This is a genomic window from Leptospira sarikeiensis (assembly GCF_004769615.1).
Classification (GTDB): Bacteria; Spirochaetota; Leptospiria; order Leptospirales; family Leptospiraceae; genus Leptospira_B; species Leptospira_B sarikeiensis.
On the sequence record NZ_RQGF01000030.1, the window covers coordinates 57,672 to 115,342 of the forward strand.

Genomic DNA, 57,671 nt, shown 5'->3' on the forward strand with positions numbered 1-57,671 from the left:
TCCAAAAAAAGAAACAAATGCACATCTGCATTCTAAAAGTAAAAATCAGGATTGTTGTTCAGTTACAAATCGGATAAAAATTCCGGCTTGGTCCGGATCTTGCGATGCTATTTATTCGCATACCGCGAAGCTTGCGGGCATAGTGTATGATTTACAACTCTGTCTTTCATTCGAATGGCACGAAACTTGCGATTTCATCTTATACAAAGAAGGCAAAAAAAAGCCTAACTTTCGCTTACGAGAAGTTAGGCTTCAGAGTCGTACGGCGATTTATAATAAATATAAATCCGTGGTCCCGTCGAAAGAACCAACATTCACTGGCGTCCTGCTCCCCTGCCGGCATCACATACTGATCAAACCGGCAGGCTTAAGCTTACTGAATTACTTCAGAAGCTGGAGCACGGTTTGCGGTTTCATGTTCGCTTGAGCGAGCATCGCAGTAGCAGCTTGAGTCAGAATTTGATATCTGGTAAAGCTGGTCATTTGCTCAGCCATATCAGTATCACGAATTCTAGATTCAGCCGCTTGGATGTTCTCATAAGCATTCATGAGACCTTTAGCAGCATGTTCCAGACGGTTGTAATAAGCTCCCAAGTCAGCTCTTTGTTTAGAAATTAATCTAAGAGCATCGTCAGCAAGTCCGATTACGGAGTTCGCTTTTCCCGCCGTAGAAAGAGAGATGAAAGTCAGAACGGTCGGGTTTCTTAATCCCAGAGCCGCAGTGTTCATCGTTTCGATATACACTCTCTCTCTTTGGTGCATGTTAGCACCCATATGGAACCACATACTTGCGGTCGGATTCAAACGAGCGAAAGCTCCGGTAAGGAGTTTCATCTTGTTGAACTCGGCCTGAGAAGCAATCCTGTCGATCTCGTCGACCAACTGGGAAACCTCTACTTGTATTTGTTGACGGTCTTCTTCGGTGTAGATACCGTTCGCAGCCTGCACAGCAAGCACGCGGATCCTTTGAACGACTTCATGAGTTTCTTGAAGATACCCTTCTGCCGTTTGGATCAAAGACATACCGTCTTCAGTGTTTTGTTCCGCCCTGCGCAAACCTCCGACCTGTGTTCTCATTTTTTCGGACACGGCCAAACCGGAAGCGTCATCACCTGCACGGTTAATACGCATACCGGAAGACAACTTTTCGATGTCTTTGTTCATGCTTTCGCTATTGAACTTCAAAGTTCTGTGAGCGAAGATGGCACTGATATTGTGGTTAATAATCATTCGGTTCCTCCTTGAATCCGAATCTTCTCAAAAGAGAAGAGTTGATTTTCCTAGAGGTCTTCCTTGACCTCTTCCCCATGAAAATCGGGAAGATTTGGAAAATGGAAGAGATACTTTTTTTGTCCGAAAATAGATAAAAGAACTCTTCCTACAAATAGAGTCTATGTCGCTTCTGAATGTTTTGGGCGCCTTTTCGCGCTATGCGCGCGAAAACCGAGCTGCTTCGGGTTCGGACTTCGTCCTCATCCATGCCGCGGCTTGAATTTATAGTTACTAAAACGATTTTATTTAGTTTTCGCGGCCTGGACTAAGCGCCCTTCGCATCTCTGGCGCGGGAATTCTATACGAAAGTACTTGCCTGATTTCGGACCTGGAACAGTCTGAAAGTAAAGATGCTCGAAAAAATCTATCTCGCGAATCCCCGTGGTTTCTGTGCCGGAGTAAAATACGCAATTTCTTATGTGGAACAGGTTCAATCCAGTTCCCAGGAACAGATCTATGTACGAAAAGAGATCGTACATAACCGCCGTGTCGTAGAAGACATGAAAAAAAGAGGGATCAAGTTCATAAACGAGCTAAATGAAGCACCGGACGGTTCCACCGTAATCTTTTCCGCACACGGTGTTTCTCCGGAAGTGGTTGAAGAAGCAAAAAGTAGGAACATGAAGATCGGAGACGCAACCTGCCCTCTGGTTACCCGAGTTCACAGAAAAGCACGCAGATACAAAGATTCTCACCAAATTATTTATATTGGTCACCAAGGCCATGATGAAGCGATCGGCACTATGGGGGAAGCGGAGATGTTCCTAGTCGAATCTCCGGAAGATGTCCAAAAACTGGTCGGAAAATTGGATACAACAAGACCGATCACTTATCTTATGCAGACTACCTTATCCATTGCAGACACAAAACTAGTTGTGGAAAGGATTGCGGAATTATTCCCGAGTGTGGAACATCCTGCCAAAGACGATATTTGTTACGCTACAACCGAAAGACAAGAAGCGGTCTCTACCATGATGGAAGCGATTGATGCAATGATGGTAATCGGAGCGGATAATAGCTCCAATTCACTTCGTTTACTCCAATTGGCCCAAAAATCCAAACCTTCCTCATTCAAAGTGAGTTCCTTGGAAGAATTAAGTAAAGATTATATAGATCGTTCCGAAATTTACACTCTCGGGATCACAGCGGGGGCTTCTACTCCTCAGATACTCGTAGACGAGATCATATCTCAACTCTTGAAATTTTATCCGAATGCGGTTCTGGACCTATTTCCGGATTCGAGAGAAGACTCCATGAGTTTCAAATTACCTTCCAATTTGCTAATGTAGTAACTTCGACAGGACTCTTATGTCCCAATCTGGCCAGATCTGGAAATTATTTATCCCTTAAAGGGCGTGTTCTTCATCTTAAATTCGTTATCTTCGTTTTTATAATTTGTTATAATTTCTTAAAAAGTCGATTTGCCTTAGAATGCGTCATTTTTGTGAAAATTTTCGCTAAAATGGTTGAATTAAGTTTATTTTCGCTTAAATTTTCTGGCCTGTATGGTAGGGGAAGATCTCAGGTTCGACACAGAAACCGAACTTTTCAAAATTATCGTTTCCCAAACTTCTGACGCGATTCTTGTTACAGACGCAGTTCTAAACGAGGGAGGCCCTTCCATTGTTTTCGCGAATCCTGCGCTTTGTAGTTTAACCGGTTACACGAATTCCGAACTAATAGGAAACTCACCAAAAATTCTATTCGGAGAGGAAACAGACAAAAGAATATTACAAAATCTTAAAAGTTGCCTGCTACGTGGGAGCTCCTACTCCTCTTCTACCATAAATTATAAGAAAGACGGTACAAAATATTATTCGGAATGGACCGTAGCCCCAGTAAGGGATCAAAACGGAAATATTACGAATATATTATCTATTCAAAGAGATATCACAGAAAAGATCCAAAGAGAAGAACTCGCAGCAAAAAGGCTCAGATCCGAAATGGGACTTACCGCGGCTTCTCAAATACTTCTAAACACAACCCACGAAAGTTTTACGATAGAAAGAGCAATCGAACATTTTCTGGTCTTCATCGAGGCCGAAAGGATTTATTTATATAAAAGAACGGCAAATCCTGATGTTCTTGCTCTCCAAGCAGAGATCAAAAGTCCATTCTCTAGCGCTACTCTCATGGAGACAAACCCTGAAATCTCCTTACAAACTAAGTTTATCCGTTGGAAACAATTCCTTCTAAAGAACGAGATCGTAGAATTTAAGACCGGAGACCTACCTGAATCCGAAAGATCATTCTGCCAAGGAAGGAGATCCGACACATTATTCTTTTTTCCTCTTCGGATCTCAGGGGAATGGTTCGGATTCCTTGGAATGGAATTTTTCGAACACGAATCAGGACCTGAAGAACAATACACATTTAGGACATTTGCGGATCTGATCGGATTTTATTTAGAAAGAAAATCTATTTTAGAAGAATTGAAAGTTCATAAGGAAAATCTAGAAGAGACTGTAATTAAAAGGACCAAAGAACTTTCCGTTCAAAAAGAAAAAGCAGAGGCAGCGAGTACCGCAAAAAGCGACTTCCTCGCGAATATGAGCCATGAACTTAGGACTCCCCTAAATGCGATCATTGGCCTTTCTAAGCTGATAAAGACTGAAGATGAAGATTCGAATGATAGAAGATATCTGGATCTGATCCATAAATCAGGCTTACATCTATTAGGCTTAATTAATGATATATTAGAACTTTCTAAATTAAACGCCGGCAAATCGTCCTTCTACTTCTCGGATATGGATCTAAGAAAGGAATTGGAACAGGTTGCCGAATTTTTGGAACCTGAACTTATCAGGAAAAGGATCCATTTGGTTTGGGATGAACCTGAGGATCGGATCGCGATGATATCGGGAGATCCGAAACGGATTCGCCAAATTTTCCTAAATCTTGTCGGGAACGCGGTAAAGTTTACTACGGAACAAGGCTCTATCTATCTTTCAACGAGAAGAGAAGAGAAAGATTGGATCGTAGAAATTTCGGATACAGGGATCGGAATTCCGGAACAGGAACAAAGAAAGATATTCGATGCATTTTATCAGGTAAGAAATTCAAGATCAAAAGAGACCGAAGGAACAGGGCTCGGACTCTCTATTGTCCGGAAATTATTGGAAGCTCATGGAGGTTCTATTAGCGTAAAAAGCCAGGTCGGGATGGGGACAACCTTCATTCTTAAATTTCCCGTTATAGAACAAGAATTCAAACAAACCAAACAAAGAAAACCCTACTCCGGTGCATATCCTGAAGTCCTTAAAAATAAATGTACGATCCAATTAGAACTTTCTAATAAAAAGAACGAAGAGCTATTGTCTAAGTTTTTTAAAAAACAAAATCAGGAACTGGTATTTCAGGACTCAGTTCAGAGAAAAAAAGTAATCCTTTTTAAGGACAAGATCTCTCCATCAGAAAACAAACTTTCAGATACCTGGAAGTCTATACTGATTTTGCCCGAAGAACACAAACAAGCAGAACAAGAAAATCTAAAATTCGATTTTACCCTAGCTCATCCGATCTCATTGGATGAGCTAAAACTAGTATTGGAAGAATTGGCAGACCAAATTCATGAATAATGTAACGAATCAAGCTCTTAAAAATAAACAGGAGAGAAAGAGCGTAGTGAGAGATCCTATCCTCCTGGTTGAAGACAAATTAGAGAACACATTGATGCTTGAAGCACTTTGTGACGAATTCGGGATCCAGTATGAGTCAGCTTCCAATGGAGAAGAAGCCTTGGAGATGGCCAAGGCAAACCGATATTCCTTTTACATAGTTGATTTGTTAATGCCGGTAATGGATGGTCCAACTTTCATCCAAAGGTTGAAGGAATTCCAACCTGACGCAACCGTACTCGTGCAAACCGCGATCGATTCGACTGACACTGTAATCGAAGTGATGAAACTGGGAGTATTCGATTATATTCTAAAACCGATTATCCCGGAACAATTCCATAAAGCTTTAAGCAAGGCAGTAGATTACCGCTTTTTAAAAGCAAAGGAAGCCGCAATATTAGAAGCTGAAAGTTTAAAACTTAGAAATCAATTGGAATGGCTTACTTATAAGGAAACCAGAAGAAAATCCGCAGACGAGTCTTGGGAAAAATCCTCGATCCATTCTCTCCAAACTTCCCTATCTCAAGGTTCGGGTATCGGTGCGATCATTAGCCTTCTGGACATGATCAAGGCTGAAATGAAATTAGAAGGTGATAATTATATCTTAAAAAAGGATATAATGGATCTGGTTTTCGAAAACCAAGAGATTACCAAGAATTTACTAAAAGGACTTACTCAATTATTAGAGATCATCAATAGAGGATTGGATAAAAGAAAGATAAAAGCTTCCGAGTTGGTTGAGAGAGCCAAAGCTTCCTGTGAATTTATCCAACCTTATTTAGATCGTAAAGCTTTAAAGATCTTCCCGCCTTCTCTCAAAAAGGAAGTAGATCTAGATATAGAATTGGATCTTTTCATTCTCGCTCTGGAAGAAGTGATCCTAAACGCATTCAAATATTGTGCACCGAAAACTTCTCTAGAGTTATTCACAAGCATCAACCAAGGGTATTTCTGCATAGTAGTCAAAAACATCGTAGATGAAAAGCCGTATGGAGGTGTGGAAGAAAAATACGAAAGTCTTGTTTTACAACCTTTCTTTCGCATTCATCCGCCGGTGGAAAGTGTATCCCATTTAGAAAAGTTCGGATTAGGCCTAGGGCTTACCGCTGTGGATCAGATCTTAAGGAAGCATAACGGTCTATTCTTCATTCATAATGCGAAGGATCATACTGGGGATCAGGTCCGTCTCTGTGTGATGAGCGAGTTATTATTGCCGATCCAATGATCGCAAAAGAAGGAATTTATGAAAAAAATACTTATCGTAGATGATTCAGCCGTATTCAGAAAAATCCTAACCCTTCATCTTTCTCAAGCTTCATTTTCTGTAGTCGAGGCGGAGGATGGATTACAGGGTTTAGAAAAATTAAAAGAAGGGAAAGTGGATCTAGTAGTTAGCGATATGAATATGCCGAACATGAACGGTATTTCGTTCGTGAAAGCGATCAAGGAAGATTCAAATCATAAGTTCGTCCCGATCATCATGCTAACCACCGAATCTCAAGACGATTTGAAAAACGAGGGTTTAAAAGCGGGAGCAAAGGCCTGGTTGACCAAACCATTCTCTCCTGAAGAACTCTTAAAGACGATCCAGGTATTATTAGTTTAAGTTTTTATAAACGGAAACCTTCTATGTCATTGGAAATTAAAATATCGGAATTGGGTCAGAAAAACTCCCGCCCTATCTTTCATTTGGATTTGATAGGAGAGGCATCCATTTATTCAGCCTCCGATTGGAAGGAGAAGTTAGGATCTCTTATGGAGAAAAATCCGGTCCGGATTGAAATAGACGTTTCTGCATTGGAGAAAGTAGATTCCAGTTTTGTTCAGTCCTTGATCATCTTGAAACGGGAATCATTTTCAAAGTCCTGGGACCTTGCGATACTAAATCATCCGAATTGTTTATTAGAATTTTATGATTTATATGGGCTTGTAGGTTTTTTCCATGATCGGATCCGGATCTCTAAAAAAGATTCCGGTGTTTTGAAATTCTTATACGGATTGGAGAGGGTCTAATGGATCTTTCCGAAATTAAGGAGGCGTTTATCCAGGAATCCCTGGAATTATTATCCGGAGCGGAGCTACACCTTCTTCAATTAGAAAAAGGTGAATTTGATGAAGAAGCGATCCATTCCATGTTCCGCTATGTGCATACGGTTAAAGGAACTGCCGGAATGTTCGGATACGAGGCGATCGAAGAATGTTCTCATGAACTTGAAACATTACTCGACCTAGCCAGATCCGGAAAAACGGAATTAGATCCTCGTAAAATTGACTTCTTATTAAGAGCAATCGACCACCTAAAAAAGATCGTATCGGATCCTATCCCTAGCAAGGACTTAGAACCTGAATTACAATCCGAACAAACCAAAATTATCCAAGAAGCGAAAGAATTCACCGGAAATGCTTCTGAAAAGAATAAAAACAAACAGGCTTCTAAAAATCAGGAAGAACAAAAAATTTCTTCCTCCAAAACTGGAAATGTAAACTCGGATTGGCAAATTAGCTTTTTTCCAAGCGATCATATTTTTAAAGATGGGATGGATCCATATTCCTTTCTTAAATACTTAAGAAGTTTGGGAGAGATCCAAAATCTTTATGTATATAAGACAAAACTTCCCGACTGGAAAGATTGGGATTCTGAAAACTGTTATTTAGGATACGAAATACAATTAAGATCGAATTCAAATCATAGAGAAATTGAATCTGTTTTTTCTTTTGTAAAGGACTCTTCTTTTTTAAGCGTACTTCCTCCAGGTTCTTCCGAAGAAAGTTTTTATAAGATCTCTAAAGAGATCCCTTGTGGAGAATTAGAATATTTTAAAGCTTTGGAAATCCAAGGTTTGAATTTAGGATCCCCTTCTCTATCTTCTACGTCTGAAATTGCGAAGACAGAATCCGTTTCTAAAAAATCAGAACCAGATTCAAAAACTCAAACTTCTCAAATCGCTCCTAAGCTGATCCGTATCGATTCTGCTAAGGTAGACCAACTAGTAAATCTAGTGGGTGAATTGATCATTTCGGAAGCGAGTTTAGGTCGCCTACTCGCTCAAAAGGAAGATTCTGAACTAAACGAATCGGCTGAGTTACTTGCTAGACTTGTAGGAGAAATTAGAGAAACCGCAATGGCACTTCGTATGGTGCCTATTGGAGAACTTTTTGAAAAGTATAGAAGAACGGTCAGAGATATTTCCATGGAACTCGGCAAGGAAGTCGATTTTGAGATTTTAGGTGGAGAAACCGAATTAGATAGATCTGTGATAGAAAAGATCAATGATCCGATCGTTCATATTTTAAGAAACGCTTTAGATCATGGGATAGAACCGAGCCAAGATAGAGTAAACGCAGGAAAAGCTCAAAAAGGTAAATTAAAGATCCAAGCTTCTCATTCCACAGGAAGTATTTCAATAGAGATCTCGGATGATGGAAAAGGAATCAACCATGAGAAGATCAGACAAAAAGCGATCGAGAAAGGAATTATAGATGCAGCTCAGACTCTAAATGAGCAGGAAATTTTCAATTTAATCTTTCAACCGGGATTCTCTACTGCCGAGTCCGTTACTAGCCTTTCTGGACGAGGAGTTGGGATGGATGTTGTGCTTCGAAATATAGAATCTCTAAGAGGATCCGTAAATGTTCAGTCCGAATTTGGTAAAGGATCCGTTTTCTCGATTCGACTCCCTCTCACTCTCGCGATCATAGACGGCTTTTTGGTCAGAGCCTGCGACTCTTACTTCGTAGTACCTATGGATTGGGTACGAGAAACTATGGAGTCGGAACTCCAACTTCTACCGGAAGAGATCTCAGGTTCCATCAATCTTAGAGGAGAAGTTTTACCAATCCTTCATTTAGGCAGGTTCTTGGGTCTTCCGGATCCTGATGAAGGAAGGCAAAACATCTTAGTGCTCGAGCATGACGGTAGGAACTTTGGGGTCCTCGTCCATGAACTCTTAGGAGAGATCCAATCTGTGATCAAACCATTGAACGAAATTTTCAAAGGGATCCAATGTATTAGCGGAACCTCGGTTTTAGGAACAGGGAATATTGCGTTCATTCTGGATGTACCAGGACTACACTCCTTATTAAAAATGCAAAGAACGAATTTAAGAGATAGAACAGCCGCGAGGTAATCCTTGCGAATTTTATGAAATAATGAATTAGGAAAATAGGTAAATCGTATGGGACAGGGCAAATTAAAATTAAGTGTACTTGTATGGTCTTTGTTATTGGGAATTTTTCTCACATTCGGCTCCGCAGGATGGAGTTATTTTTATGACCATGGATTTTTTGCGAATGGATCCTCCTCAAAGGGATCAGCATCTGTAGAAAGTATAAATTCAGGGATTTTACAATATGAATCCGGAATTTATTCCCTATTTCTTCCGAACCAAACTAAGGATTCTTTATTTTCTAAGATAGAGAATTTAAAGGAACTTAAGGAGACTCTAAAAACGGATATAGTTTCACTCTCAGATCCTGGAGGTGGCGCTGAGGATCTTAAACAATTTCAAAAAGATCTAGATTCTATCCAGGAAAGTCTTCTTGCAGCAAAGGGGATTTTAGGGATCCAAGCAAAGGATACAAGAGAAAATTTCTTAGATCAGGTTTCTGAAACTTCTATTCCGAAATTAGAAAAATTGAAGTATGAACTTGGAAAAGTTTCCAGTTCTGCATCTACTCCCGTTCAAAAAGATACTTCCGTTTATTATCATTTCCTATTTGCCCTATTCGGAACTCTATTTTTGCCAGGATTAGTATTTTATTTAAAACCTTTCTCTGGTGCAGGTGTAATCTCTGCAGTTAAAACAGATTCCGAGGAATTCATTCGGATCAGAACTGCTTTAGATAATGTGACCACCAATATTATGATGGCGGATGGAAATCTTAAAGTCACATATATGAACAAGGCAATCCGTAAGATGTTCGGAAATGCAGAAGATGATATCAAAAAACAATTAGGACAATTCCGTTTAGAAACTCTTATGGGATCGAATATCGATAATTTCCATAAGAATCCTGCTCACCAAAGAGGTCTCCTAAAAGATCTAAACCAAACATTCCGTTCTACAATTGAGATCGGTGGACGCGCCTTTGATTTGATCGCAAATCCTATCCTTACCGATTCTGGAGATAGATTGGGAACAGTGGTGGAATGGTCGGATGTTACAGAACAAAGAAAAATGTTGGAGGTCCGACGACTTGAGAACGAGGAACTCACTCGTATCAAAGTCGCCTTGGACAATACGAGCACGAACATTATGATCGCGGATACACATCTGAACGTAAAATATATGAATAAAGCGATCGTAAAAATGTTTGAGATCGGAGAGTCGGATATTCGTAAACAACTTACGAATTTCCATCTAAGCAAATTGATAGGTTCCAATATAGATTCCTATCATAAGAATCCAGCTCACCAAAGAGGACTTCTCGCCTCTTTCACAAATACGTTTAAGTCTAGTATTGAGATAGGAGGAAGGACTTTTGATTTAATCGCAAATCCTATTCTTACCGAGAACGGAGATAGACTTGGAGCGGTGGTAGAATGGTCAGACGTTACCGAGCAGAAAAAAGTTGCAGAAGCAAGGAAACTTGAAAACGACGAATTAACTCGAATCAAAGTCGCGCTGGATAATGCATCTACGAACGTGATGATCGCGGACAACGATTTCAACATCAAGTACATGAACAAAGCGGTATACAAGATGTTCCAAAACAGCGAAGGAGATATTAGAAAACAATTAACCACTTTCAATCTTCAAAAACTATTAGGGACGAATATAGATACCTTCCACAAAAACCCTGCTCACCAGAGGAACCTTGTGGGGAATATGACGAGTACATACGAATCCTCCATTGTAATCAGCGGAAGGACCTTCAACCTGATCGCTAACCCAATCTTAAGTAGCGAAGGTGAAAGATTAGGAGCGGTCGTGGAATGGTCCGATATCACGAATGAGTTATTCGTTCAAAAAGAGATCGAAGAGATCGTAGGATCCGCTGCAAAAGGAGATTTTAAAACCAGGGTAAAACTGGAAGGAAAGGAAGGTTTCTTCAAAACATTAGGAGAAGGACTCAATTCCTTATTACAAGTAAGTGAAGTCGGATTGAACGAAGTTGTTGATGCTTTGGAAAGACTCGCAAATGGAGATTTGACTTCCAAGATCGAGAACGAGTATTTCGGTACCTTTGGAAAATTGAAAGAGTTCGGTAATACTACTGTGGATAAATTGAACGAGATCATGAGTGATATCGTGATGAAGTCAGGAAGCCTTGTAGGTTCTGCGGGAGAGGTTTCTTCCACGGCAAATTCACTTAGCCAAGGAGCATCCGAACAAGCAGCATCCGTAGAAGAGACTACTTCTTCTTTGGAAGAAATGACCGCTTCTATCGATCAAAATGCTACGAATTCCAAGCAAACCGAACAGATCGCAAGCCAGTCTTCTAAAGATGCGGAAGAAGGTGGTAAATCCGTAACTGAAACTGTAAGTGCTATGAAACAGATTGCGGAAAAAATTTCCATTATCGAAGACATTGCATATCAAACGAACCTACTCGCTTTGAACGCAGCAATAGAAGCCGCAAGAGCAGGAGAACATGGGCGAGGATTTGCCGTTGTCGCTTCCGAAGTAAGAAAACTCGCGGAAAGAAGCCAAAAGTCTGCGAATGAGATCTCAAGTCTTGCCGTTTCATCCGTAGCGATCGCTGAAAAAGCAGGTAAATTAATCGGAGAGATCGTTCCGAATATTAGAAAAACTGCAGATTTGGTACAAGAGATTACTGCTTCCAGTGAAGAACAGGCATCCGGTGTGATCGAGATTAACAAGGCAATGGGACAATTGGATCAGGTGTCCCAACAAAATGCTTCAGCTTCCGAAGAATTGGCTGCGATCGCAGAGGAAATGAATAGCCAGGCAGAATCCTTAAGAGAATCCGTTCTGTTCTTCCGACTAAGTAGGGATTCTCAAGGAAGAGAAAACGGGAATGGAGCAAAATCTCTCGCTTCTGTAAGAACGGTGAATATTCCGGACAAACCTAAATTCGAAAAATACTGAGGTGTTACTTGTGAGCAATTTCGAAGACAATCAGTATTTAACTTTTAAGATCGGTGAGGAAACCTTCGGCATAGGGCTTTTGAATGTAAAAGAGATCCTGGAGTATACTCATGTGACCACAGTTCCGATGATGCCCTCTTTTATTCCTGGGGTTATCAACCTTCGAGGAAATGTGGTCCCCGTCTTGGATGTAAGCGATAAATTTTTCAGAAAGAAACATTCCCCGGATAAAAGGACATGTATCGTGATCGTAGAAGTCCCGGAATCTGTGAACGGAGCAAGGATGGATATCGGTTTGATCGTAGAGTCGGTTTATGAAGTATTAAGTATACCTTCTTCCGAAATAGAACCTCCTCCTACGTTCGGTTCTAGGATCCGTGTAGATTTTCTTGCTGGGATGGCAAGGCAAGCAAGCGGCTTTATCCTGCTTTTAAATCTTTTAAGACTTCTTACGGTTGAAGAGCTAAGCGCACTAGAGGAAACAAAAGAAGAAGCGACTAACGTAGTATCTGCTGGATAAAATGGAGCCTGATATCGTTAAAGATATTTTTCTCCAGCCGGGTGGTTATTACTGGGGAGAGAATGGTACAAGGATCAGGACCTTACTAGGTTCCTGTGTCGCTCTTTGTTTTTGGCATCCTTATACTAAAACGGGTGGCATGGCACATATTATGCTTCCGAATAGACCATCTCATGTATTGGATCCTCATCCTAAATACGCGGATGACGCGTTAGAGGCCTTTCTAAAAAAGTTCAATCAATTGGGAGAAAGACCGGGACGGTTCGTATGCAAAATTTTTGGAGGTGCGTCTATGTTCTCTCCGGAAGAAGATAAACTGGACGAGGTCAAAAGGATCGTCGAGATAGGAGAAAAGAACGTCGAATCCGTATTAAAACTAGTCAAAAAAGCGAATATAGATCTAACTGCATCCAATACAGGCGGAAAATCCCATAGAAAAATCTACTTCTCTCTCTGGGATGGAGAAGTGTATATGGAAAACCCTAAAAATTAAAATAACATGATATACGTATATATTATCGACGACTCTGCCGTAGTCCGATCCGTATTAAAACAAGTATTAGAAATGAATTCCGATATTAAAGTGATCGGCTCCTCTCCAGATCCTGTCTTTGCTTTGGAAAAGTTGGGCAAAGGAGAAAGATGGCCGGACGTAATCGTATTGGATATAGAAATGCCTCGAATGGATGGGATCAGCTTTTTAAAAAAGATCATGCACACTCACCCTACCCCTGTTCTAATCTGTTCCTCTCTTGCAGAAGAATCTTCCGAAACCGCATGGGTTGCGCTTAGAGAAGGAGCCGTAGGGATCATAACAAAACCTAAAATAGGATTAAAAGACTTTTTGGAGGATTCGTCAGTGTATCTAGGAGAAGCTGTTCGTTCTGCATCTATTTCTAAATTGAAACATCAGATCCCAGCAAAAGTTTCGGCTCCAAAGACGAACGGTCTTGATTTTACAAAAATTTCAACCACAGATAAGATCGTAGCGATCGGTACTTCAACTGGAGGAACCATCGCTTTAGAGGAAATTCTTACTTCTCTTCCGGCTAACAGTCCAGGTATAGTAATCGTTCAACATATGCCTGAAAAATTCACCGAGGCATTCGCAAATCGTCTGGATAAAATCTGCAAAATCCAAGTGAAAGAAGCAAAAGATGGAGATAGAGTTCAGGAAGGTGTGGCTCTTATTGCCCCCGGAAACAAACATATGGAAGTAACCGGAAGTGGCGCTCAATTCATAGTCCGTATAAATGATGGTCCATTAGTAAATCGCCATAGGCCTTCGGTGGATGTTTTGTTTCATTCGGTAGCGAAATATGCAGGTAGAAATGCAAAGGCTTTTTTACTTACGGGTATGGGAGCTGATGGGGCTGCGGGGCTTTTAGAGATCAGGAAAGCTGGAGGACGAACAATTGCTCAAGACGAAGCGAGTTCTGTAGTATTCGGAATGCCTAAGGAAGCGATTGAAAGAGGAGCTGCAGAGAAAATTTTATCCCTACATGAGGTCCCTTCCGAGATCCTTTCACAATAAAAAACTATAACTATTGTAAAACTCCGGAAGTTATCGTAGGAGGTTTTAGGTATATTAAAGCTTTATAAGTGTTCAATGAAGTGCCAAATTTAGTGCTTATTGCCGCAGCAGAAGTACTATCTCCCGAATTTACGATAGCATAAAAAATATCGGAATAATTAAATGAAGGCTGGTAATTCTTTAGTAAAGCTGCCGTTCCGGTGACGAACGCAGCAGACATGGAGGTTCCACTCATAACATTATAATACGAATTATTGGACTTTGCCCAATTGATACTAAGTGATTTGACAATCGTTCTTGCGGGAACTGTGCCGTCCGAGTCTGTAACCATTTTAATGCCGACTGAACATGTAGAGGTTGTACAAAACGTAAGATCTCCGATATAATTTTCGAAAGTATTAGCAGGCTGTTGAAATGGTCGTTTTATACTAACTCCGTTTTGGATCGGATCTCCTCCGTTTGGATCCGCTAAAAATTCTAGATAATCCCCAGCGTCCGCTACTTCAAACTTTACTCTTGTTTTTAGCAGAGCTTCATTATATTCGGATAAATCGAAAGTGCTATAAACATAGGAATTCGTATTTGGGAGTGCATACGAACCACAACCGCCTGGAAACCCGAAACCGGGGCCATTCGAATAAAACATTTCGCTATAACAAGTAGCAGTATCCGGTATATATCCCCAATCATTGGAAGAATTTCCAGAGTAAGTCCAGCCGGTGCTTGGATCGATCGTAATATAACCGGTTAATATTTTATTATAGGAACTTAATATATTCGCTCCGGGAGCTAGAATATCTATACTTCGATTTGAGAGAGAAGCAGATGTATCATAGTTAGAAAAAGTTGCAAGAGATCCTTTTTGATCCGCAGATCCTACACAAATTATATTTGGACTAGAATATTCGCAAGGATATCTATTCGTAGAGCTTAAATCTGCACCCTGGCTCCCCGCTGAGACAATAAATAACACATCATCGTTTATACCTGCGTTAGTGATTGCAGTCGACACGGAGGGATCGTTTGTAGGTCCATCTAAGGACATATTTATTATCTTTGCTCCGTTATTGATGGCGAATGTTACTCCAAGACTAACTGTTGCGCTAGTCCCGTTCCCATACTGGTCCAAAACTCGAACCGACATGATCCTTGCTGTTCTGCAAACTCCTGCGATTCCCTTTCCGTTATCTCCTTGGGCTGCAATTATACCTGCAACATGAGTTCCATGTCCTGTATAATCCATAGGAGAATCGTCTATATCTACAAAATCGAAACCGTATTTACAATATTTAGTTCCGACCCAGTAATTCCCTACACAGCTGGGGCTTTCCCAAAAAGTATTACCGAGTTCTTCGTGATCGTAATTGATCCCGCTATCGATGACCGCAATTACTGTGGAATTACAATCTGAGTTTAAATTCCACGCATCTTCCAAGCCTAAATCATATCCTTGGCCGGACGGAGGATTATTGATAGAGTAGAGACTATCGATCAATTTTACAATTGTTTGCCCGGTATTTTTAGCAGCCCATTGTTGACTGTAACTCGGATCGTTAGGAGGAATTGAATTCATTCTATATACATAGTTTGGCTGTGCAATCTCTACCCCAGGAAGGTTTTTATACCTCTCGATCGCAGAATAAACAGATTCTCCATCTTGTAATTTTACCAAAATATGGTTTGGATCTGCTAATGTTGTTTTTTGAGATCCCCCCAAACTATTCACACCGTAAAGGCGACTATTATGATCGATATTTGGTTTAAATTTTACGATTATTTCTCCTTCAACTATTTTGCCATCTGAAGAAACGTTTATGTTAGAAGTGCTGGTGGATTCAAAATACGACTTATTCTTCCTATTTACTATTTGAAAGTCGTCACCGAACGAAACTTTAAAAGCAAAAATTACAAGGATACTCGTAAGAATGAAGGAAATGGTTCTTAGTTTACGATTCATATATTTTATATATTAAGGTCCTGCAGAAGTTACCGTAACAGTAAACGCTGCCGAAAAGTTTGCCGTGGAATTTATTACGGAGTAAGCTTTGATCCGAAAATAAAATATGCCTGAAGAATCCATGGTCGCAATGGCCGAGTTTGGAGCAAATGGACCGGAAACGTAAGGGATATTTATACAACTGACTCCTGTATCTGTGCTTGAATTGAAGGAGGATCCTTTCTTATAACATAAACTATATCCACCTCCGGTTTGATGGACTCCCTTTTCTTTAGAGCTAGTCCAACTAAGAAGTATATCCCTCTTCCCCCCAACGCCGGAAAGATCAATTGTGTGATTGGAAGAATTTCCGGATGATCCATTAGCGCTAGTAATCGTCAATACCGTCGCTTTATTACCAATAGTGTTCGGGTTAAAGATTACCGTAAATGTAGCTGCAGGATCTGTTGCATTAGTTTTGGTCAGGTTCACTGAACTAATGGAAGACACAGTAAAATTAGTGTTATCGGAAATCGATGCGTTACTAATATTTAATGTAGTTCCTGTATCTCCTACATTCTTGATAGTAAATGTTTTACTTGTGGAGGATGAATTCGGAAATATGCTACCAAAACTAAAAGAATGAGAACCAGGTATGGTCACATTTTCAGTCATTGAAGAATTATTTGTATAGGTAATTTCAATTTTCGGAACTGGAGTCGGAGTCCCGGTTCCCGCCAAAAGGATCCTAAAGATCGGAATATTCGGATCGTTGCTATAGATCTGTAATTTAGCGTTTTTTGTTATAGTGTTATTCGGACTGAAATTAACTGTAAAAGTCGTAGATTGTTTCGGAGCCAGAGTTGTCTTGAAAGGTTGTGCGACTGCGAAATATACATTATCAGAACCTTGAACATCAATGGGATTATTTAAATATAAACTCAAATTCCCGGTATTCTTGATCGTAACTGTTTTCGAAGTACTTGTAGTATTCTCTCGAGTAGAAAAATTTTGTTGAGATCCGGAAGAATTATCTGAAAGAGAGGTAGATGAAATTTTCACCTCTATTCTAGGAGCGGCTGCCGCAACGCTTGTTCCGCTAAGTTTTATAGAATAATTGCCCACGATCGGATCGTCAGAACTAATGTTTAGAATTGCAGTTTTGACTCCTGTTGTATTATTTGGAGAAAACTTAATTTCAAATTCCTTGTAATCTCCGGGTTCTAATACAGTTGTCAAATTTGGACCGACTAAAACAAATTCACTCGCATTACTTCCAGTAATCGTACCATTCCCAATACCTACGACAGAATTACCCTGGTTAACTATCTTGAATAGAATTGATTCGCCCTCGGTATTACTAGTTACATTTCCAAGTACGAATGTAGATCCTGAAGGATATTCTCTTCCGGATTCTCTTAGAACGATCCCATTGACAGAAGCAGGTTCGAAAGGAGTGAAAAAGTAAAAGGGAGATTGGCTGTCCCCATTACAATTTAAGGACAAAAACAAGAAGTAGATTAGAAATAGTTGGATTTTAGGGCCCATTCGGATATTGACGTTAGCTATTTTTCATCAAAAATTATTCAAACTATAGCAATTTTCTCCATTAAAATTTAAACTTCAAAAAGACAAATGAATAAAACCTTCTATATTCTTCTAAAATTTTATACGAATTGAACAACAGATTTGGACAGAAAATCTCCCGTTCCTTAAGGATCAGAAACGAGAGATTGTTTCTACTAAAGTAAAGAAAGAGTTACCTTATTCTTTCTATCCTGGATCTCTTCCGGAGTTTCGATCTTAACGACTTCATCCGGTACGATCTTAAAGATTGTTTGTCCTTTTTGGATGATCTTTCCGTCGCTATCCTTCAATACCACATCTTTGATGGTTCCGGAGAATGGAGCAGTGATCTTATTGAACATCTTCATTACTTCTACGATAAACAAAGGTTGTCCAGCTTTGAAATGTTCCCCTTCTTGTACCATTGGAGGAAGATCTGGAGCCTCTTTAGAATAGAACATCCCTCCCATAGGAGAAACGATCTCGTCAGAACTTGCTTTAGGGGCAGGCGCCAAAAACTTAATGAATGCGTCTCTTGTATCCGCTTTCTTAAATTCTTCCGGAATAACAGGCTCTAAATTTTCATCAATTCCAAGTTTATAGAAACCGGATTTATTCCCTAAATTCGGAATGAGTTTCAGAAGTTCTAATCCGATCTGGAATCCTTTATGAGAAGCTGTCGCCTTAGCCCAAAGAGCAGAATCCACTCCAGCAGGAGCTTTTCCGGAAAGAACAGAATCCCAGTCTGCGGAATCCGCTTTTTTGCCTGTTAAAGTTTCTAATTCTTTATAAAAACTTAATGCAGATTGTAATACTTGTTGGTCATGATCCCAGATCTGCTCGGACGGAGATTGATGAAGTTCTCCTTCCATATGCAGGTAATAATATAGGTCAGAGAGAATATGGATCGGATTCTTTAGCCAAACTGTTTGGTCTTTTTCAATCTTCCAGGAAACATTCTCATGATATCCCAAAAATCCGGCTAAAAGATGGGCATCTGTTAAGAGCTCAGCAACCGGTCTTGTAATCAAAGTTAATTTGCGAGAAAGAACTTTCTTACCATCCGCAGGAGCAGAAGCCAGGAGTTTATTCCAAGCGACTTCCAGATCCACGTCTTTTCCTAAACTTTCGAGAGCTCCGACTGCAGCTAAGTATGAGATCATAAACGCAGTAGAAGGTTTGAAAAGAGGATCCTTACCTAGGATCCAGTGGATTAATCCGTAATGAACGAGTAGATTTGTTTGAAGATCCTGTCCTCTTAACTCGGTCTTTCTAAGAATATTTCCGAGTTTACGAAGATTATCTTCTCTACTTGTTCCGTAAGTGATTAGAAGTGCGATATTGGAATCGTAAGCCCCAGCTACTTTATAATGTACGAATAAACCTGTATCTGGATTACGAACGGAAATCCCTTGATCGTCTCGGATCTCTTCAGCAAGAGGTTTGGACCAATTTAAGATCACACCACCTGCGTGAGGTTGGATCGCCTTATTTGTAGCATTGATACGAACTTCGGCGCCCGAAATATTTCTAACGATACGTTCAGGTTTAGGGAGTCTTTTTCCATGAAGAGCGATTAATGCCATCGCTTCGATCAAACTATCCACGATAAAGAATTCGGATTTATTCTCAGGATTGATGAACTTGAGAGAATATACCATTTCGGTGACTCTATGCTCTACCTGGATCCTGGTATTCATTTCCATGAAGAAGTGATTGGTCCCTTCTACGATCAACTCGAAAGTGGAAACACTATTTAAAGCGACAGCTTTCCCAAATCTTTCGGACTGTTCTTCCATTTCTTGGAGAACTTTCAGATCCGCCTTCATGATCTCCGCTTTTTTAGGAGAAGATTTTTCTAAGACTGCGATCTCGTTCTGAAGAAGTTCCTGGGTTAAGGAAATTTCCAAAAGTTTTTGTTCGTGCATCTGCACGGAACAATCCCTTCCGCCAAGAGCAAGACACCATTCCCCGTTCCCGATCAACTGGATCTCATTATGACGGGTTTTTTCGATGTTCAACTCGATTAGGAAGTTCCTGTTCGAACCTGGTGCGGTTACTTTAGATTCTGATAATATTTCCTGAACTGCGGTTTTAACTTCTTCCGGTTTGGAAACTACCCTTTGGCCTTTTCCACCGCCACCGCCAACATATTTGAAACGGATACGATTGCTTGGATATTTCTTCCAAATTTCTGCAGTTTCAATCTCGGCCTGAGCCTGTAATTCAGGGATCGTAACTAATTCTACGATCTTTTCATAACCCGCATACAGAAGGGCTTCAGCGTTTTCTGCAGCTGACAAGGATGAGTCGTATTTGAAGTTTAAAGACTTTTCCTTTGCGAGTGAAGTGAGCGCCTTTTCATCCGGAGCTTTTTTCAATAAACAAGTTGCGGAGATCGTGTCCACACCCGGAGTTACTGAAACATTCAGCTTACGAGCGAGTTTTTTCGCCTCGTCTTTAGATCCTGCTTGGTGGGCGACATGGGAAGAAGGTCCCATGAAAGTAATTCCACTTTGTTCGATAGCTTCGATGAATTCTGCATCTTCTGCCATAAATCCGTAACCGGCAAAGATATGAGTATAATCGTTATCTTTTGCGATTTGGATGATTTGTTTGATACGGGCAGCTTTCTCTTCTGCACCGGCTCCCATATAATCCGGGACTCTGTGAATATTAGAAGGAAATCTAAAGTCCCTTAGTTCCGGAGCAAGAGCCATCGGATAAACGACTGAATCTTTTTCGGAGAGAAGAATTCCATACTCCCTGATCCCGATCTGGTCGAAAATTTCCATTGCCTCTTTTCGGACAGGTCCGCGGCAAACGATCAAACATTTGATCGTCTCTAAAGAAAATGAATGAATCCAAGGAGAAGTAGATTCGCGAAATGTAATACGTCGATTTTGATAGTCGATCATCTTTGTTTACTCGAATTCCCTTTGAGGTCCGGACATTGGTCCAGGTTTGTAGTGTCGGATTAGATAGTCTAAATTTTTGAAGAGGATATTTCTTGTGGTTCCTGGCAATACGATCCTGGAAACGGAACCTAAAGAAAGGGCTTCTTTCGGGTTCATGAGTTCTTTTTCGTATTTCTGAGAAAGCAGCTGAAGTTTTTTGTCGCGGGTCGCGGCTGCATCTTTTTCGGATGCACCATTCTTCAGACTTTCCTTATATTCTTTTTGGATCGCAGTGATCTCGTCTTTATAGACGTAGTCTTTCCCTGCAGGACCCATAACGGCGATCCTTGCAGTAGGAAGTGCGAATACCATATCCGCTCCTGTATGATAGGAGTTAAAACTTGCGTAAGCCCCACCGAATGCGTTTCGGATGATGAGGGTCAATCTTGGAGTTCTGATATCGATGATCGCATCCAAAAGTTTTCTACCTTCGAGAACGATCCCGTTTTGTTCCTGCTCTTTTCCAGGTAAGAATCCTGTAGTATCTTCCAAGAAGATGAGAGGAATATTATAAACATTACAGAAACGGATAAATCTGGTTCCTTTTCTTGCGGCACCGATATCGATCTGTCCAGAAGAAACCGCGGAGTTATTCGCAACAAACCCTACAACATGTCCACCTAATCTACCGAAAGCGGTCACTAGGTTCCTGGATCTTTGAGGTTGGATCTCGAAGTATTGTCCATGGTCACAAATATTCTGAATATATAATGTGATATCGAACGGAGTATTCATCCCTGTAGGAGAATTGAACGTCTTTTTGAAAAGGATCTCTTCTTCGTAAATGAATCTGTCAGTAGGATCCGAAGTAGGATGGAAAGGCGCAGCACTGGAACTATTATCAGGTAGATAAGAAAGAAGTCTGAGTGCAGTTCTAAGAGCTCCGAGCTCGTCGTTCGTTACTAGATCCACTACCCCGCTTTGTCCATGAACTTTCGGTCCACCTAGATCATCCGCGCTGATATCTTCTCCAAGTACCGACTTAACAACTCCCGGTCCTGTTAATCCGAAGAAAGTGTTCTCCGGTTGGATCATGAAGGAACCTTGTCTTGGAAGATAAGCTCCACCACCTGCGTTAAATCCGAACATGAGCATTAAACTTGGAACAACACCGCTGATCTTTCTGAGAGCGGTAAACGCTTCGGAATAACCGTCTAGTCCGCCCACTCCTGCAGGAACGTAAGCTCCCGCAGAATCGTTCATCCCGATGAGAGGAATTCCATGTTCGCCAGCCATATAGATGAGTCTTGCGAGTTTATTTCCGTTGGTCGCGTCCATGGATCCGGCGCGAAGTGTGAAGTCATGTCCGTAGATCGCGACATCCCTTCCGTTTACATTTAAAATTCCGGTAATAAGCGAGGCGCCGTCTAAATTTTTGCCCCAGTTTTGGTAGAGAATATTCGGTTCAGAATTGGTAAGTACTTTGATCCTTTCCCAAACGGTCATTCTACCTTTGGAATGTTGTACTAGGATTCGATCCGTTCCTCCTCCTTGCAGAGGTTTTTCCAAGAGTTCTTTGCCCATTGCATTGGCATCATCGTAAATACTGGAAACAGGTTGGGAGTCCGAAGGGTTCGAATTTTGAAACGGATTTTCTATCGAGTACGTTTGTTCCGACATAGTAGTAATTGTCCGCGAATGGAAATTATGGGGGATCGTCCGATTCAGATTAGAAAGTGTAGAATCGAAAAACGGATCTAGACCGCCGGTACACAGTTTTTAGAGAAAGGCCAGGGAGGAAAGCGTAAAAAATAGATAAGGGGGATTTAAGCGGTACAAGAAATTTAATCCGCCGAATTTACAGATTTTAAAAAACGGCGGTTCGGTATCGGAGCTTATTGGAGGCTAGAGTCCACAGTATCGTAGATCCTAAACAAAGAATCCATGTCTATAATCTCAAAAACCTTTCTCACTGCAGGTCTTAAAGCTGCAAGTTTGAGTTGGATCTCTCTTTCTTTGCAAACTCTCAAGGATCCTACAATGACTCTTAAACCGGCTGAAGAAACGAATTCCACGTTGGACATATCTAGTACGATATTCGCCTCGGTTGCTTTGCGAATATGGTCCATGAACGCCTGTTCTACCTTATGGGTATTATGCACGTCCATATTCCCGATAAGATGAATCACTCTAGAATTCCCTTTTATTTCAACCGTCAGTTCCATTCTTCCCCCATGGTTTTAGCGGAAATATTTTTGGAGAGTGAGAATGTTTCTTCCCTCTTCCATTTTATAGTCCACCACGTCCATCAGTGTCTCGATCAAATACACACCAAATCCGCCTTTTCTTTTTCCGGTCAGATTTTCCTCGATGGACGGGTCTTTTACATGCGCTCTGTCGAATCCTTTTCCGGAATCTGTTAGCACGATCGTGATAGAATCTTCGGTGAACCGAATTTTACAATCGAATTTCGGATTTCGGAGTAAGGTGTCTTTATACCCATGCATCACAATATTCGTAGCTGCCTCGTCGCAGGCTAGCAGTATATCATCTCTCAGGAAATCAGGAAGATTTCTTACTTTAATTGCATCGTAAATAAATTCGCGGTAAATCGGGATTTGAGACGTGCTCGCATCAAAAGTCCTAAAAAACTGAAATGCGTCATTGTATTTAAGTAAAAGGACCGTAAAATCGTCAAAAGCTTCTTTTCCGTAAGAAAATTTGCGGATCGTCTCGTACAATTCTTCGACAATTTTCTGAGCCGGTAAATGCCTTCTGGATCTGATCTCTTCGATCATTCTTTCTAGACCGAATTCATTTCCTTGGGCATCTTTTTCTTCTACCGCACCGTCAGTATAAAGAACGAAAATATCTCCAGGTTTTACCCTGAAATTTCCACCCTTGTATTTCGCAGTCGGAATAACTCCTAAAGGAGGTCCCTGGCCTTTTAATAATTCATAGGATCCGTCTTCTTTGATCCAAACCTGATCGTTATGACCTGCGGATGCGTATTCAATCGTAAACAAGGAAGGATTATAATGGATAAAGAATGCAGTTACGAACATTCCAAAATGAGAATCTTCGAAGATGAGTTCATTTCCTTGTTTTAGGATCTGCTCAGGACTTAAGTCATGATTTCTTGCCAAAGTCCGAATGATAGAAGAGCTCATCGCCATAAAAAGTGCGGCAGGCAAACTTTTCCCGGAAACATCCGCGATCAAAAATGAATATTGTCCATCGCTGTATTGATAGTAATCGTAAAAATCCCCGGAAACATCTTTTGCAGGAACTGATAAAATTCCCAAGTCAAAATTAGAATGGAATACTTTCTCGGAAGGAAGAATATTCTGTTGGATCTTCCGAGTAATGTCCATTTCCTGTTGGATCGCTTTTTTCTCCAACATCTCGGTTCTTAAACGAAAGGCCTCGAATCCTTTCGTAAACTGAGAAGCCATTGTTTGTAAAAGCCTAAAATCGGAGTCTTGATAAGATAATTTATCCTTTCTATCTGCAACAGTCAAGGCACCGTACGGTTCTCCGCTGGATAAGAATAATGGAACTATAATATAAGAACCTTTTAAAAATCTTCTATCCATCTCGAAAGGAAAAGGTTGGTCTAAAATATCTCTTTTTAAAACGGGAAGACCTTCTCGGATACTAGAAAGAATTTGAGTTCCCTGGATCTCAGATTCGAGAACTCGATCTATCTTCTCTTTTTTTCCATCATAAAATGCACAGTTGATATGATCGTCTTTAGAGAGACTGTATAAGAAAATACCGGCAACAGTAGCATCCAATTCTCTGATGATAAGTCGGATAGACTTACGCACAAGCCCGAGTCGATTCGTAGATAAACTAACTGCTTGGGACAATTCGAATAAGGACTCTAGTTCAGAGACTTTTTTGCGAAGATCCTTGTTTGCATTCTCTAAGTTTTGAAGAAGCCCTGTCTTTTGGATCGCGAGTGCAGAAGTTCCGGAAAAACTCAAGAAAAGTTCCAGATCTTCCCCCGTAAAAGTTTCCCTATCAACCGTATTAATTGCTTCGATTACACCGATGACTTCATCGTTTGCAACAAGAGGTGCTGCCATAATGTTTCGAGTCGTAAACTGGGAAGCCTTATCCACTTCCTTATACACACGATCATCATTTTGGGCGTCGTTGATGATCATCGGTTTTCTTTCTCGAACGACTAAACCTGCTACACCTTTTCCTACCGGAACCTGCATTTTGGTAACGGCTTCGCTTTTTTCGCCCAATACGGTATGAAAATACAGATATTCCTTGGATTCATCCAGAAGAAGAACACTACATGCTTCCGTTCTAAACACAGTTTTGGAGGAAAGCATGATCGCTTCCAATAATTGAGAAAGATCTAAGGAAGAGTTAATAAGACCGGAAACACGAATGACCTCTGTAAGAAGAAAATCGAATCTTTCGGATTGCCTTTTTGCCTGAGCGGCTTCTAGAACAAGCTGAGTGGTCGCGAGTAAGGATAAGGTGACTAAGGAAGCATCTCCTGATATATGAGATTCTTTTAATAATCTTCCTACTGTTTTACAGGTTGTTCTAAGTAATTCGAAATCAGTTTTGGAAAATCTATCTGCAGTGGTTTTACCTTGGAGCACTAAAACCGCGTAACTTGCGCGATTTGCCTTAAGGCTTGCGTCCAAATCATCCACTTTAAGCCTACAGATCAGAAGAGGATAATCGCTTTTTTGTTTAGTCCAAGGAGGAGTTTTACCTTTTTCTAATAGAAGATCCTTTCCTGCTTCTGAGAATGCCCAATGTGCAGCCTCTATCAGCTCTTTTTCGTTCCTTCCGGAAATTTGTCTGATCTGAGCGGACTCTGTTGTGGAAAATATTCCTCCTAAGTCTGCATGAGTAAGAGCGATTGCTTCTCTTAGAAAACTCTCAAAAATAGAAGAGACTCCGAGTCCCTCCTCTAAAAAGAAGGAGCCGTCGTTTCGACTTCTAAGCAATGTCTCCTTTTTTTTAACTTGAGTCAAGGCCGGAAAATTAGGATTGGAATTTAAGGGATTCTTCCCTTAATTTTTTATTCGCTAGTTCGAGTTCTTTAATACGATTCATTGCTGAAATCAATTCGTCTCTAGATAAGTTAGTTACGACTGAAGTTGCATCGAATGCTTCTTTAACATCTTTTAATTCTCTTCCGGAATATTGGATGATCGTTTCATACATACGAATTATCTCGTCCGCGTTTTCCAATTCTTGCTCATTCAATCTCAAAACTTTTTCATAACCTTTGATGATATCGTTTTGAATTTTTATTTTTTTCTGTAGTTCCTCGACGGAATCGCTCATCCGATTGCTCCTAATAATATATATTGACAGCATGCCCAAGGACACCAGTTTGGAATCGAAGGGGACGTAGCTCAGTTGGGAGAGCGTTTGAATGGCATTCAAAAGGTCGGGGGTTCGATTCCCCTCGTCTCCAGCCCTCCCTGCCGAACCTAATAGATAGTTTCTTTTCGGAATCACTGTCAAGACTAATGCGAGAGAATCATTGGACTTTTACCAGCCGGGGAAATCCCAAAAAAGACGAAGTGCTTTGGCTTCGGGACCCCTTACGTTCTTTTGATAGATCTTTCTATCCGGAACTTTCATCTGATTATTATTTAACCGTCGCTGAGGCTCCGGAGAAGTTTTCCGGTTTTTCTAATACGGACGTTCTAGAATTTTTAGAAAAAAGAAAGAAGAAGCAGATCCTGATCGTGGAAGGTTTTTCCGCAAGGATCATCTGGCCTTTAATTTCGGGCTCAAATGATAAGATCCTTTCTGCGTTTTTCATTTTTCCGAATCCTTCTCCTGTTTCAGGTTATCAGGTTTCCATTTTGGAGAAAACGGATTGGTTCTTACGGAATTTGACCCAGATCCCTAAGTTTTTACTGGATCCTTTCGGACTGGAAAAGATCTGGACCGGTTTGGAGAAAGAAAGTCTTTATTCCACAAAAGCGAATTGCCCGATCGGGATCTTATTACCCAGAACCGTCGGACCTTTACATTCTCAGGTTGAAATTTTACAAAATTTGTCCCCTTCAGTTTCCGTTTTTAGATGGGAAACCCAAAATCCAGGATACTCAGAACCGACCGCTGGAATGCTGTCTAAAATCTTAGAGCCATTCTTAAAATCTGGTGGGCAAAAACCGACAAAGGATAGCTCTAGGACTAGGTTCTGAAAAATGTCAGTACGTAAAATACTCAAAATCGGCGATCCCCTACTTAGAAAAGTCAGCGAACCGGTCCATCCGGACGAACTTAGTACGAAGGAATTCAAGAAACTCATTCGAGACATGTTCGATACAATGAGACATGCGGATGGTGTGGGTCTTGCTGCACCTCAAATCGGCATTTTGAAGAAGATCGTTGTAGTTGGATCGGATCCTGAGGACGAAGGTCCTTCCAGGGTTCCAGAAAAGATCCTAATCAACCCAGAGATCAAACCAATCACTGATTCCGTAGACGGAAATTGGGAAGGTTGCCTCTCTGTTCCCGGGATGAGAGGATATGTGGAAAGGCCGAACAAGATCCAAATGAAATGGATGGATGAAAAAGGGAATACCCATGATGAAACGATCCAAGGGTATTCTGCAGTCGTATACCAACACGAATGCGATCATCTAAACGGGGTTTTGTACGTAGATAGATTAAAAGATACGAAACTTTTCGGCTTCAACGATTCTATGGAACTGACCGGTCCTATTTTGGACTAAGATCCGTTTAATATCCAAACCTCCTAAGCAGAATACTCCAATGAAAAGCATTATAGAATATTTTCTCTCGAAAAGTATCTTCGTAAACTTACTCACGGTTCTCATCATTCTTTCCGGCGGATATCTCGCGGTAAAAATGAACAGAGAGGCCTTCCCGAATATCAACTTCGATATCGTTTCTGTTTCTACTTTATATTTGGGAGCTTCTCCCCAAGAGGTAGAGAAACTAGTCACTAATCCTCTCGAAAAAGCGATCAAAGAAGTAGATGGGATCAAGGAATACAGATCTGCTTCTATCGAAGGTAGATCCGGGATAGTAATCACATTAGATCCGGATGCAAAAGATACTCAGAAGGTTGTGGATGATATTAAATCCGCGATCGATAGAGTGGAAGATCTTCCGGAAGAAGTGGAAGATCCCGTTGTTACTGAGATCACTACAGCAAGAACCCCCGTGATAGAAGTTTCCATCACCCTTGCAAACGACGACGGTTCTGTAGAAGATGAGAAAAAATTAAGAGCCCAAGCAAAAATCGTCGAACAAGCTCTTTTAGATATTTCCGGAGTAGCAAAGGTTTCCAGAAGAGGTTGGAGAGAGACAGAGATGCAGGTGGATATCCAACCTAACTCTCTTTTTGGATTTTATCTAACCGGCCAGGATGTAATTAACGCATTAAGAAATCGTAACGTAAACGTTCCAGGTGGAAATATCACAGGTTCCGATAAAGAGATCATATTAAGGACCATCGGAGAATTCGACACTCCCGAGGAAATTTCCAAAGTACATGTTAGAGGAAATGAGATCGGAAATGCGATCCAAGTCCAGAATGTTGCAAGAGTTACTGAAGGTTTAAGAGAAGCGGATTATATTGAAAACGTAAATGGAACTAAAACCGTCGCTCTTACAGTATTAAAACGCCAAAGTGCGGACGCAATCAAGGTGGTAGATAATGTAAAAGCCACCGTGGAAAAATTCCGTAAAACTTCTCCCGAATTCCAATATGCATTCGTAAACGATTTATCCAAATATATTCGACGCAGGTTGAACGTTCTTATATCAAACGCGGCCTTCGGAATGATCTTGGTTACAGGCTCCTTATTCTTCTTTTTAGGATGGAGAGTTGCATTGATGACAGCTCTCGGGATCCCGGTTTCCTTCGGCGCGACATTCTTCATCATGAACCAATTCGGGCTCACCTTAAATTTGATCTCCATGTTCGGACTTGTTTTAGTGGTCGGGATCTTGGTGGATGATGCGATTATTATCTGTGAAAACGTATATAGATATATAGAAGAAGGACTTCCTCCTTACGAAGCGACTCTCAAAGGGACCTTGGAAGTAGTATCTCCTGTAACTGCGACCGTAACTACTACGATCGCAGCGTTTGCTCCTCTACTATTCATGCCTGGAATTTTCGGAAAATTCGTATTTAGTATTCCTTTAGTCGTGATCATCGCATTATGCGCATCTCTTGCAGAAGCATTCTTCATTTTGCCGAATCACTTATATGATATCAATAAAGGTGGAGTAAAAGTCGGAGAGATCAAAGAGGAATCCGGCTGGTTTTCAAAATTTAGAAATACGAAATATGTTCCGGCGCTCCGATTTGCCCTCAATAATCCTTGGAAGATGACGATCGGGATTATTGGGCTTTTGATCATAAGTTTTGTGATCCAAATCTTATTCTCTAAATTTAAATTATTTCCTGGCTCAGTAGATCAATTCTATGTAAAAGTCACTGCTAAAACCGGGGCAAGCTTAAACGAAACATATCGTTATTTGCATGTAATCGAGAAAGAGATCGCACAAGTTCCTCCGGAAGATCTGGAAAATTACGCGACCCGAGTTGGGATTATACAAGCGAATCCGAATGATCCATTCACAAAACGAGGAAAACATTTTGGGATGATCATGACATACCTAACTGCGGAAGAAAACCGTAAAAAATGTCATAAAACGGATGATATCATTCAAAAACTACGCAGAAAAACTCTTTGGCTCCTTAATGAAAGCTCTCGTAAAATAGAAGAAGAAAAAATCCAGAAAGAAGCGGCAGAGATTAAAAATCCATGCGATGTCGTAGAACCTGTAGTGATCCCGGAAGAATTCGCTTCTCTTAGAGGGAAGCTGATCGCATTAGAATATGAAAAAGTCTCCGGAGGTCCGCCTGTTGGAAAACCGGTAGCGATCGAGATCCGAGGGGATAATTACGATACTCTTTTAAAAATTGCGGGTGAATACAAAGATGTCTTGAGTAAAGTAAAAGGTGTCACGGATATCGCAGACGACTTTAACGAAGGAAAAGACGAGGTCCGGATTAAAGTAAGCGAATCTCTCGCTTCTACCGCCGGAGTTTCCGTAGCAAGAGTCGCGCAAGCGATCAACACTGCATTCCAAGGAACTGTGGCCACTAAGATCAAAAGAACCGACGAAGAAGTAGAAGTAAAAGTCCGTTTTCCTGAATCTTATAGAACATCCGTAAATAGCTTAAACCAGGTTTATGTTTCAAATTCAATCGGGAAAATGATCCATGTTTCTAGACTTGTGACCATGCAAAAACTTCCTGGAGTTTCCAATATCAATCATTTGGATGGAAAACGACTCATCACTGTTTCGGGTAATTTGGCTGCGGGAAAACAGGCAAGTTCAAACGAGGTAAATGCTTCTGCTAAAAAAATCGCAGATGAAGCTAAGATCATAGATAAGTATCCGGGTTATATCGTTCGATTCGGCGGAGAGAATAAGGACACAGAAGAATCTATGAACTCTTTAAAATTCCTGTTCTTTATGGCACTTCTCATCATGTACATCATCATTGCTTCTCAATTCGGATCTCTGATGCAACCATTAGTAATCGGAAGTGCGATCCCCTTCTCCTTTATCGGAGTGATCTTGGCATTCGTTTCTCATGGAGAATATTTCGGATTTTTGGCAATGCTCGGGATCGTGGGTCTTGCAGGAGTTGTTGTAAACGATTCAATCGTACTTGTAGATTTCGCTAATACTCTTCGCAGAGAAAACCCGAACAAAAATATCATAGAGATCTTGATCGATACGGGGAATTTAAGATTAAGAGCCGTGACTCTTACCACAGTTACTACAGTTTTAGGACTACTTCCTACAGCTTATGGTATCGGTGGTTATGATCCGTTCTTAGTTCCGATGGCTTTAGCATTCGGTTGGGGACTTGCATTTGCAAGTATCATTACCCTACTCATGGTTCCTGTATTCTATCTTCATTTGTATAATTTCCAAAATTGGTTTTATGGAAAATGGGATTCTGCCCTAGGAAAGAAGAAGCAATCATTAACAGGCGGAACTGTATATTTCCCTAGTTCAGAATTTTCAAGTGAACCGGTGCTTTCGAATAATAAAGGGAAAAAGAAAAAATAACCTTAAAAGTCATCTGATGTTCGGGGAAAAAGTAAAATGGATCTATTCTTTTAGGCTAATTTTACTTTTTCTTTTATTTTTATATTCCTGCGTATATCACCTAGAATATCTTTCTGAACCGGAGCAGCCTATTTCGAAAGAGAATCTTAAAAAGTTAAGTAGATTTCCAAAACTAAAATTGGAATATTCCTGCGGTTTTTGGGTTCAAAAGGAGCTTGTTAGTCCAACTGATATTCTTGGAAAAGCAGTTTGTGAAGATCTACCAAATCAGAAAGAGATACATCCATTTCATGCTCAGTTAATTCGCTCATTTACATCAAAAGGTTTTGTTTTTTCCGAAAAGGTTGAAAATACAAAAGAACCAATACTTATTCAAAAAATTGAAATTCGAACCGAAATCATTCGGCGAGGACCAATCTCCGACTTGATACATGGGTTACTATTTGGTCTATATCCTGCTATTGATAACTATAGGATTATAATGCATCATAAAGTTGTTAATAAGAAAGGGGATGTGAAGTTCGAATATAGGGCGAGCAGAACGGTCGAAGTTTATTGGTCTTCTTTCTTTTACTTGGCCCATCCATTTATGGATAAACCTAATTTTGAATTCGCAGATATTATTAACGTATTGGCCGAAGATTCTATCCAAAAAGCAATTGAGTCCGATGTTTATGAGAATTTCTAATCTGGCTTCTTTTAACTATTAATCCTGCTTATCATTTAAAATTTCGGGAACGGTTACGAACTTATAACCTTTATCCAACATTGCCTGGATAAAATCCGGTAGAATATAGATCAACTTTTCGGATTGTCTAGGTGAACCTAAGTGCATCAGAATAATCGCACCGTTCATTCCATTTTTATCGGAAGTTTCCCATCTATATAAAAAATCCAACATCTCTTCTTTTGTTTTATAATGAGGATTTTGTACTAGTTTCGTTTTCCCAGTTGTAGGATCTTTTTTGGTGATGTATTTCTTATATACGAAGTCTGGAACATCTAAGGAACCTACATTATTATTGCTCCAAAAAATATGATTCTCATATCCTTGGGTTGCATACACATCTAAAATGATCTGATCTACTGCCCCATAAGGAAGACGGTAATATTTCGTAAGGGTCAGACCTGTAATTGTTTTAAATTTCTCTTCTACAGAGGTTAGTTCTTCTAAAAGAAGATTAAAATCAGGGATCTCATCCGCGACATAGCTCAAAAGAGCTCTTTTCCTAAGAGAAGGTTCTTTCAAACTTCTAGGCAGATTGAAATGGCTCCAAGTATGATTTCCGAAAACTACCCTATCATTCAGAGCTGCCAATTTTTTAAGATAAACTAAATTCGTTTTTGAAAAAAGAGATCCGCCTTTTTTTGCAGGATTCTCGTTGGATACGAATAAGGTAACCTTGATCGGGAACCTCATCATAAATTCATAAAGTATCTGGAGATCTTCTCCCGTTCCTAGATCGAATGTGAGAGAAATTTCCTTGAACTTAGGATTTCCTCTGCTAATATTTTTTCCTGCACCCGGTTTTGGAATGATCGCTTGGAGAGATCCTATATTCTTATTCACCTCGTCGTTTAAATCTCCGTCCGGAACATCATCCAGTATGGAAGATTTAAATCGTAAGACTTCCTCTTCTCTCTGTTGTTCTTCCAATCTTAAACTTGTAATATCTTCGGATAGAACCGAAATGACCTCGTTCTGTTTTTGGACTGTGTTTTGAAGAGAATCCAATCTTCTTGCCAAAGCAAAAACCGTGGTAAGGATCAGAAGCAAGAAGAAGAATAAAGAAGAGCCGATCCGGATCTGACGAAATTTTTTTTCCAGGACCTCGGACTCTACTTCATTGTCCTGGATCTCTCGGATCGTTTTGGAAAGTACTGAGGATTCTTCTTCGCTGAGCATGTTCTATTCAGGTCAACTGACCAGACGGATGAATTTTCCTTTTTTGCCTTGGCGAATCAAGTACTCTGCGTTTTTAGAGACTGTAAATTTTTCATCCGAAAGTTTCTCTTCGTCGACATAAATCCCCCCTGACTTGATGAGCCTTCTCGCCTCGGAGGTAGAAGGAACAAATCCGAGTTTAGCGAGGATCCAAATCAACTGAGGAGTTTCCGATTCCTCGAAAAATTCGGGACCAAGTTTTGTTTCCGGAATATTCTCCGGGATCGCCCTGGCTTTTGGATTATGCACCTTATTCCATTCTTCTATCGCCTGAGTATTTGCCTCCGAAGAGGAAAACTGGTCCATTATCAATTTTGCAAGTTCGGTTTTGACTTCTTTCGGATGAAGTTCTCCGGACTGGATCCCTTTTTTACGTTCAGAAACGGAATCCATGGGAAGATCTGTAAGCAATTCGAAATAATTCCACATCAGATCGTCTGAAATGGACATGAGTTTTCCGAACATATCAATCGGCTCTTCTGTAATCCCTACGTAATTCCCAAGGGACTTGGACATTTTTTTGACCCCGTCCAAACCTACTAGAAGAGGAAGAGTGATCACGCATTGTGCCTCTTTTCCGTATTCTCTTTGTAATTCTCTACCGACTAGCAAATTGAATTTTTGGTCGGTACCACCCAGTTCCACGTCGGCTTCCATTTCTACGGAGTCGTAACCTTGGACTAAAGGATATAAAAACTCGATCAGTGAGATCGGTTGTCCGCCCTTATACCTTTTGCTGAAATCGTCTCTCTCTAAAATTTGGGCGACACTATATTTGGATGTAAGAACAAGAACATCTTCGAAATTCATTCCGGAGCACCAGCGAGAATTATAGACGATCTTGGTTTTTTCCTTATCCAGAACCTTGAAGACCTGATTTTGGTAAGTCTCCGAATTTTTCAGGACTTCTTCCTTAGAGAGTCTTTTTCTGGTCTCGGATTTGCCTGTAGGATCTCCGATCATCGCGGTAAAATCCCCGAGTAGGAAATTCACCTCGTGACCCAGGTCCTGAAAATGTTTAAGCTTTCTTAGTAAAACAAAATGCCCTAGATGAAGATCCGGAGCTGTAGGGTCAAAGCCCGCCTTAATTTTTAAGGACTTTTTTTTGGTAAGTTTAGAGGTCAGTTCCTCTTCGCTGATCAAGTCGACGGTTCCACGTCGTATCAATTCGATTTGTTTTTTAGGTTCCATTTGGCTCTTTTATTGCAATTTCACGCATCGAAATCAGCCTGTAAAGCAGGAAGACCTTGTACATGCAAAAACACGATCGTAAAAGCCGGTTCGAAAAACTAAAGGAAGAGCAGTTTGATCTATTGATCCTGGGCGGAGGAGCTACAGGAGCCGGAGCCGCATTAGACGCGAGCCTTCGAGGACTCAAAGTTGCCCTACTTGAAAAATCGGATTTTGCCTCTGGGACTTCTTCCCGCTCCACAAAACTCATTCACGGTGGGGTTCGTTACCTAGCACAATTTCATTTTAAACTCATCCATGAGGCTTTAACGGAAAGACAAAGACTTTTGGAAAATGCTCCTCATTTGGTTAAACCTCTCCCATTCATTCTTCCTACATACAAACTATACGAAAAACCGTATTACAGTATCGGAATGACAATGTATGATATTCTAGCTTGGAAAGGAAATCTACCTTCTCATAAAAGAGTTTCTAAGGAAGAAGTCCAAAAGGATTTTCCAGCTCTTCAAACTAAGGGCCTAACAGGCGGGATCTTATACTACGATTCTCAATTCAATGATGCAAGACTGAATGTAAATCTTGCTCGCTCCGCTTCCAAGGAAGGCGCCTTAGTCTTAAGCCAAACCGAACTCGTTTCTTTCCAGAAGAAGGACGGCAAAATTGTAGGAGGAAAAGTAAAAGACCTTCTCAGTGGAGACACCTACAACGTAAAAGCGAAAGTTGTGGTAAACGCAACCGGTCCTTGGGTGGATGATATCCGTTTAAAGGATGATCCAAGAACGTATAGAGTTCTTTCTCCTAGCCAGGGGATCCATTTGGTTTTCAAAAAGGAAACAATCCCTTGTAAAACTGCACTTATCATTCCTAAAACGAAAGATGGTCGAGTCGTATTCATTATTCCTTGGGAAGATCATGTCGTCCTCGGAACGACAGATACCCCGATCCATGAAGTCACCCAAGATCCTCTTCCATTAGAATCAGAAGTAGAATTCCTGCTACAAACAGGTTCCGACTACCTAGAAAAACCTCTCCAACGAAAAGATATTCTATCCGTATTCTCCGGTATCCGACCTCTTATTTCTCCGGAAGGAAACCAAGACACAAAAAGTATTTCTAGAGAAGAAGTGATCCTTGTTTCTCCATCCGGGCTAATCACTATGGGCGGAGGAAAATGGTCCACTTATAGAAAAATGGCGGAAGATCTGATCGATCGTGTATTGAAAGAAGGAAGTTTAGAAGAATTCGGAGAAAGCAGAACTGCAAAATACGCATTCCCGGGAAAAGTGGGTTACTCAGAAAACTTATACAAAGAGATCCAAAAATTGTATAAGATCAACGAAGAATCCGCAAAACGTCTCCAAAACTTTTATGGCGGAGAAGTTTTTGTTATCCTAGGCAAAAAGCCTACTCCACTTTTGAAAGGTGTAGAATACTTTAAAGAAGAAGTGGAATGGTTTGCTAAAGAAGAATTCGCACTTACAGTCACCGACGTTCTCGCACGAAGATTCAGGATCCAATTTTTAGATCTGAAACTCTCTGCAAAACTTGCAACCCCGGTTTCTCAGGTTTTGGCCAAATCACTCGGCTGGAAAGAATCCTACAGAAAAGAAAAAGAATCCGAAGCACTAGAACTCATCGATTCACTCAAATCAACGTACGATGGGAAAGTTAAATAACAATTAGTTCGCACGGAGCTCACCGAGAACACAGAGTTTTATTTTTGGGTAAACTCTCTCAGTGAACTCTGTGTCCTCTGTGCGAAACAATCCAAACAATCTTAATCGATATAGTCTCTAAGTTTCTTAGAACGAGATGGGTGGCGTAGTCTTCGAAGAGCTTTTGCTTCGATCTGACGGATCCTTTCCCTGGTAACCTTGAACTGGTAACCGACCTCTTCCAAAGTTTGAGGATAACCATCGTCCAAACCGAAACGCATACGAATGACTTTTTGCTCCCTTGCAGGAAGAGTATGAAGTACCTGGCGGATCTGTTCTGCAAGAATGCTGGAAGCAGCAGAGTTTACAGGAGATTCCACATCCTTGTCTTCGATAAAGTCCCCAAGTTCCGAATCTTCTTCTGAACCGACAGGGATCTCGAGAGAGATTGGCTCTCTTGCAACGTTCTTAACTGCTTTTACTTTTTGAACAGGCCAGCCCAAACGTTCTGCAATCTCTTCATTGGAAGGATCGCGACCGAATTCTTGAACAAACAGACGAGTTTCTCGGATTACCTTGTTCACTTGTTCAATCATGTGAACCGGAACACGGATCGTTCTAGCTTGGTCGGAGATCGCACGAGTAATCGCCTGACGGATCCACCAAGTAGCATACGTGGAGAACTTATATCCTTTCTTATACTCGAATTTATCAACAGCCTTGATAAGACCGATATTTCCTTCTTGGATCAAGTCGAAGAAATGCATTCCACGGTTTGCATAACGTTTTGCGATGGAAACAACGAGACGAAGGTTCGCTTTCACCAATTCTTTTTTGGCTTGAGCGATCTCTCTTTCTCCTTTGATGATCTTCTCGCCCCAATCTTTGATCTCTTGGACGGAAGAACCGGCTTCTTGTTCCATACGACGAAGTTTACGTTCGTTGTTACGAATATCTTTGATGACTTCACGAACCTCGTCGATAGAGACTCCCATCATCTTTTCGATATCTTCCAACTTCTCGTTTTTCTCGATGAAGCGGTTGAATGCTTTGATATCTTTTACGTCGTAACCGTATTGGGCTTTGATCTTTAAGAAATGACGATCGATCTCTTTGATCCTGAAGACCATAGATTTGATCTTTTGAGAAATTTTCTGGATCTCTTTTTGGGAAACACCTAACTCGCGAACTGCCGTGTCAATGATCCCTTTAGAAATGTCGATTTTCTCTTTGAACTCTTTATACTTTTTGGAGTTCTCCGAATATTTGCGGATCCTGGATTGAGCTTCTTGTAAAACTTTTTCTTGCTCTTGGATAACTGAGATGTTCTTGAAGAAAAGTTCTTCTAACTTCTTCGCTTCTTCCGCATTCATCGCATACATCTTGTCCACTCGGACTAGATCATATACTTTGGTTTTCTTACTACGGATCTTAGGAAGAAGTTTGATGAAGTTCGCTCTAAGGATAGAAGAACCTAAGATGGTTTCTTCTATGATTTTCTCACCCTTCTCTATCTTCTTAGCGAGAAAGACTTCCGTTTCACCGGAGATCAAATTTACTTTTCCAATCTCTTTTAAGTAGAGACGAATTGGATCTTCTGAGCCGCCTGCAGACGAGGCGGTTTCTTTCTTTTTACGAGCCGGTTTAGCAGGTAAAGCTGGATCATCTTTCGGCAGGATAGAAGAAGCCGGCTCCAAAGATTTCCTAGTATACTCTTCTACGATCTCGATTCCCATTTCATGAAGAAGAGTGAATACATCGTCAATCTTCTCAGAGTTTAAGATCTTGTCCGGAAGGATCTCGTTGATCTCGTCGTAGGAAATTTCGCTATTCGCCTTTCCTATCGCGATGATCTTCTGAACTTCCGGCATGCTTTGTAGATTTTCCATTCTGCGGTCCCCTATCTTACGCCCGAGTTTTCACTACGGATGAACTCCAATAATTTTGCTTTCTCGGTCTTGTAATATGCCAGTTTTGTAAAATGTTCGGGATCATCCATAGGTGAGCCCGAATCCAACTCTTCCATTCTCTTATCGATCACGAAAAGTTTCTGCTGATTTAATAGCCCTTTAAAAACCTTAATAGAGTCTTCCGGGCTCATATCCACTTCCGAAATCAGGAACGGAGCAATGGATTCCTTAAATTCATTCGGGATCTCCGAAGAAATTATGGATGCTGGAGAAATTTCTTCCTCACTCGCATATCTTGTATAAATAAAGTCCCATAAAAACGCACTATTAGGATCCAAGAATTCCAATCCGGATAATTCTTCGGAAAAACGAAATAAATGATTCGCCTTAATGAGTAAGGCTATGATCTCTCTTTCGCATTTTTCAGCAGGATTTGGCCCGGAACTACGTTTTACAGATTTATCCCTATTATTATCGGACCCTGGAGAGGCAAACTTGGCTCCCCCTCCCTTATAATCTCGTAAAACTGCGTCCATACTGATCCCGAGTCTCCGAGCCCCCAGGCCCAAGAAAAACTCTTTGTCGGAATCACGGTTGAATCCCTTCAAAAATTGGTACAAATTATCGAGAGCTTTTCTTTTCTTTTCAGGCAAAGCTCGAGAATCCGCTTTTTCCAAGAGTTCTTCTACCACAAAGGAAGAGGCAGGGATTTGGTTTTCCAAAAGTTTATGTAATTCTTGGCGACCTAATTCTTTGGAAAGATCGAAAGGATCTTTTCCTTCCGGCAATAATACTACAAAACAATACAGTCCTTCCTTCAGACAAAGTTCTGCTGCATGAAGAGCACCTTTACGACCTGCAGAGTCCCCATCCAGAACGAGTAAAAACTTGTCCGAGAACTTTTTCATGGTCCGGATATGATTTTCTGTGACAGCGGTCCCCATACATGCGACCGTATTTTCCAATCCCTTATCTACGAGACCGATCACATCCAGATATCCCTCCACTAAAATTGAAGTTCTGGATTTTTGGATAAATTCTTTAGCTTGGTGAAGATGATAAAATGTCCTTCCCTTATCGAATATGGAAGAAGCTGGACTGTTCACGTACTTAGACTCTTTTCCGGGACCTAAAATCCTTCCGGAAAATGCGATCACACGACCGGAAAGGTCGAAAACAGGGAACATGATCCTATCTCTGAAAAAATCATAAGGTTCTTTTCCTTTTTCAGATTCTCGGATCAGTCCTACTTCTAAGGCTGCCTTGATCTCTTCTCTGGAGGTAAAAACTTTTCCGACTAGATTCTGGAAACCACCTGGAGCGTATCCAAGTTGAAAGGATCTTTGGATCTCTTCTCCCAAACCGCGAGAGTTTAGATAATCTCTTGCCGCCAGTCCTAAAGGTCCTCTTAGATTCTCTTGGAAGAATAGAAGAGCCTTTTTATTCACTTTATATAATAATTCAGTTCTTTCTATCTCTTCTTTTGCTTTTTCCTGGATCGGAATTCCTGCATACTCAGAAAGGATCTCTTTTGCTCTTTGAAAATCTACCCTCTCGTAACTCATTACGAATTGGAATAGATCTCCGGAAGCCTTACATCCGAAACAATGATAGAATTGTTTATCAACAGAAACGTTGAATGAAGGGGATTTTTCCTGATGGAAAGGACAAAGTCCCACCATATTCCTTCCCCTTTTTTGCAAAGGTACAAATCGACTGATATAACTTTCGATGGGAACTTCCCTACGGACTCGGTCGATAAATTCCCTTTGGAACTGCAAGGTTTTGCCTGCTTAGGAGAGTTTTGATTTTACGATCGCAGAAACCTTCGATCCGTCAATATTCCCGCCTTTGAACTCAGCCATCACTTTGCCCATAACCTTTCCTATATCTTTAGGTCCGGAGGCTCCCAGTTCTTGGATGAATTTTTCTACAGCGGCAATGATTTGATCTTCAGGAACATCAGGAGGAAGATAGGATTTTAGGACTTCGGCCTCACCCTTTTCCTTATCTGCTAGATCAGTGCGATTTGCTTTTTCGTACATCTCAATTGCATCAGTACGTTTTGCATAACCGCGTTTAATTAATACGATGACTTGTTCGTCGCTTAATTCTTGAGCTCCGTTTTTAGTAAGCTCATATTGTATATCTGCCTTAAGAAGGCGTAACGTGGAGAGAAGAGGCTCGCTTTTCGCTTTCATAGCCTCTTTCAGGTCGGTATTTATTTTTAATTGCAGGGACATGCCCGTTCCCCTATCTCCTAGGACCCAAAAAAGACCGGGAATTAACCGCGGTCTTTACGGGAGAAGAGACGTTTTTTCTTTTCTAGTTTGCGTTTAGCAGACTCGAGAGCCTTTTTCTTTTTGATGCTAGGCTTTTCGAAAAACTCGCGTCTTTTAATCTCGCTCATAATTCCAGCGTTCGCACAATCTCTCTTAAAACGTTTGAGAGCGGACTCGATGGACTCGCCTTCCTTTACAATGATTCCTACCATTCGGCGGATTTCTCCTGTTTGGATTGTTTTAGGACCGGATAAACTGTATCATAAAATACGATACTGACCATCTGGAATACCAGTGGTCCGGAGTCTGGGGACAAAATACCCCGTATTTACTAATTTCTGTTGACTGGGTAGGAAGTCAAGGCCAATTGGCCAGTCTCCAACCCTGAAAAACCGGAAAACCCCAAAATGACCTTATATGGCCAAAAGTTGGGTCCAATCGAAGCCGTACAGACCAAGTATGACGCCAACGCCCACTCCGTAAATCAAATGTCCGAAAACATGGGCCGCTGCGACACTGATCCCTGCCTCGCGGAACTGTTCCAAAGGATGGTTTCTGGCCACTAGTGCCACAAGTAGAAACCCTACTAGATATCCATGGAAAAATCCCACTGCCCCTCCTGTAACCACAGAAGCGATGAAAAGATGAGGAGCAAGGCTGATCAGGAATGCATATGGAAATGCAAACATCACACCAAAAATGATATGGGTGATAATTCCTGGCACCAAGGCTCTTTCCATATCTTTCGTGAAAAAACTACCTACTGCACGGATCATATCTGCATTGATAGTACCAGCAGAATGGATCGACCACATAGATAGAGACATACAAATGGTTCCGACAATGCCGGCTAAGAAGATGAGTCCCAAAGCTTCCATAATTCCCCCGTTTGCGGGGAGAAATTCTACTCTAGAAAAATTTCTCGGACAAGGATTAATCCCTGAAAATAGGGACTTATATTGATTTTTAGGAATGAAAAAGAAGAACTATTTCGGTACTAAAATCAGCACCGTATTTTAGAATGATTTAAGCCGCGAAAAAATCCGCCTTTTGGATGGAGGAAATTTCAATTTCAGCTTCAATTCCGAAGTCTCCATTTTTGATCACAATGTCACCGTTCATTTTTCTGTTTTTATCCAGTTCGATCACAGTTCCGTCTTTAAGAGTCAGGATGATATCGATCCCTCGATAATTGATATAACGTTCCAAGGTATCCTTAAACCGTTTTGCCCTATCTTTCATCTTTGCCTCCCATACGTTTTGATTTACGGTACAAGCTAAGATTTTCTCTAGATCCTTTTTTGGCGGAGGAGAATTATTTTTAAACGTAAGTACTAAACGCGCGATTAGTACTTCAACCCTTTCTTATCTCCGCGGCTTTGCGCCTCTGCGTGAGAATTCCTAATTTTTTTCGCACGGAGGCCACAGAGAGCACTGGGTTATAAAACATTTGATATGTACAATTTCTCCGTGAACTCCGTGTTCTCTGTGCGAAACGGTTTTATAAAGAAAATTTTATACGTTTTCAGGCTGAGGTTTTAGAAGTTTTTCGTAAACCGGTTGGAAAGAATCGAGCGGTTCTAAAATTTCTAAGAAACGAATTTCGTAATCTATGATGAGATGATTTACTTGGAAGATAACTTCGTCGAATCTGCTTTTGACTATATCCAATCTACAATCCGGGCAGAATGTGAGAAAGGATCTGGAGTTCATAACATAGAGTTTATCGTACGGACGAAGATGAGCCTGGATGACTGATTTTAATTCTTCTAAAATTTCGCCTGATTTTTGTTCTCCCAATAATTTAAAGTACTGAGAAAGGTCTTGGAAATAAAAATGAGTTAGAACCATTTCAGTGCTCAAAGAGTTTTTCACGTCCCTGAGGAATTGATTCGTAAATTCTTCGAATACATCCGGGATAGGCTGTTTTTGGTTCTCGGTTTCCATCTCTTATAGCAATATCGACCAGTCTTAGTAGGAAAATCCTTACTTTTTCAGGCCCTTCTTCCCTTATATCCAATAGATCATCCTTGGATAAGGGTTCGGATTCTATGAGAAATCCCGCTTGTCAACCTGCCTGGGAGCGATTTTATATCCGGTATACTTGAAAAAACCAAAAGGAGAACCGCCGTGAGCGCCCACCCTACACAATTAATGAGTCTTTCCCAATATCTGATCGAGGAACAGCTCAAACTTCCCCAGGCAACTGGAGATTTTACGGCACTCATGAGCCATTTGGTTTACGCAGCAAAAGTAGTTTCTAGAGAAGTACGTAAAGCAGGTCTCTTAGAAAATATTTTAGGCGCAACCGACCAAACAAACGTCCAGGGTGAAACTGTGATGAAGTTGGACGAGTATGCGGATAAAATATTTACCCATACACTCACTCGTTGCGGGCATTTATGCGTAATGGGAAGCGAGGAGCAGGAAGAAATTATTCCGATCCCAACCGGTTATAAGATCGGTAAATATACGATCGCAATCGATCCATTGGATGGTTCATCTAATATTGATGCAAACGTTTCCATAGGTACTATTTTTTCAGTTCATTTGAGAACTTCTCCCCAAGGAACTCCCGGGGTAAAAGAAGATCTTTTACAAAAAGGATCTAAACAAAGAGCGGCGGGATATATCGTATACGGGTCTTCTACAATGTTGGTTCTTTGTGTAGGAAAAGGAGTCTCCGGTTTTACCTTAGATCCATCCTGCGGGGAATTTATACTTTCTCATCCAGAAATGAAAATGCCTGAGTCAGGTGGGATCTATTCTATCAACGAAGGGAACTACGATTATTGGTCGGATGAGGTCAAAAATTATATTCGTAATATCAAGTCTATTGAAGGCGGACGTAAACCTCAATCTTTAAGATATATCGGATCTCTTGTAGCTGACTTTCATAGAAACCTATTAAAGGGTGGGATCTTTCTCTATCCGAACGATACAAAGTCTTCTAAATATCCTAAAGGAAAATTGAGGCTATTATACGAAGTGGCTCCTATGGCATTGATCGCAGAACAAGCGGGAGGAATGGCAGTCACTGTAGAAGGAAAAAGAATTTTAGATCTTGAGCCTGAGGAATTACACGAAAGAACAACATTCGTAGTCGGTTCCAAAAAAGAAGTGGAACATTTCCTTACCTTTATTAAAAAATAATCCTCTAAAAAAACGCGGATCTTCTTGCTCTATAAGAAGATCCGCTTCTGATAAACTCACCTTCCCCCTCGAGGATACAGAATTTAACGATTTTCGGAATGCCTCCATTTTTCCGAGAACTCTGGATACCAGCTATGTAATCCCATGAGCCTTACTGTGGGAGATAATATAAATGAAAGAGCTCTTTGAAATAGGACAGGAAACTTTGCCGGATATGTATCGTAGTACGTATTGTACATTATCGTCTGAAGGAACCAAATAAGTTCGTTTGGAGGTTCTTCATCCTTGGTAAAAAATCCATGAAATTGAGTGAGCATTAGATCGAATTTTTCCGCAGGATTTACGGTAACGATCGCGTGCATTTCTTCTTTTCCTAAATTTAGATATTGGTGTACAAATCCTCTTTGAACCGTAAAAGTTTGGCCTCTTCTGATCGTATTCTCTTTACCTTCGATTAAAATAGTCAACTCTCCTTCTAAGATCTGAAATGTTTCATCCTGGTTCAAATGAACATGAGGCCTCGGATCAAATCCAGATCTGTCTATATATAGATCGTTTTGAGAATACATTCCGTCAGACTCTACTGATGTTTTTCTAAATATAAACTTCTCTTTTGAGAATTTATTAATAATGATATCTCCCGATCTAGGATAATCCATGATCTGTGGAGAAGTTTCCGGAAGAATATAATGATGCAAGATCATACTCACACAGAGATATACTGATAGAAAGAGTAAGAATGTCTTAACAATCCTTTGTATTGTATTTCCTTGAAACATTCCCGAATATAAAATCAAAATTAGATCCGGATCATTTCTTTTTTCTTCTATGCTTTCGAATTCGGAATGAACGATATCGGTTGCGCAATAAGACAGTTCTAAATACGGAATCCAGATCCGAATCTTCTCAATTTACATTCATTTGCGATAGTAAAACAGGATTTTTTATAAGCAAAGGCCACACTTAATTCCCTCTTATATTTTTTGACCTATTCTTACTTTCCTCTAAGACTTCTTATATATCATTTTTCATTCTTCTTATATATTACGTTTTAATAATTAATAAAAATATCATAATTTCATTTTAGCGCTTGCTACAATAATTTGGGCAGATATTTTTGTTAGCGTTTGAAATATAAAACAAGGTATTTTGAAAGATGAAGATAGTGAAAAATTGGACTAAAGCAGCGGTTTCGGCGGCTTTAACTGCGGGATTCATCGCGAGTTGTTCCCCAAATAAATCGAATTTAAGCGGGTTATTAGGCTTTTTGGCAGGTTCTGGAAACGGAGCTACAAAACATGTTGAAGAAGCGACAGGGCCAGGAGCGGCTAAAATTGCAAGTTCCGGAGATCTATATACAGAACCATCCTATGGACAAGCATTGACTTCCGCTTCAAAAGAAGCGATTACTCCTTTTCCTGCGGGTATCCCAGTTCCGGAATCTAAAACCGGACATTATGCATGTACTACCACAAAATGGGGAGCATCCGAGATTAGAAGTTTAGTGGATCGTGCGATCCTGAACCAAGGAGCTGAAGTTTTATATCCAGGTTCTCTTCTGCAAGGTAAGTTTTTACAAGCAGGCGGATACACTCCGGTTACGATCCCTAGATCGGGAGGAAAAATCTTCCTTACCGGTTTGAAGTTGGCTCCTAATGCGATTTATTCCAAAGATATCGAACAAATCAGCGCATCTAATGTGCAGCAAGGAATCCAGGATATTCTTTCTACTGATGTTGTAGGAACAGCTGCAGATGCATCTTTTAGCGTAGAGCAAGTGTATAACGAAAATCATCTGCTATTCAACTTAGGATTAGATGCTAGATTCTCAGACGTTGGCTTAAAGGTAAGTTTAGGAATCGATAATTTGGGTAAGAAGAACTACATTCTAATGAAGTTCACTCAAAAATTCTACGACGTAAATTTCGAAGACCCTACTCTTTCTACTTCAGTTTTCAAAGACGGGACCAATTTCCAAGATCCTGAAGGCCAAATTGCAGAAAACAATCCTCCATTATACGTTTCAAAAGTATCCTACGGTAGAGTTGTATATTTCCTTCTCGAATCAGAGTATACTGCACTTCAAGTCAAAACAGCTTTGGAAGTTGCTTGGGATCCTGGAATTCTTTCCGCAGTTTCTCCAGTCCCTCCGATTGGTGGAGAAGTTTCCGTCACTCACGAACAAGTATTGGATAGAACAAGGATTGCTTACTTCGTAAGAGGTGGGAATGCAGGACTTGCATTAGCTCCGATCAGCGCAGCAGATTCTTCTACTCCAGGAAGTATGTATCAGGCGATCAGGAATTTCTTAGCAAATCCGGAAGCAGCGAATTATTCCGCAGCAAATCCTGGAGCACCTATCGCTTATACATTAAACTATCTTAAAGATCGTTCCGTAGCGAAAATGAGCTACACCACAGTTTACGACCAAAGAGATTGTGAGGCTACATATTCCGAAAATCCTCAGGTCTTTACCGCTAAATTAGGGAAAGTGGACGATAAAGTTCGTTTCCTAATGGATGGACAAGAGTTCTTCTCTACAAATCCTGAAGCAGATGTTTATACAGGGCCAGAAATAAATCTGAACAACGCAATGAGTGTTGGGTCCGAGCATGAATTTACAGTAGAAATGTACAATGCAAATTGTTTCGGAACCAGTCTAGACTTCGATCTAAAATTGAATGGAACCGTATTACGCAGTCGTAATTTTGCAAAGAGCATAAGTACCTGTGGAAAACAGCTTACTTATAGATACAAGCTAAACAAAGTTACTGGAGCTTGGTCCGTTCTGGAAGAGAACGAAACAGCAGCACCTTAATCACTATAAGCCGATCTTTCAGGCTTCTTCTCCATTGGGGAAGAAGCCTTTTCTTTTTAGTGGGAATGGTTTTTATGAAACTCCCAAGCGCTATTTACGATATCCTCTATTTTAGCAAATTTAGGATCCCAGCCTAAGACATTTTTCGCTTTCGTATTATCCGCGATCAACTTAGCAGGATCTCCTTCTCTTCTTGGTCCAATACTATAAGGGATCTTTACTCCAGAAACTTTTTCTACAGTCTGAATAATTTCTAGGATGGAAAAACCTTGGCCTGTTCCTAAATTAAAGAAATCGGAACTCCCACCTTTCTTCAGATATTCTAAACCTAAATAATGCGCTTGGGCCAAATCCATTACATGAATATAATCTCTGATCGCTGTTCCATCTTTTGTATCATAATCGTTTCCGTTTACGGTAAGAGATTCTCTTTTACCTAATGCTTTTTCGATGACGATCGGAAGTAGATGTGTTTCAGGATCATGCTCCTCTCCAATATCCAGATCCGAACCGGAAGCATTGAAATATCTAAGCGCTACGAATTTTAAATCGTAAGCATGAGAATAATCGGATAAGATTTTTTCGATCATCAGTTTGGATTGTCCGTACGGATTGATCGGATCCTGAGGAGTTGTTTCCAAGATAGGAACTTCTGTCACAGCTCCATATGTTGCACATGTGGAGGAAAAAATAAAATATTTCACACTATATTTACGCATCGTTTCTAATAGCTGCAAGGTCCCGAATACGTTATTAATATAATATTTTTGAGGATCTGTGACGGATTCCCCAACGTATGCGAATGCTGCAAAATGGATCACCGCTTCGAATTCGTTTTCGGAGAATACTTTCTCTAAATCGTTCTTATTTAAAAGATCACCTTTGAAAAATTTTCCCCATTTAACTGCTTTTTCATGACCATTGGAAAGATTATCAAATACTACGGTCTCTACACCTTGTTTATAGAGATACTTATTCATATGTGAGCCGATATATCCGGCGCCACCGGTGACTAGGATTTTTTTCATATGGATTCTACCTTTGTTTTCCATAGGGAAAAATTGTAAAAATGAATTTATTCCTTGATATCTCTCTCATCCTTAGGTTTGGAAGTTACCAATGATTCCTTAAGGCTTAAGAAATCGGATAGGATAAAAATGATCGTTATGAAAGAAAGAATTGCTTCGAAAATAACTAAAATCTCGGCTTCAGTATTTTCCGGAACAATCTTTATGATCCCGATATTGGTAAAGATCATTAGACTAAAATATATGAATTTAAAAAATAAGGAAGGATATTCCAGATCCTTAGGAAGTCCGGAAAAAGACCCCATGTCAGTTTTATAAATACATAAATAATCAAATCCGAACGATATGACGATTACGCTGATATTGAAGGCAATAAACACCAAAAATTCATAATATTTCAGATCCAATCCGGAGAATTCGGAAATTCTCCTAAAACCTTTTACAAAGAAATACCAAGATTTAAAACCTGCAAGTATCAATATGAGATATTTAATCTCTAAACCTGCAAATTCGTTCTCGTCTAAAAAGATCAGAAATATTCCCAATGAAATAATGAGAGTATATTCGACAAATGTCTTAATGATAGTTTTTATAATGTAGCGATCGATTTTCATGACCCTTCTAAAATTTTATCGCTTATGATAATTGTCATCATTTACATTGAAAAACATATGTAGTCCAATCATTAACAAAGAATTAAAACGAAAGAATATTTCGAATAGAATTTAAGTCAATAGGTGTTTGGGATGAAATTTATAAATTCGAATTTTTGGGATAGAGCGCTCAGGGTAATATTGGGATCGTCCTTAATTGCTTGGGCATTCTATATAGAAGATTTGTATAAGCTGATCATTTTTGGAATAGGATTTGTTATACTAGCGACCGGGATCATCGGCTGGTGCCCAATCTATTCTTTATTTGGCTGGAACACCAGGACCAACAAATAACAGAATTTTTGCTTGAGTCGTAATAAAAATAGTTCAAACTTTCACTAAAGAGCCGAGTGAAAGTAGAAAAATTCGTACCTCGAGAAATACTTAGACCATTCATCGAACATTTTCTGATCATAGAAAGTGAAGAAGGAATGCAAAATAGAATATTGCCTAGTTCTTCTTTGGTTTTGTCCTTTCGGATCCAAGGAACGATAACAAGCCAAGATGAAAAATCTAAAACTCGACTTCCCTATTCCGCGATCACCGGGCTTAGAAAAATATTCAGGGTTCTGGAATACTCTCCGAAAACCTCTACCGTATTAGCCATTTTTAAAGAAGCTGGAGCTTCTAATTTTATCAAAGAACCATTACATAGGATTTTCGGATCTACGATCTCTTTGGACGATTTGATCTCACCAAGAATAATCCGGGAAATAGAAGAAAAACTATCAGACATGAAGACTAATTCTCAAAGAATTGCACTCATCGAAAATTTTCTTATATCCGAATGGAAGGATTCGCAACCCGATTTACTTATTTTGGACTCTATTCAAAAAATACATAAGTCCAAAGGCTCCATAAAGATCCAGGATTTGATCAAAGGTGTGCCTTATAGTATGGATTCTTTCGAGAAAAAATTCAGGAGTCAGATAGGAACAACTCCCAAACAATTTTCAAATATGATCCGGATGAAAAATCTGATCGACGATCATTCCGAGGATAAAACTCTTACGGAGTCTGCTTATTCGGCTGGATATTTTGATCAGGCACATTTTATCAAAGATTTCAAAACTTTTACCGGAGAAACTCCTAAACAATTTTTTAAACGGATCCTTCCATTCTGGTAAATTCCTGATTTTTTACAATTTTTGATCCTGCAAATACGTTATTCTGATCCAAAAGGAGAAGAAAACGTATGCAAAAAATTTTAATAGATACATTCACAGTTCCGAAAAATTCCCAGGAAGAATTTTTCAATCGAGTTAAGATCAATAGAGAGTTCATCAAATCTCTTTCCGGTTTTGTCCAAGATTCAGCCTATATTCGTGAAAAAAATCGGGATGAGTTACAATTCGTAACTATAGCCGTTTGGAAAGACGAAGAAGCGATCACGAATGCAAAGAACAAAGTTCTAACAAAGTATCAAGAAGAAGGTTTTGATATGCCTGCAATGTTGCAAAGACTCGGGATTACGATTGAAAGAGGTATCTTTGAAATTTCTAAAATATAAATCAAACGATCATTTTCAAAAACAAATATAGTGAGTAAAACTAACTCTCTTAACCTGATTGGGATATAGGCTCGAATATATTTTGAAACAAGAATAGGTAATTCGAAATAGCCTATATCCCAAATGAATTAAATATTTTTAGTATATTATAAAATTTGAAATTAAATTTCAAAAAAGAATGGTTATTTATTTAGGTCTCTGAATTTTTCTAAAATATCTATGACAAAATCAACCTTCTATAAAACCATTTTCATTTTTCTTGTGTCGCTGATCGTAACAAATTGTGCGATCTTAGATCCAATCGGCCTTACTTACGATAGGACCAAGGGAAGCGAAGCCTCATCTCGAATCCAAGACGCAGCAATAACGACCGATATCATAAATTCTTCTTTATTTTATGGGTATACTTTTATCTCCCTCGGATCATTACTCGGACCTACAATTTCAGGGATTGAGTCTGATAAGTATTATAAAAAATCCGAAGTGGATGCTTGTGTGAATGATATTAAAGGTATGAAAGGATTCCTTATTGGAGCTACATTTACAATACTCTCTTCTTGTAAATTGGAAGCTGACGGATTAATTCTATAAGAGCTTACATGATCTTAAGAAGCGATTTGAATTGAAAAAATCGGTAACAAATACTGATACATCACATTTAGGATAATGTTTATAAGAAGCATATCCTAAATGTACAAAGAATCTTTTGAATATTATAAAAATAAATAGCGTTCGAATTTAAACCGAATTTTTTAGTTCAATATATGTCAAAAAAGATCCTATTTCAAACCTCACTTCTTTGTTCCGCATTCTTTGCAAATTGTGTAATCTTAAATCCCATTGGGCTTACCGTAGACAGAATAAAGGGCAGTGAAGCCGCTTCTAGAATTTCGGATGCCGCAATTACAGCCGAAATTTTAAACCATACTCTTCGAGGTGTACCAACAACAGCCATACCAATCGGGGTATTATTGGCACCCATGGTCGCAGGGATCAATTCTGATAGTTATTATAAAAAATCCGATGTGGAAAATTGTGTGGATAATCTTATAGGATTCAAAGCATTTGCGACAGGTGTTACATTTACACTTGCCACTTCTTGCAAATTGGACGCAGACGGATCTTTATTTTAAAAGATTGTATCTTTTCAGGAAGAGAAAAATCCACTCTCTTCCTGAAAGAATTCTCCATTAATTGATCTTATTCCTAATTGCTGGCACTGTCTGCAAATAAGCAAACATAGCAGATAGATCCTCTTCAGTCATACCTGCGTACATAGTCCAAGGCATAATTGTTTGATATTCTCCATCTTTTACCGTATGAGGCTTATACTTAGATGGATCCATATTCTTAAACTTCTGAACGAACTGCTTTTCAGTCCAATTACCCAATCCAGTTTCCGGATCAGGAGTCAAATTCGCAGATACAATTTTAGTTCCATTAGAAAGTGGAAATTCGAAACCACCTGCTAGTTCCATTCCAACGATCGGTTTTCCCTTATCTTGTTTTGTATGGCATTCCGTGCAAGCGGCTGCATTAAATAGGTATTTTCCATACGCGATCCTATCTTCTTTTGTAGGAAGTTTTCCATACTGAGCGGGAGTTGGGATCGTTCTTAAGATTAAATTGAAAGGAAAGTCCGGCTTTGAATTTGGATTTGTTTTCGGAATAGACTCTAAACTTCTCAAATAAGAAATGATAGAGAGTAGATCTTCCTGATCCATCCTTCCGTATGCAGGGTGAGGCATAACTGGAAAAAGAGGTCTTCCATCTCTACTGATCCCGCTTGCGATTGCACGTAAAACTTCTCCATCCGTCCACTCAGATAAGGCAAATGGAGTTATATTAGGAGCTACAAAAGCACCCGGAAAACCGAGCTTTTGATCAAATACTTCCCCGCCTGCCCCTCTTGTTTCTTGGAGTAATGGCCCGGAGAACTTAGTCCAATCCCTGCTGGAATGGCAATCAATGCATACAGATACGTGATTTGCTAAGTATTTTCCTCTTTGTATACGAGTAGTTTCATTCCCTACATTTATTGAAGGTGCCGGTTCTATTACAGGGAATTTAAAGTATAAGAATCCGATCACAGAAGCCAGCAATAGTATAAGTGTAATCCCTAACCATTTCAGTATTTTTGTCATTCACAGTCCTCTTTCTTTGGATCTGCACACTTTTCTTTAAAACCTAAAACTTGCTATAATTTATTAATTAACCGATTGGAAGGATCCTATAGATACACATCTATTTAAACCTTCTTTGATTACTGGTTTCGAGGAATTTTATCATCATTTGAGTCCTGAAAGATCTTACAAACTTGATTTTATATTGAACAAACGTTTATCAATAAGTTAAAATACGGAATAAAGTTTCATTAACTCATCAATGCCTTGAACAAGTTCTAATACACACAAAGACCCACCACAATAAATACATTATATTTTTATAATATAATGTATTTATTCATTTATTTTTGTGCATAGAACAATAATCATATCTTAAACTTTTTTGCATAACGTATGCTTTAAAAAAGAAAAATAAGAAGATCCTAAGGAAATCCTTGGAAAAAATAAATGATATATAAGTATGCCTTGTTTAATACTTCGAACATATATATAGAACGTCTGTGATTGAATGGAAATTCAGTGGAGAGAAAATTTAAAATGTTTATCAGAAATAAAGTGAAAATCTTTTGTTTCGTGATGGCAACATTCGCCCTTATAGGCAGTTGTGCGCCAGATTCGGAACAGTCGTATTTCCCGTTTTCACTTGGCCAATCTGCAAAGTCTGCTTACAATTCGGTGAGAGCATTTGTAGTAGCAACTGTACCTCCAGTTGCCCCGCTAAGTACAAACGGGCGCTATATCGTGGATGCGAATAATAATCGTTTCAAGCTAAGAGCAGTAAACTGGTATGGAGCAAGTGATACCCGTCAAGTAGTAGGAGGATTAGATAAACAGCCTATTGGCCATATCATTTCTCTTATTCAGGAATGGGGCTTCAATTCTGTTCGATTACCTTTTTCCAATAAAATGCTTCATGATTCGAATATTGTTCCAAACGAGTATGTCGCCGCAAACCCACAATTTTTTGGAAAGACTCCTTTGGAGGTCTACGACCAGACTGTTGCGGCTTTGACTGCAGCTGGGATCGTTGTAGTTCTAAATAACCACACTACTTTCTCCGAATGGTGTTGCGGGTTCGACTATAACGGACAATGGTATCACACTGGATCTTCATTCGCATACAATCAAACTCCTGAAATGTGGAAAGAAGATTGGGTCTTCTTAGTAAATCGTTATAAGACTAACAAACTAGTTGCTGCCGCTGACTTACGTAACGAAGTGCGAACTCAACGTTATAATGATACTCATCTTCCTAATAGTCCAAACTGGGGATGGGGTAATATCGACGATTGGCGTAAGGCAGCCCAAGAGGCAGGAAATGATATCCTGCGCGCTAATCCTGATTTAGTGATCGTTGTAGAAGGGATCAATTGGTGGGGAGCAATCCCGATTTTAGGATCAGGAGAGCGCCCTCACTTAAAACCTGTGAGAGATCTACAAGTTCATATACGCGCTACGAACAAACTCGTTTATGCAGCACATAATTATGGATTCATCGGGCCAAAACATAATGGTGACGACGGAACATCCGGTGGAAATATCAAATATAAGGATATGGATCTGACTACCTACCGTAATACAATTACGGATGAATGGGGTTATGTAATCGATCCGGATGCAGTCACTACAGCACCTGTATGGGTAAGCGAATTCGGAGCTTCTCCCGGGGAAACAAATCCTGCAGATAGAGAATGGTTCAAAAGGATCGTAGATTATCTGATCGAAAAGGATATCGATTTCGCATTCTGGCCTCTAAACGGAGAGGATGAATGGGGACTTGTTACTTCAGATTGGTCTCAAAGAAAAGTCGGTGACTGGCGTGAAGAACATATGAATCGACTTCTTGCATATACTGGCAAGACCGGTTCTGTTGCTAATGTGGATCATCTTACTCGTTTGAGCTTTAACGGAGTGGATGATAACGCAAGTAGCATCGATAATGATTGGTTAGGCGGAGCAAATAAGGGAACTTGTCCTGATGGAGAAAGACTCTTAGGATTAAGCAGAGACCAAAGAGCACTTTGTAGTGATACAAAATACGGTAAACTCTGGCATGCAGATCGCGCGATCAATGTGCAAGCAGTGTATGAAACTCCGAACCGTTCTCACGGAACGGGAGATTGGGCAGGTGGATTCACCAAGTATGAATGTCCTGCAGACTATTACGTAGCAGGTGCAACAAAACATTCTTGGGGAACAAGCGGTGTTCTTTGCGCACATAGCAAGGTCCCTCTTGCAAATTCGTGCCGCACGATCTGGTTCGACAGAGGAGATAACCGTTCTTCTCAAAGAGCTGGAGACTGGGCGCCAGGTTCTTATAAAGGACAATGTGCAGACACGGAATACGTAGCAGGTATCGCTCAAAGAGACGGTGGAGCAGCGGCTTTACTTTGTTGTTCCTCCCCTCTAAATGGAGAATTACCTTTAGTCTATAAGGCTAAAAATCTTGCGCATCGTATCGGATTTGCAGAAGGAGATGCTTGGGTAGCAACTACCGCAGACTTTAATGCAGATCATATTATTTACGGACCTTACGACAGAGGTCGTTGGGGAACCGGAAATAAGCAGGCTATCTTTCGTGCATTGGTAGATGTTACTAATGCGAATAACGATAAGGTCCTTACGATCGATGTATTTGATGGACAAGATGTTTTAGCAAGAAGAGATCTTTACAGAAACGAATTTGTAGGTCCAGGTCAGTACACTAACTTCATCCTAGACTTCAATATCGCTCCTGATAAGGCGGATCGTCCAATGGAACTTCGTGCTTGGTGGCATGATACATCTTATGTGAAGATCGATAATGTTACCGTTCAAAACAGGAATGTATACGGAGACTTACCCTTAACATACAAAGCGAAGGACCTAGGACATCGCACAGGTTTTGCAGAAGGAGATGCTTGGGTAGTTACTACTGCAGACAATTGGGCTGACCATATTCTGTTTGGACCATACGAAAGAGGTCGCTGGGGAACCGGTAACAAAAAAGCAGTCTTTCGTATGCTTGTAGATGTTACCAATGCTGGAAATGATAAGATTGTTACCTTAGATGTTTTTGACGGTCAGGATGTGCTGGCAAGAAGAGATGTTTATCGAAATGAATTTTCAGGCCCTGGACAATATACCAATTTAGGTTTGGACTTTACGATTGCTCCTGACAAGGCAGATCGACCAATGGAAGTGCGAGCTTGGTGGTATGATACTTCTTACGTAAAAACGGAGAATGTAGCAGTTCAAAATCGATAATCACATTTTTAGCAGGTAAAGAATATTACCTGCTAAAAAATCAAAGATCGCTCCTCATTGGAGCGGTCTTACTTCTACCCTATTTAAATTTTTTATTCTTTCGAAACTGATTTTTTATACTCTTGCGGAGTTACTCCTGTGTATTTCTTAAAAGAATCATAGAAAGAAGACTTGGACTGAAATCCAACAGCAAACGCTATATTCAGAATATTCACAGATGCATCGGTGGAGATAATCCGTTTTGCTTCTTCTATTCTGTACTTTTTAAGTAAGTCCGGAAAAGAAATATCCAATACCTGATTTAAGAGTTCTGACACCTGATGGACGGAAAGTCCTAAAAGCGCCGCAAGATCACTAATGCGTAATTCTTCTTCTAAATAGACCTTCTCTTCTTCCATCAATCGATTTAATCTAGAAAGTGCGTCTTCTACATCTATTCCGATAATCGTGGATTTTCTCTTTTCATTTCCTGGATCTAAAGAAGGATCTGAAGAATTCTTATAAAAATTTTCTAGCTCATGTTTTTTCAATGCGATCATAGCTTCCAGTTCTCTGATCCTTGTCCTTACAGAACGGCTAGTTAGAAAGATATTGATCGGAACAAAGAACGCGGTGAAAAACAAAAAACTTCTTCCATCGAAGGAAAAGAATGTTCGATAGGAGATGATATTTAGTATTTCTATCGCAAGCAATGAGACCATACTCATTACGAACCAACGGGTTTGGATGGTCTTTCGTTTCATTGCAATAATGCTTAAAACGATTGCAGTAACAGTTACAGCAAGATAGAGGATCGTGAAACAAAGAGAAACAAATTGCCTTGGAAACTTAGTAAAACTCAGTGCGATCCCGACAGCAGTTAGAATATTTACAATATTATAGAAGTGCCAAACCGGTTTAAAGTTCTGTTTGATCTTCAGAAAATGGGAGACCCAAAGGGTTCCAGTAATGATCAAGGATCCAATCATGATCTTCTTCCCTAAAGAGAGAGGAAATCCGAAATTCGGAAACAAGTATCTGGAAGCGATCCCGGACACGAATAAGAATGCGAGTCCCATTCCTACAGAAAATAAGATCTGGTAGAAGATCCATTTTGCTCTAAGACGAAAATAGGAATTAATCAGATAGACGAGTTGAATGATAACGAGTGCTAGTAAAGAGAAAACGATCCCTGAATAAAAGATCGTAATAGAATACAGATCTTCTGCACTTGCTAATCTAACTTCCGAGAGAATATAGTTCCTGGATTTGATCTTTACGTTAATTTCAGGGCTTTCATCTAAGAGTTTCCTCAAAGGAAAGACCGGGAAAATACCAGGAACCAGCCATTCATTCACTGGATGAGAAAAACCGGCCTTTTGACAGTTATTCTTGAGATCGCATACTTCTACCGAATCCAAATGGCTCCATAAAAAGACCAAAAACTCAGTCTTGGATTCCTCAGGAGAATTACCGATCCGAAATCTAAGATCGATCTGATCCGGATGAAATCCCCAATCTAGTAGGACAGAATAGTCGTCGATCTGCTTCCAATTCGTATTGTCTTCGTTCAGAATACGCAGATGACCTGCCTGATTTTCAGCTTCTTTGGCAGAAACCTGGAAAAAAATTCCGAAAACCATATTTAAAATGAAAAATAGTTTCAAGACTCTCAATTAATTCACTCCAAAAATCTGTCCAAACTTATAAACCGGGACGATTTTTAGGCCCGGAACTGCTACTAATATAAGAGGCAATCAAATGAAACAAAGCCAGACGCCACTCTCTTATATCTTTGGACTTTTCAGGGAACACCTGTCAAGCCGATTGAGAGTTTTGATTTGGAACATTCCTGATTTTGTCTTCTTGGATGGGAGTTACAGAAAATGAATCAAATCGTATTAATCGCATTAAAGAGACCCTATACCTTTGTGGTCCTTGCAATTCTAATCTTACTATTCGGGGTACAATCCATATTCAAGGCCCCGACCGACGTCTTCCCGAATATCAGAATACCTGTAATCTCCGTAGTATGGGGATACCAAGGGATGCTCCCTTCGGATGTGGCAGGTAGGATCACTTACTTTTTCGAAAGAGCTTTAACGAGTACAGTAGAAGGGATCAAGAGTATCAATAGTAGATCCTACTTCGGAAGTAGCATCATCAATATAGAACTTCAGCCTGAAACAAATCTTGCAGGTGCCGAGGCGGAGGTGGCGGCGATCTCCCAAACCGTAGTCACGTCCCTGCCCCCCGATATCTCACCCCCCATGATCATGCGTCTGGAGGCGTCGTCTGTCCCAGTCGCGATGCTTCAGGTGACTTCTGAAAAAATGACTCCTGCTGAACTTTATAATTTGGCCTTCATGAGGATCAGATCACTTCTCGTGACAATTCCAGGCGCGATCGTTCCTCAACCTTATGGAGGAACTCCAATGCAGTTATTGGTTTCCTTAGATAAGCAAAAACTTTTATCCAGGAACCTTTCTCCTATGGATGTGTTCAAGGCGTTCAATGAGCAGAGCGCTGTTTTGCCTGCAGGAGACCAGAAGATTGGCAAAACGGATTGGATGGTAATGACGAATGCAATCCCTCTCGCTGTAGAAGATTTTAATAATATACCGATCAAACGTGTTGGTAACAGCACATTTTTCATGAGAGACGTTGCGAACGTTGCCTTGGGTGGTCCTCCTCAATTAAATTCAGTGCTCGTAGACGGGAAACAATCCGTTCTCATCGTAGTTATGAAAAGTGGTGAGGCATCCACACTTGATGTTGTAGAAGGAATACGAAAAACAATGCCTCGTATCAAAGAGATCTCTCCTGATGATGTTGAGATCAAACTATTGAACGATGCGTCCGTATTCGTAAAGGATTCTATAGAGAACGTTGTTCACGAGATGATCTTGGCGGCTGCGCTTACAGGTCTTGTTGTTCTTCTATTCCTGGGATCTTGGAGAGCGACTACCATTATCGCGACTTCAATCCCTCTTTCTCTTTTAAGCTCCATCATAGGGCTTCATTTATTAGGAGAATCCATCAATGTGATGACCTTGGGAGGTCTTGCTTTGGCGGTCGGGATCCTGGTCGATGACGCAACAGTGATGATAGAGAACATTGATACCCATATCGAAATGGGAAAACCATTAGAAACGGCGATCATAGATGCAGCCAACGAGATCGTAATTCCTACATTTGTTGCGACTCTTGCGATCGTAATCGTTTGGTTCCCTTTATTCCAATTGAGCGGGGTTTCTGGTTGGTTATTCAAACCTATGGCAGAAGCGGTAGCTCTTGCGATGATCGCTTCCTTCATTCTTTCCAGAACACTTGTTCCGACAATGGCAAAATATCTTTTAGAAGAACATCATCCTGCAGGCCATGGACATGATCCTAAACATAAATCCCACGCTAGGTCGGTAGAAAAGCCTAAAGTTCAACAAGTGCAAAAAAACCTGGCCTTGAATCCTCGAATAGTTCAAGCTCTACAATGGCTTACTCTATCAGTGGAGTATCTGAAACGTTTTCAAAAATCATTCGAGCAAAATTTTAACGAATTCAGAGAACGTTATAATATCACTCTCCAGAAAGTTATAGCAAACCGTAAGAAATTCGTAATGGTCTTTATGTCCATCGCGACAGGCTCTCTAATA

Annotated in this window: 46 protein-coding genes and 1 tRNA gene (1 of these 47 only partly in view); 25 read left to right on the forward strand and 22 right to left on the reverse strand. The window is 40.2% G+C overall.

The genetic code is table 11. From position 1 onward, the window contains the following. Positions 1-381: 381 nt before the first annotated feature. Complete coding sequence (locus EHQ64_RS15285) at positions 382-1,230, reverse strand: flagellin N-terminal helical domain-containing protein (protein ID WP_010515586.1); 849 nt, start codon at positions 1,228-1,230, stop codon at positions 382-384. Positions 1,231-1,622: 392 nt separating this feature from the next. On the opposite strand from EHQ64_RS15285, the gene ispH reads away from it, so the two are divergent. The 10 genes from ispH (at position 1,623) to EHQ64_RS15335 (ending at position 13,995) form a co-directional block, all read left to right on the forward strand. Continuing rightward, on the forward strand, positions 1,623-2,561 hold the full coding sequence (gene ispH / locus EHQ64_RS15290; RefSeq protein ID WP_135650672.1) for a 4-hydroxy-3-methylbut-2-enyl diphosphate reductase: 939 nt from the start codon (positions 1,623-1,625) through the stop codon (positions 2,559-2,561). A gap of 216 nt (positions 2,562-2,777) precedes the next feature. Then, a complete protein-coding gene (locus tag EHQ64_RS15295; RefSeq protein WP_135650673.1) occupies positions 2,778-4,850 on the forward strand; it encodes a PAS domain-containing sensor histidine kinase in 2,073 nt (690 codons plus the stop codon). Further along, positions 4,843-6,114 (forward strand): response regulator, encoded by a 1,272-nt coding sequence (locus EHQ64_RS15300; protein WP_135650674.1) that lies wholly within the window; start codon positions 4,843-4,845, stop codon positions 6,112-6,114. The genes EHQ64_RS15295 and EHQ64_RS15300 overlap by 8 nt, the downstream gene beginning before the upstream one ends. Before the next feature lie 18 nt (positions 6,115-6,132). After that, complete coding sequence (locus tag EHQ64_RS15305; RefSeq protein ID WP_135650675.1) at positions 6,133-6,495, forward strand: response regulator; 363 nt, start codon at positions 6,133-6,135, stop codon at positions 6,493-6,495. A 23-nt stretch (positions 6,496-6,518) separates the two neighbouring features. Further along, the gene (locus tag EHQ64_RS15310; RefSeq protein ID WP_135650676.1) at positions 6,519-6,902 is read left to right on the forward strand and encodes an STAS domain-containing protein; all 384 of its coding nucleotides are present in this window, start codon (positions 6,519-6,521) and stop codon (positions 6,900-6,902) included. Beyond that, entirely contained in the window at positions 6,902-9,016 is a 2,115-nt protein-coding gene (locus tag EHQ64_RS15315) for a chemotaxis protein CheA (RefSeq protein ID WP_135650677.1), read from the forward strand. Before EHQ64_RS15310 ends, EHQ64_RS15315 begins: the two co-directional genes overlap by 1 nt. A gap of 48 nt (positions 9,017-9,064) precedes the next feature. Next, positions 9,065-11,941: a methyl-accepting chemotaxis protein gene (locus EHQ64_RS15320; RefSeq protein WP_135650678.1), complete on the forward strand. Its 2,877-nt coding sequence runs from the start codon at positions 9,065-9,067 to the stop codon at positions 11,939-11,941. Positions 11,942-11,951: 10 nt separating this feature from the next. Then, the gene (locus EHQ64_RS15325) at positions 11,952-12,461 is read left to right on the forward strand and encodes a chemotaxis protein CheW (protein ID WP_135650679.1); all 510 of its coding nucleotides are present in this window, start codon (positions 11,952-11,954) and stop codon (positions 12,459-12,461) included. A 1-nt stretch (position 12,462) separates the two neighbouring features. Beyond that, positions 12,463-12,954, forward strand: coding sequence for a chemotaxis protein CheD (locus EHQ64_RS15330; RefSeq protein ID WP_135650680.1), 492 nt, complete (start codon positions 12,463-12,465; stop codon positions 12,952-12,954). Positions 12,955-12,960: 6 nt separating this feature from the next. Continuing rightward, on the forward strand, positions 12,961-13,995 hold the full coding sequence (locus EHQ64_RS15335; protein WP_135650681.1) for a protein-glutamate methylesterase/protein-glutamine glutaminase: 1,035 nt from the start codon (positions 12,961-12,963) through the stop codon (positions 13,993-13,995). A gap of 10 nt (positions 13,996-14,005) precedes the next feature. Here EHQ64_RS15335 and EHQ64_RS15340 read toward each other — a convergent pair whose 3' ends face one another. From EHQ64_RS15340 to EHQ64_RS15370, 7 genes are all read right to left on the reverse strand, one after another. Beyond that, positions 14,006-15,952, reverse strand: coding sequence for a S8 family serine peptidase (locus tag EHQ64_RS15340; RefSeq protein ID WP_135650682.1), 1,947 nt, complete (start codon positions 15,950-15,952; stop codon positions 14,006-14,008). Between the two features lie 12 nt (positions 15,953-15,964). Next, entirely contained in the window at positions 15,965-17,479 is a 1,515-nt protein-coding gene (locus EHQ64_RS15345; protein ID WP_135650683.1) for a choice-of-anchor D domain-containing protein, read from the reverse strand. 194 nt (positions 17,480-17,673) lie between these two features. Next, positions 17,674-20,415 (reverse strand): ATP-binding protein, encoded by a 2,742-nt coding sequence (locus EHQ64_RS15350; protein WP_135650684.1) that lies wholly within the window; start codon positions 20,413-20,415, stop codon positions 17,674-17,676. Positions 20,416-20,421: 6 nt separating this feature from the next. Then, complete coding sequence (locus tag EHQ64_RS15355) at positions 20,422-22,074, reverse strand: acyl-CoA carboxylase subunit beta (RefSeq protein ID WP_135650685.1); 1,653 nt, start codon at positions 22,072-22,074, stop codon at positions 20,422-20,424. 215 nt (positions 22,075-22,289) lie between these two features. Continuing rightward, complete coding sequence (locus EHQ64_RS15360; protein WP_135650686.1) at positions 22,290-22,619, reverse strand: STAS domain-containing protein; 330 nt, start codon at positions 22,617-22,619, stop codon at positions 22,290-22,292. 15 nt (positions 22,620-22,634) lie between these two features. After that, on the reverse strand, positions 22,635-25,376 hold the full coding sequence (locus EHQ64_RS15365; protein ID WP_425460439.1) for a SpoIIE family protein phosphatase: 2,742 nt from the start codon (positions 25,374-25,376) through the stop codon (positions 22,635-22,637). Positions 25,377-25,413: 37 nt separating this feature from the next. Next, positions 25,414-25,719 (reverse strand): hypothetical protein, encoded by a 306-nt coding sequence (locus EHQ64_RS15370; RefSeq protein ID WP_135650688.1) that lies wholly within the window; start codon positions 25,717-25,719, stop codon positions 25,414-25,416. A gap of 60 nt (positions 25,720-25,779) precedes the next feature. Here EHQ64_RS15370 and EHQ64_RS15375 point away from each other — a divergent pair. The 5 genes from EHQ64_RS15375 to EHQ64_RS15395 all read left to right on the forward strand — a co-directional run bounded on the left by EHQ64_RS15375 (position 25,780) and on the right by EHQ64_RS15395 (position 31,210). Then, a tRNA-Ala gene (locus EHQ64_RS15375) sits at positions 25,780-25,852 on the forward strand. A gap of 55 nt (positions 25,853-25,907) precedes the next feature. Then, complete coding sequence (locus EHQ64_RS15380) at positions 25,908-26,594, forward strand: hypothetical protein (RefSeq protein WP_135650689.1); 687 nt, start codon at positions 25,908-25,910, stop codon at positions 26,592-26,594. 3 nt (positions 26,595-26,597) lie between these two features. Continuing rightward, the gene (gene def / locus EHQ64_RS15385) at positions 26,598-27,128 is read left to right on the forward strand and encodes a peptide deformylase (protein ID WP_135650690.1); all 531 of its coding nucleotides are present in this window, start codon (positions 26,598-26,600) and stop codon (positions 27,126-27,128) included. 40 nt (positions 27,129-27,168) lie between these two features. Further along, positions 27,169-30,522: an efflux RND transporter permease subunit gene (locus EHQ64_RS15390; protein WP_135650691.1), complete on the forward strand. Its 3,354-nt coding sequence runs from the start codon at positions 27,169-27,171 to the stop codon at positions 30,520-30,522. A gap of 178 nt (positions 30,523-30,700) precedes the next feature. Next, positions 30,701-31,210: a hypothetical protein gene (locus EHQ64_RS15395; RefSeq protein ID WP_135650692.1), complete on the forward strand. Its 510-nt coding sequence runs from the start codon at positions 30,701-30,703 to the stop codon at positions 31,208-31,210. A gap of 18 nt (positions 31,211-31,228) precedes the next feature. Here the strand turns inward: EHQ64_RS15395 and EHQ64_RS15400 are convergent, their stop codons facing one another. Continuing rightward, complete coding sequence (locus EHQ64_RS15400; RefSeq protein ID WP_135650693.1) at positions 31,229-32,428, reverse strand: polysaccharide deacetylase family protein; 1,200 nt, start codon at positions 32,426-32,428, stop codon at positions 31,229-31,231. A gap of 12 nt (positions 32,429-32,440) precedes the next feature. Beyond that, positions 32,441-33,658 carry a tyrosine--tRNA ligase gene (gene tyrS / locus EHQ64_RS15405; RefSeq protein ID WP_135650694.1) on the reverse strand — a complete coding sequence of 406 codons (1,218 nt, stop codon included), beginning with the start codon at positions 33,656-33,658 and terminating at the stop codon, positions 32,441-32,443. 62 nt (positions 33,659-33,720) lie between these two features. On the opposite strand from tyrS, the gene EHQ64_RS15410 reads away from it, so the two are divergent. Then, positions 33,721-35,334: a glycerol-3-phosphate dehydrogenase/oxidase gene (locus tag EHQ64_RS15410; protein WP_135650695.1), complete on the forward strand. Its 1,614-nt coding sequence runs from the start codon at positions 33,721-33,723 to the stop codon at positions 35,332-35,334. A gap of 101 nt (positions 35,335-35,435) precedes the next feature. Here EHQ64_RS15410 and rpoD read toward each other — a convergent pair whose 3' ends face one another. From rpoD to EHQ64_RS15445, 7 genes are all read right to left on the reverse strand, one after another. Then, positions 35,436-37,202: an RNA polymerase sigma factor RpoD gene (gene rpoD, locus EHQ64_RS15415; RefSeq protein WP_135650696.1), complete on the reverse strand. Its 1,767-nt coding sequence runs from the start codon at positions 37,200-37,202 to the stop codon at positions 35,436-35,438. An 11-nt stretch (positions 37,203-37,213) separates the two neighbouring features. Continuing rightward, on the reverse strand, positions 37,214-39,004 hold the full coding sequence (gene dnaG / locus EHQ64_RS15420) for a DNA primase (RefSeq protein ID WP_135650697.1): 1,791 nt from the start codon (positions 39,002-39,004) through the stop codon (positions 37,214-37,216). A gap of 12 nt (positions 39,005-39,016) precedes the next feature. After that, positions 39,017-39,466 carry a GatB/YqeY domain-containing protein gene (locus EHQ64_RS15425; RefSeq protein ID WP_135650698.1) on the reverse strand — a complete coding sequence of 150 codons (450 nt, stop codon included), beginning with the start codon at positions 39,464-39,466 and terminating at the stop codon, positions 39,017-39,019. Between the two features lie 41 nt (positions 39,467-39,507). Next, positions 39,508-39,717 (reverse strand): 30S ribosomal protein S21, encoded by a 210-nt coding sequence (gene rpsU / locus EHQ64_RS15430; RefSeq protein ID WP_135650699.1) that lies wholly within the window; start codon positions 39,715-39,717, stop codon positions 39,508-39,510. Between the two features lie 201 nt (positions 39,718-39,918). Then, the gene (locus EHQ64_RS15435) at positions 39,919-40,383 is read right to left on the reverse strand and encodes a hypothetical protein (RefSeq protein WP_135650700.1); all 465 of its coding nucleotides are present in this window, start codon (positions 40,381-40,383) and stop codon (positions 39,919-39,921) included. 148 nt (positions 40,384-40,531) lie between these two features. Next, positions 40,532-40,747 carry a hypothetical protein gene (locus tag EHQ64_RS15440; protein WP_135650701.1) on the reverse strand — a complete coding sequence of 72 codons (216 nt, stop codon included), beginning with the start codon at positions 40,745-40,747 and terminating at the stop codon, positions 40,532-40,534. Positions 40,748-41,020: 273 nt separating this feature from the next. Next, positions 41,021-41,452, reverse strand: a complete 432-nt coding sequence (locus tag EHQ64_RS15445; protein ID WP_135650702.1) for a hypothetical protein — start codon at positions 41,450-41,452, stop codon at positions 41,021-41,023. Positions 41,453-41,635: 183 nt separating this feature from the next. Between EHQ64_RS15445 and fbp the strand changes: the two genes are divergently transcribed. Then, positions 41,636-42,658, forward strand: coding sequence for a class 1 fructose-bisphosphatase (fbp, locus tag EHQ64_RS15450; RefSeq protein WP_135650703.1), 1,023 nt, complete (start codon positions 41,636-41,638; stop codon positions 42,656-42,658). An 83-nt stretch (positions 42,659-42,741) separates the two neighbouring features. Here fbp and EHQ64_RS15455 read toward each other — a convergent pair whose 3' ends face one another. After that, the gene (locus EHQ64_RS15455) at positions 42,742-43,455 is read right to left on the reverse strand and encodes a cupin domain-containing protein (RefSeq protein ID WP_135650704.1); all 714 of its coding nucleotides are present in this window, start codon (positions 43,453-43,455) and stop codon (positions 42,742-42,744) included. A gap of 359 nt (positions 43,456-43,814) precedes the next feature. Between EHQ64_RS15455 and EHQ64_RS15460 the strand changes: the two genes are divergently transcribed. Continuing rightward, positions 43,815-45,476, forward strand: a complete 1,662-nt coding sequence (locus tag EHQ64_RS15460; protein WP_135650705.1) for a thiol-activated cytolysin family protein — start codon at positions 43,815-43,817, stop codon at positions 45,474-45,476. A gap of 56 nt (positions 45,477-45,532) precedes the next feature. Here the strand turns inward: EHQ64_RS15460 and galE are convergent, their stop codons facing one another. Next, on the reverse strand, positions 45,533-46,504 hold the full coding sequence (gene galE / locus EHQ64_RS15465) for a UDP-glucose 4-epimerase GalE (RefSeq protein WP_135650706.1): 972 nt from the start codon (positions 46,502-46,504) through the stop codon (positions 45,533-45,535). A 47-nt stretch (positions 46,505-46,551) separates the two neighbouring features. Continuing rightward, entirely contained in the window at positions 46,552-47,118 is a 567-nt protein-coding gene (locus EHQ64_RS15470) for an ion transporter (RefSeq protein ID WP_135650707.1), read from the reverse strand. A 132-nt stretch (positions 47,119-47,250) separates the two neighbouring features. Between EHQ64_RS15470 and EHQ64_RS15475 the strand changes: the two genes are divergently transcribed. The 5 genes from EHQ64_RS15475 to EHQ64_RS15495 all read left to right on the forward strand — a co-directional run bounded on the left by EHQ64_RS15475 (position 47,251) and on the right by EHQ64_RS15495 (position 49,800). Further along, entirely contained in the window at positions 47,251-47,451 is a 201-nt protein-coding gene (locus EHQ64_RS15475; protein WP_135650708.1) for a YgaP family membrane protein, read from the forward strand. Positions 47,452-47,507: 56 nt separating this feature from the next. Next, positions 47,508-48,284, forward strand: coding sequence for a helix-turn-helix domain-containing protein (locus tag EHQ64_RS15480; RefSeq protein WP_135650709.1), 777 nt, complete (start codon positions 47,508-47,510; stop codon positions 48,282-48,284). Between the two features lie 68 nt (positions 48,285-48,352). Beyond that, the gene (locus EHQ64_RS15485; protein WP_135650710.1) at positions 48,353-48,667 is read left to right on the forward strand and encodes an antibiotic biosynthesis monooxygenase family protein; all 315 of its coding nucleotides are present in this window, start codon (positions 48,353-48,355) and stop codon (positions 48,665-48,667) included. A gap of 219 nt (positions 48,668-48,886) precedes the next feature. Then, positions 48,887-49,258: a TIGR04452 family lipoprotein gene (locus tag EHQ64_RS15490; RefSeq protein WP_135650711.1), complete on the forward strand. Its 372-nt coding sequence runs from the start codon at positions 48,887-48,889 to the stop codon at positions 49,256-49,258. Positions 49,259-49,431: 173 nt separating this feature from the next. Continuing rightward, complete coding sequence (locus EHQ64_RS15495; protein ID WP_135650712.1) at positions 49,432-49,800, forward strand: TIGR04452 family lipoprotein; 369 nt, start codon at positions 49,432-49,434, stop codon at positions 49,798-49,800. A gap of 57 nt (positions 49,801-49,857) precedes the next feature. Here EHQ64_RS15495 and EHQ64_RS15500 read toward each other — a convergent pair whose 3' ends face one another. Further along, positions 49,858-50,811 carry a c-type cytochrome gene (locus tag EHQ64_RS15500; protein WP_135650713.1) on the reverse strand — a complete coding sequence of 318 codons (954 nt, stop codon included), beginning with the start codon at positions 50,809-50,811 and terminating at the stop codon, positions 49,858-49,860. A gap of 519 nt (positions 50,812-51,330) precedes the next feature. Between EHQ64_RS15500 and EHQ64_RS15505 the strand changes: the two genes are divergently transcribed. After that, positions 51,331-54,039 (forward strand): glycoside hydrolase family 5 protein, encoded by a 2,709-nt coding sequence (locus EHQ64_RS15505; RefSeq protein ID WP_135650714.1) that lies wholly within the window; start codon positions 51,331-51,333, stop codon positions 54,037-54,039. A gap of 92 nt (positions 54,040-54,131) precedes the next feature. On the opposite strand, the gene EHQ64_RS15510 is transcribed toward EHQ64_RS15505, so the two are convergent. Next, positions 54,132-55,694, reverse strand: a complete 1,563-nt coding sequence (locus EHQ64_RS15510) for a helix-turn-helix domain-containing protein (protein WP_135650715.1) — start codon at positions 55,692-55,694, stop codon at positions 54,132-54,134. Positions 55,695-55,904: 210 nt separating this feature from the next. Here EHQ64_RS15510 and EHQ64_RS15515 point away from each other — a divergent pair, with 210 nt between their 5' ends. After that, positions 55,905-57,671, forward strand: the 5' portion of a protein-coding gene (locus tag EHQ64_RS15515; protein ID WP_135650716.1) for an efflux RND transporter permease subunit. 1,497 nt of this gene lie beyond the right edge of the window; the window shows 1,767 of its 3,264 coding nt (coding positions 1-1,767); its start codon is at positions 55,905-55,907; its stop codon lies off the right edge, out of view.

Coding starts and splice junctions, on each gene's coding strand:
- EHQ64_RS15285 (WP_010515586.1), bottom strand. CDS start 1,230: ATGATTATTAACCACAATATCAGTGCCATCTTCGCTCACAGAACTTTG.
- ispH (WP_135650672.1), top strand. CDS start 1,623: ATGCTCGAAAAAATCTATCTCGCGAATCCCCGTGGTTTCTGTGCCGGA.
- EHQ64_RS15295 (WP_135650673.1), top strand. CDS start 2,778: ATGGTAGGGGAAGATCTCAGGTTCGACACAGAAACCGAACTTTTCAAA.
- EHQ64_RS15300 (WP_135650674.1), top strand. CDS start 4,843: ATGAATAATGTAACGAATCAAGCTCTTAAAAATAAACAGGAGAGAAAG.
- EHQ64_RS15305 (WP_135650675.1), top strand. CDS start 6,133: ATGAAAAAAATACTTATCGTAGATGATTCAGCCGTATTCAGAAAAATC.
- EHQ64_RS15310 (WP_135650676.1), top strand. CDS start 6,519: ATGTCATTGGAAATTAAAATATCGGAATTGGGTCAGAAAAACTCCCGC.
- EHQ64_RS15315 (WP_135650677.1), top strand. CDS start 6,902: ATGGATCTTTCCGAAATTAAGGAGGCGTTTATCCAGGAATCCCTGGAA.
- EHQ64_RS15320 (WP_135650678.1), top strand. CDS start 9,065: ATGGGACAGGGCAAATTAAAATTAAGTGTACTTGTATGGTCTTTGTTA.
- EHQ64_RS15330 (WP_135650680.1), top strand. CDS start 12,463: ATGGAGCCTGATATCGTTAAAGATATTTTTCTCCAGCCGGGTGGTTAT.
- EHQ64_RS15335 (WP_135650681.1), top strand. CDS start 12,961: ATGATATACGTATATATTATCGACGACTCTGCCGTAGTCCGATCCGTA.
- EHQ64_RS15340 (WP_135650682.1), bottom strand. CDS start 15,952: ATGAATCGTAAACTAAGAACCATTTCCTTCATTCTTACGAGTATCCTT.
- EHQ64_RS15345 (WP_135650683.1), bottom strand. CDS start 17,479: ATGGGCCCTAAAATCCAACTATTTCTAATCTACTTCTTGTTTTTGTCC.
- EHQ64_RS15350 (WP_135650684.1), bottom strand. CDS start 20,415: ATGATCGACTATCAAAATCGACGTATTACATTTCGCGAATCTACTTCT.
- EHQ64_RS15355 (WP_135650685.1), bottom strand. CDS start 22,074: ATGTCGGAACAAACGTACTCGATAGAAAATCCGTTTCAAAATTCGAAC.
- EHQ64_RS15360 (WP_135650686.1), bottom strand. CDS start 22,619: ATGGAACTGACGGTTGAAATAAAAGGGAATTCTAGAGTGATTCATCTT.
- EHQ64_RS15370 (WP_135650688.1), bottom strand. CDS start 25,719: ATGAGCGATTCCGTCGAGGAACTACAGAAAAAAATAAAAATTCAAAAC.
- EHQ64_RS15380 (WP_135650689.1), top strand. CDS start 25,908: ATGCGAGAGAATCATTGGACTTTTACCAGCCGGGGAAATCCCAAAAAA.
- def (WP_135650690.1), top strand. CDS start 26,598: ATGTCAGTACGTAAAATACTCAAAATCGGCGATCCCCTACTTAGAAAA.
- EHQ64_RS15390 (WP_135650691.1), top strand. CDS start 27,169: ATGAAAAGCATTATAGAATATTTTCTCTCGAAAAGTATCTTCGTAAAC.
- EHQ64_RS15400 (WP_135650693.1), bottom strand. CDS start 32,428: ATGCTCAGCGAAGAAGAATCCTCAGTACTTTCCAAAACGATCCGAGAG.
- tyrS (WP_135650694.1), bottom strand. CDS start 33,658: ATGGAACCTAAAAAACAAATCGAATTGATACGACGTGGAACCGTCGAC.
- EHQ64_RS15410 (WP_135650695.1), top strand. CDS start 33,721: ATGCAAAAACACGATCGTAAAAGCCGGTTCGAAAAACTAAAGGAAGAG.
- rpoD (WP_135650696.1), bottom strand. CDS start 37,202: ATGGAAAATCTACAAAGCATGCCGGAAGTTCAGAAGATCATCGCGATA.
- EHQ64_RS15425 (WP_135650698.1), bottom strand. CDS start 39,466: ATGTCCCTGCAATTAAAAATAAATACCGACCTGAAAGAGGCTATGAAA.
- rpsU (WP_135650699.1), bottom strand. CDS start 39,717: ATGGTAGGAATCATTGTAAAGGAAGGCGAGTCCATCGAGTCCGCTCTC.
- EHQ64_RS15435 (WP_135650700.1), bottom strand. CDS start 40,383: ATGGAAGCTTTGGGACTCATCTTCTTAGCCGGCATTGTCGGAACCATT.
- EHQ64_RS15440 (WP_135650701.1), bottom strand. CDS start 40,747: ATGAAAGATAGGGCAAAACGGTTTAAGGATACCTTGGAACGTTATATC.
- EHQ64_RS15445 (WP_135650702.1), bottom strand. CDS start 41,452: ATGGAAACCGAGAACCAAAAACAGCCTATCCCGGATGTATTCGAAGAA.
- EHQ64_RS15460 (WP_135650705.1), top strand. CDS start 43,815: ATGAAGATAGTGAAAAATTGGACTAAAGCAGCGGTTTCGGCGGCTTTA.
- galE (WP_135650706.1), bottom strand. CDS start 46,504: ATGAAAAAAATCCTAGTCACCGGTGGCGCCGGATATATCGGCTCACAT.
- EHQ64_RS15470 (WP_135650707.1), bottom strand. CDS start 47,118: ATGAAAATCGATCGCTACATTATAAAAACTATCATTAAGACATTTGTC.
- EHQ64_RS15475 (WP_135650708.1), top strand. CDS start 47,251: ATGAAATTTATAAATTCGAATTTTTGGGATAGAGCGCTCAGGGTAATA.
- EHQ64_RS15485 (WP_135650710.1), top strand. CDS start 48,353: ATGCAAAAAATTTTAATAGATACATTCACAGTTCCGAAAAATTCCCAG.
- EHQ64_RS15490 (WP_135650711.1), top strand. CDS start 48,887: ATGACAAAATCAACCTTCTATAAAACCATTTTCATTTTTCTTGTGTCG.
- EHQ64_RS15495 (WP_135650712.1), top strand. CDS start 49,432: ATGTCAAAAAAGATCCTATTTCAAACCTCACTTCTTTGTTCCGCATTC.
- EHQ64_RS15500 (WP_135650713.1), bottom strand. CDS start 50,811: ATGACAAAAATACTGAAATGGTTAGGGATTACACTTATACTATTGCTG.
- EHQ64_RS15505 (WP_135650714.1), top strand. CDS start 51,331: ATGTTTATCAGAAATAAAGTGAAAATCTTTTGTTTCGTGATGGCAACA.